Source organism: Arthrobacter sp. zg-Y179 (assembly GCF_020907345.1).
Lineage (GTDB): Bacteria > Actinomycetota > Actinomycetes > Actinomycetales > Micrococcaceae > Arthrobacter_B > Arthrobacter_B jinronghuae.
In genome coordinates this window covers 1-57671 of the sequence record NZ_JAJJOB010000008.1, presented here as the reverse complement: position 1 = coordinate 57671, position 57671 = coordinate 1, and the positions used below count along the sequence as shown (strand labels likewise).

Annotated in this window: 49 protein-coding genes and 1 tRNA gene (1 of these 50 running past the window's edge); 36 read left to right on the top strand and 14 right to left on the bottom strand. The window is 66.9% G+C overall.

Going from position 1 to position 57671, the window contains the following annotated elements; all coding sequences use genetic code 11:
• A protein-coding gene (locus LOC56_RS08920; protein ID WP_229951928.1) for an SDR family oxidoreductase crosses the window boundary here: on the top strand, positions 1–319 show its final stretch. It extends 446 nt beyond the left edge of the window; only the last 319 of its 765 coding nucleotides appear in the window; its start codon lies beyond the left edge, outside the window; its stop codon occupies positions 317–319.
• Here LOC56_RS08920 and serB read toward each other — a convergent pair.
• The gene (gene serB / locus LOC56_RS08915) at positions 316–1221 is read right to left on the bottom strand and encodes a phosphoserine phosphatase SerB (protein WP_229951927.1); all 906 of its coding nucleotides are present in this window, start codon (positions 1219–1221) and stop codon (positions 316–318) included. The two genes, LOC56_RS08920 and serB, sit on opposite strands and share 4 nt — an antisense overlap.
• Before the next feature lie 126 nt (positions 1222–1347).
• Here serB and LOC56_RS08910 point away from each other — a divergent pair, with 126 nt between their 5' ends.
• The 6 genes from LOC56_RS08910 to LOC56_RS08885 all read left to right on the top strand — a co-directional run bounded on the left by LOC56_RS08910 (position 1348) and on the right by LOC56_RS08885 (position 5940).
• A complete protein-coding gene (locus LOC56_RS08910) occupies positions 1348–2136 on the top strand; it encodes an ABC transporter ATP-binding protein (RefSeq protein WP_229951926.1) in 789 nt (262 codons plus the stop codon).
• Between the two features lie 13 nt (positions 2137–2149).
• Positions 2150–2953: a TrmH family RNA methyltransferase gene (locus LOC56_RS08905; RefSeq protein ID WP_229951925.1), complete on the top strand. Its 804-nt coding sequence runs from the start codon at positions 2150–2152 to the stop codon at positions 2951–2953.
• Between the two features lie 52 nt (positions 2954–3005).
• The gene (locus tag LOC56_RS08900; protein ID WP_229951924.1) at positions 3006–3956 is read left to right on the top strand and encodes a hypothetical protein; all 951 of its coding nucleotides are present in this window, start codon (positions 3006–3008) and stop codon (positions 3954–3956) included.
• A 131-nt stretch (positions 3957–4087) separates the two neighbouring features.
• Positions 4088–4345: a type B 50S ribosomal protein L31 gene (locus LOC56_RS08895; RefSeq protein ID WP_146361982.1), complete on the top strand. Its 258-nt coding sequence runs from the start codon at positions 4088–4090 to the stop codon at positions 4343–4345.
• 119 nt (positions 4346–4464) lie between these two features.
• Positions 4465–5541, top strand: coding sequence for a lipoate--protein ligase family protein (locus LOC56_RS08890; RefSeq protein ID WP_229951923.1), 1077 nt, complete (start codon positions 4465–4467; stop codon positions 5539–5541).
• Positions 5542–5601: 60 nt separating this feature from the next.
• Positions 5602–5940: a cupin domain-containing protein gene (locus tag LOC56_RS08885; protein ID WP_229951922.1), complete on the top strand. Its 339-nt coding sequence runs from the start codon at positions 5602–5604 to the stop codon at positions 5938–5940.
• 71 nt (positions 5941–6011) lie between these two features.
• On the opposite strand, the gene pepN is transcribed toward LOC56_RS08885, so the two are convergent.
• The 3 genes from pepN to LOC56_RS08870 form a co-directional block, all read right to left on the bottom strand.
• Positions 6012–8621, bottom strand: coding sequence for an aminopeptidase N (gene pepN / locus LOC56_RS08880; RefSeq protein ID WP_229951921.1), 2610 nt, complete (start codon positions 8619–8621; stop codon positions 6012–6014).
• 4 nt (positions 8622–8625) lie between these two features.
• Positions 8626–10323, bottom strand: a complete 1698-nt coding sequence (locus LOC56_RS08875; RefSeq protein ID WP_229951920.1) for a hypothetical protein — start codon at positions 10321–10323, stop codon at positions 8626–8628.
• Between the two features lie 80 nt (positions 10324–10403).
• A complete protein-coding gene (locus LOC56_RS08870; protein ID WP_442860089.1) occupies positions 10404–11444 on the bottom strand; it encodes a YeiH family protein in 1041 nt (346 codons plus the stop codon).
• Positions 11445–11644: 200 nt separating this feature from the next.
• On the opposite strand from LOC56_RS08870, the gene LOC56_RS08865 reads away from it, so the two are divergent.
• Entirely contained in the window at positions 11645–14407 is a 2763-nt protein-coding gene (locus tag LOC56_RS08865) for a cation-translocating P-type ATPase (RefSeq protein ID WP_229951919.1), read from the top strand.
• Here LOC56_RS08865 and LOC56_RS08860 read toward each other — a convergent pair.
• Both LOC56_RS08860 and glgC read right to left on the bottom strand, forming a co-directional pair.
• Entirely contained in the window at positions 14386–15822 is a 1437-nt protein-coding gene (locus LOC56_RS08860) for an SDR family oxidoreductase (protein ID WP_229951918.1), read from the bottom strand. The genes LOC56_RS08865 and LOC56_RS08860 overlap by 22 nt on opposite strands.
• A gap of 154 nt (positions 15823–15976) precedes the next feature.
• Positions 15977–17221 (bottom strand): glucose-1-phosphate adenylyltransferase, encoded by a 1245-nt coding sequence (gene glgC / locus LOC56_RS08855; RefSeq protein ID WP_331460923.1) that lies wholly within the window; start codon positions 17219–17221, stop codon positions 15977–15979.
• Positions 17222–17299: 78 nt separating this feature from the next.
• Between glgC and glgA the strand changes: the two genes are divergently transcribed.
• Positions 17300–18496, top strand: a complete 1197-nt coding sequence (gene glgA / locus LOC56_RS08850; protein ID WP_229951917.1) for a glycogen synthase — start codon at positions 17300–17302, stop codon at positions 18494–18496.
• A 691-nt stretch (positions 18497–19187) separates the two neighbouring features.
• Here the strand turns inward: glgA and LOC56_RS08845 are convergent.
• Both LOC56_RS08845 and LOC56_RS08840 read right to left on the bottom strand, forming a co-directional pair.
• Positions 19188–21287, bottom strand: a complete 2100-nt coding sequence (locus LOC56_RS08845) for an acyl-CoA dehydrogenase family protein (protein ID WP_229951916.1) — start codon at positions 21285–21287, stop codon at positions 19188–19190.
• Positions 21284–22009, bottom strand: coding sequence for a TetR/AcrR family transcriptional regulator (locus LOC56_RS08840; protein WP_229951915.1), 726 nt, complete (start codon positions 22007–22009; stop codon positions 21284–21286). The genes LOC56_RS08845 and LOC56_RS08840 overlap by 4 nt, the downstream gene beginning before the upstream one ends.
• An 80-nt stretch (positions 22010–22089) precedes the next feature.
• Between LOC56_RS08840 and LOC56_RS08835 the strand changes: the two genes are divergently transcribed.
• The 4 genes from LOC56_RS08835 to LOC56_RS08820 all read left to right on the top strand — a co-directional run bounded on the left by LOC56_RS08835 (position 22090) and on the right by LOC56_RS08820 (position 26992).
• Positions 22090–23427, top strand: coding sequence for an acetyl-CoA C-acetyltransferase (locus LOC56_RS08835; RefSeq protein WP_229951914.1), 1338 nt, complete (start codon positions 22090–22092; stop codon positions 23425–23427).
• A 2-nt stretch (positions 23428–23429) separates the two neighbouring features.
• The gene (locus LOC56_RS08830) at positions 23430–24770 is read left to right on the top strand and encodes a 3-oxoacyl-ACP reductase (protein ID WP_229951913.1); all 1341 of its coding nucleotides are present in this window, start codon (positions 23430–23432) and stop codon (positions 24768–24770) included.
• On the top strand, positions 24767–25687 hold the full coding sequence (locus LOC56_RS08825; protein ID WP_229951912.1) for a MaoC family dehydratase: 921 nt from the start codon (positions 24767–24769) through the stop codon (positions 25685–25687). The genes LOC56_RS08830 and LOC56_RS08825 overlap by 4 nt, the downstream gene beginning before the upstream one ends.
• Positions 25688–25768: 81 nt before the next feature.
• On the top strand, positions 25769–26992 hold the full coding sequence (locus tag LOC56_RS08820; protein ID WP_229951911.1) for a kynureninase: 1224 nt from the start codon (positions 25769–25771) through the stop codon (positions 26990–26992).
• A gap of 6 nt (positions 26993–26998) precedes the next feature.
• On the opposite strand, the gene LOC56_RS08815 is transcribed toward LOC56_RS08820, so the two are convergent.
• The 4 genes from LOC56_RS08815 to LOC56_RS08800 all read right to left on the bottom strand — a co-directional run bounded on the left by LOC56_RS08815 (position 26999) and on the right by LOC56_RS08800 (position 30415).
• Positions 26999–27391, bottom strand: coding sequence for a universal stress protein (locus tag LOC56_RS08815; RefSeq protein ID WP_229951910.1), 393 nt, complete (start codon positions 27389–27391; stop codon positions 26999–27001).
• A gap of 37 nt (positions 27392–27428) precedes the next feature.
• Entirely contained in the window at positions 27429–28832 is a 1404-nt protein-coding gene (locus LOC56_RS08810; protein WP_229951909.1) for an APC family permease, read from the bottom strand.
• Between the two features lie 88 nt (positions 28833–28920).
• Complete coding sequence (locus LOC56_RS08805) at positions 28921–30219, bottom strand: hemolysin family protein (RefSeq protein WP_229951908.1); 1299 nt, start codon at positions 30217–30219, stop codon at positions 28921–28923.
• A 113-nt stretch (positions 30220–30332) separates the two neighbouring features.
• A tRNA-Leu gene (locus tag LOC56_RS08800) sits at positions 30333–30415 on the bottom strand.
• A 193-nt stretch (positions 30416–30608) separates the two neighbouring features.
• Between LOC56_RS08800 and LOC56_RS08795 the strand changes: the two genes are divergently transcribed.
• Together LOC56_RS08795 and LOC56_RS08790 are read left to right on the top strand one after the other, a co-directional pair.
• Positions 30609–31931 (top strand): M20/M25/M40 family metallo-hydrolase, encoded by a 1323-nt coding sequence (locus LOC56_RS08795; RefSeq protein ID WP_229951907.1) that lies wholly within the window; start codon positions 30609–30611, stop codon positions 31929–31931.
• Positions 31932–31960: 29 nt separating this feature from the next.
• Complete coding sequence (locus LOC56_RS08790) at positions 31961–33112, top strand: acyl-CoA dehydrogenase family protein (RefSeq protein ID WP_229951906.1); 1152 nt, start codon at positions 31961–31963, stop codon at positions 33110–33112.
• Positions 33113–33139: 27 nt separating this feature from the next.
• Here the strand turns inward: LOC56_RS08790 and LOC56_RS08785 are convergent, their stop codons facing one another.
• A complete protein-coding gene (locus LOC56_RS08785; RefSeq protein WP_229951905.1) occupies positions 33140–33373 on the bottom strand; it encodes a DUF5703 family protein in 234 nt (77 codons plus the stop codon).
• A gap of 41 nt (positions 33374–33414) precedes the next feature.
• Between LOC56_RS08785 and LOC56_RS08780 the strand changes: the two genes are divergently transcribed.
• From LOC56_RS08780 to mshC, 3 genes are read left to right on the top strand one after another with little or no spacing between them, the layout of a single operon-like run.
• Positions 33415–33732: a hypothetical protein gene (locus LOC56_RS08780; protein ID WP_229951904.1), complete on the top strand. Its 318-nt coding sequence runs from the start codon at positions 33415–33417 to the stop codon at positions 33730–33732.
• 52 nt (positions 33733–33784) lie between these two features.
• On the top strand, positions 33785–34609 hold the full coding sequence (locus LOC56_RS08775; RefSeq protein WP_229951903.1) for an undecaprenyl-diphosphate phosphatase: 825 nt from the start codon (positions 33785–33787) through the stop codon (positions 34607–34609).
• 22 nt (positions 34610–34631) lie between these two features.
• Positions 34632–35912: a cysteine--1-D-myo-inosityl 2-amino-2-deoxy-alpha-D-glucopyranoside ligase gene (gene mshC, locus LOC56_RS08770; RefSeq protein ID WP_229951902.1), complete on the top strand. Its 1281-nt coding sequence runs from the start codon at positions 34632–34634 to the stop codon at positions 35910–35912.
• Positions 35913–35932: 20 nt separating this feature from the next.
• Here mshC and LOC56_RS08765 read toward each other — a convergent pair whose 3' ends face one another.
• Complete coding sequence (locus LOC56_RS08765; RefSeq protein ID WP_227921601.1) at positions 35933–36817, bottom strand: PAC2 family protein; 885 nt, start codon at positions 36815–36817, stop codon at positions 35933–35935.
• Between the two features lie 104 nt (positions 36818–36921).
• Here LOC56_RS08765 and LOC56_RS08760 point away from each other — a divergent pair, with 104 nt between their 5' ends.
• From LOC56_RS08760 to LOC56_RS08675, 18 genes are all read left to right on the top strand, one after another.
• On the top strand, positions 36922–37650 hold the full coding sequence (locus LOC56_RS08760; RefSeq protein WP_229951901.1) for an HAD family hydrolase: 729 nt from the start codon (positions 36922–36924) through the stop codon (positions 37648–37650).
• Complete coding sequence (locus LOC56_RS08755) at positions 37647–38801, top strand: site-2 protease family protein (RefSeq protein ID WP_229951900.1); 1155 nt, start codon at positions 37647–37649, stop codon at positions 38799–38801. Before LOC56_RS08760 ends, LOC56_RS08755 begins: the two co-directional genes overlap by 4 nt.
• 76 nt (positions 38802–38877) lie before the next feature.
• Entirely contained in the window at positions 38878–39927 is a 1050-nt protein-coding gene (locus LOC56_RS08750; protein WP_229951899.1) for a tRNA (adenine-N1)-methyltransferase, read from the top strand.
• Between the two features lie 105 nt (positions 39928–40032).
• Entirely contained in the window at positions 40033–41790 is a 1758-nt protein-coding gene (gene arc / locus LOC56_RS08745) for a proteasome ATPase (protein WP_442860088.1), read from the top strand.
• A 14-nt stretch (positions 41791–41804) separates the two neighbouring features.
• Positions 41805–43400, top strand: coding sequence for a depupylase/deamidase Dop (dop, locus tag LOC56_RS08740; RefSeq protein ID WP_229952242.1), 1596 nt, complete (start codon positions 41805–41807; stop codon positions 43398–43400).
• A gap of 40 nt (positions 43401–43440) precedes the next feature.
• The gene (locus LOC56_RS08735; RefSeq protein WP_229951898.1) at positions 43441–43641 is read left to right on the top strand and encodes a ubiquitin-like protein Pup; all 201 of its coding nucleotides are present in this window, start codon (positions 43441–43443) and stop codon (positions 43639–43641) included.
• Positions 43642–43644: 3 nt separating this feature from the next.
• Positions 43645–44469, top strand: coding sequence for a proteasome subunit beta (gene prcB / locus LOC56_RS08730; RefSeq protein WP_229951897.1), 825 nt, complete (start codon positions 43645–43647; stop codon positions 44467–44469).
• A 2-nt stretch (positions 44470–44471) separates the two neighbouring features.
• Positions 44472–45212 carry a proteasome subunit alpha gene (gene prcA, locus LOC56_RS08725; RefSeq protein ID WP_229951896.1) on the top strand — a complete coding sequence of 247 codons (741 nt, stop codon included), beginning with the start codon at positions 44472–44474 and terminating at the stop codon, positions 45210–45212.
• Positions 45212–46573 (top strand): Pup--protein ligase, encoded by a 1362-nt coding sequence (gene pafA, locus LOC56_RS08720; RefSeq protein WP_229951895.1) that lies wholly within the window; start codon positions 45212–45214, stop codon positions 46571–46573. The genes prcA and pafA overlap by 1 nt, the downstream gene beginning before the upstream one ends.
• A 169-nt stretch (positions 46574–46742) precedes the next feature.
• Positions 46743–47696: an FKBP-type peptidyl-prolyl cis-trans isomerase gene (locus tag LOC56_RS16280; protein WP_229951894.1), complete on the top strand. Its 954-nt coding sequence runs from the start codon at positions 46743–46745 to the stop codon at positions 47694–47696.
• A 36-nt stretch (positions 47697–47732) separates the two neighbouring features.
• Positions 47733–48128, top strand: a complete 396-nt coding sequence (locus tag LOC56_RS08710) for an FKBP-type peptidyl-prolyl cis-trans isomerase (RefSeq protein WP_229951893.1) — start codon at positions 47733–47735, stop codon at positions 48126–48128.
• 96 nt (positions 48129–48224) lie between these two features.
• Positions 48225–50195, top strand: coding sequence for a helix-turn-helix transcriptional regulator (locus LOC56_RS08705; protein ID WP_229951892.1), 1971 nt, complete (start codon positions 48225–48227; stop codon positions 50193–50195).
• 43 nt (positions 50196–50238) lie between these two features.
• Positions 50239–50574, top strand: a complete 336-nt coding sequence (locus LOC56_RS08700; RefSeq protein WP_229951891.1) for a hypothetical protein — start codon at positions 50239–50241, stop codon at positions 50572–50574.
• Between the two features lie 32 nt (positions 50575–50606).
• Positions 50607–50915, top strand: a complete 309-nt coding sequence (tatA, locus tag LOC56_RS08695; RefSeq protein ID WP_229951890.1) for a Sec-independent protein translocase subunit TatA — start codon at positions 50607–50609, stop codon at positions 50913–50915.
• A 5-nt stretch (positions 50916–50920) separates the two neighbouring features.
• Complete coding sequence (gene tatC / locus LOC56_RS08690; protein WP_229951889.1) at positions 50921–51748, top strand: twin-arginine translocase subunit TatC; 828 nt, start codon at positions 50921–50923, stop codon at positions 51746–51748.
• Positions 51749–51817: 69 nt separating this feature from the next.
• On the top strand, positions 51818–54679 hold the full coding sequence (locus LOC56_RS08685) for a DEAD/DEAH box helicase (RefSeq protein WP_229951888.1): 2862 nt from the start codon (positions 51818–51820) through the stop codon (positions 54677–54679).
• A gap of 43 nt (positions 54680–54722) precedes the next feature.
• Positions 54723–56369, top strand: coding sequence for an amidohydrolase (locus LOC56_RS08680; RefSeq protein WP_229951887.1), 1647 nt, complete (start codon positions 54723–54725; stop codon positions 56367–56369).
• Positions 56370–56864: 495 nt separating this feature from the next.
• Entirely contained in the window at positions 56865–57593 is a 729-nt protein-coding gene (locus LOC56_RS08675; RefSeq protein WP_229951886.1) for a polyprenol monophosphomannose synthase, read from the top strand.
• Positions 57594–57671: the final 78 nt, after the last annotated feature.

Here is a 57671-nt window from a genome sequence, read left to right as displayed (position 1 = left end):
ATACGAAGCCGTCGCACTCAGCAAGCGTGCCGGCGAGGATGCACTGCGCAGCATGCTCCCGCAGCTGGAAGAGAAGGGCATCACCTTGGTGGTGGTCTCCGGCGACATGATCGAAGGCACCGTGACGGCCACCCTGCTGGACCGGGCCAACCCGGGCGCCATCGAAGCCCGCCGCGAAGAAGCCGGAAGGCTTTACTCCGTGCAGGAGTTCGGCGCCGAAGTAGCCCGCATGGCCACGGCCGATGTTCCGTCCGGACACACCGAATACGTGGGCGGTGCGGACTACCTGGCCGCCGGAGCGGCAGGCGGGCCAGCCTAAAGCTTCACGAAGTGCTGAACCACGTCCAGTTGGGGCAGGTTCACCACGGCATCCGCGGCGGCCTGCACTGCCGGTTTGGCGTTAAACGCCACTCCCAGTGCGGCCGCCGCGAGCATGTCCAGGTCATTGGCGCCGTCGCCCACCGCAATGGTGGAGCCGGGTGCCACCTCCAGGGCCCGCGCCCACTCGGCCAGTGAACGCGCCTTGACCGCGCGGTCCACGACTTCCCCGGACACCGCGCCGGTCAGCACCCCGTCCTTTATCTCCAGCAGGTTCGCCCTGCGGAAGCTGAGCCGCAGGCGATCGGCCAGCGGATCAAGCACCTGGGTGAAGCCGCCCGACACCACGGCAACCCCGTGTCCGGCCGCAAGGAACTCCTTCACCAGCAGTTCCGCGCCGTCGGAAAGTTCAACCCGGGCACCCACTTCGTCGATGACGGACGCGGGCAGTCCGGCAAGCGTTTTCACCCGGGCATGCAGGCTCGCGGCAAAATCCAGTTCCCCGCGCATGGCGGCCTCGGTCACCGCTGCCACCTCCGCTTCCCGTCCTGCATGCGCCGCGAGCAGTTCAATGACTTCCTGTTTGATCAGGGTCGAGTCCACGTCCAGCACCAGCAGCTTCCGGGCATCCTCAAGCAGCGACGGCGGCACCACGGCGCTGTGCTCACCGCCCGGGCCTGCCGGCACGGCTGCCGCAGCTGCGGCGACGGCGCGCCGCAGCCGGGGGAGGCCGCCGTCGTACCCCACATAAAGCTTGGACACGGTGAAACCGTTCCCCGCAGCGTTCTCCAGTTCCAGGATCCGCGCACCCAAGCCGCAGACGGCACCCTGCACCGCCCCCAGATAGGCGTCGGACAGGTCCCGCCCGTAGCTGACAACACTGTATTCGGGGGAGTTCGGCATGGTTTCCGTTCTGCTCGGTCCAACGGGAAGTACGTGCTCGGTACGGGGATCCCCGGCAGCGTCTGCGTGGCCGCCGGGGCGCATCGTTTCGCCAATGCCCCTTTCTTTAGCCTAATGTCTAGTGCTATGAGTGATGTTCTTGAATTTGCCGGCGTAAGCGTTGTCCGCGGCGGCAAAAACCTGTTGGACGGCGTCAACTGGCAGGTCAAGGAGGGGGAACGCTGGGTCATCATGGGCCCCAACGGTGCCGGAAAGACCACGCTGCTGCAGATTGCCAGCGGCCGGATGCACCCTACCCGCGGCGTAGCGGGAATCCTCGAGGAAGTCCTCGGGGCGGTGGATGTCTTTGAACTCCGCCCGCGTATCGGCCTGGCCTCCGCTGCACTTGCCGGGCAGATCCCCGAGGACGAAACAGTCCTCAACGTGGTGCTCACGGCATCCTACGGAATGACCGGGCGCTGGCGCGAAAAGTACGAAAAGCTCGACGAACGGCGCGCCTTCCGCCTCCTGCACGAGTGGGGCATGTCCACCTTCATGAACCGCCGCTTCTCCTCGCTCAGCGAAGGGGAGCGCAAGCGCGTTCAGATCGCCCGCGCCCTGATGACGGATCCCGAACTGCTGCTGCTGGACGAACCGGCTGCCGGCCTGGACCTTGCAGGCCGCGAGGACCTCCTGTTCCGGCTCGGCGAACTGGCCCGGGACGAGGAAGCACCCGCCATGGTGCTGGTCACCCACCACCTGGAAGAAGTCCCCACCGGTTTCACCCACGCCCTGCTGCTCCGCGAAGGCGGCGTGGTGGCGTCCGGTCCCATCGAAGAGGTGTTCACCGAAGAACACCTGAGCACCGCGTTCGATCTGCCGCTGGACCTGCGCCGCGAGGGCGGCCGGTATTCGGCCACTGCCCGGCGCGGCTAGGAGCAGTTTCCGGGTGAACCTCCAGTACTTAGAGTCCGCCGACGATCCCCGCGTCTACGACTACACCTCCCTCACGGACACCTCCCTCCGGAAACGGCGGGAACCGGAGGAGGGCATGTACATTGCCGAATCCTCCAAGGTCCTGCGCCGCGCGGTCGACGCCGGACACCGCCCGCGGTCCTTTTTCCTGGCCGAGAAATGGCTTCCGGACCTGGCGGACATCCTGGCCCGGTTCCCGGACGTGCCTGCCTACGTAGGTACGCCGGAGGTCCTGGAGCAGATCACCGGGTTCCACCTGCACCGGGGTGCCCTGGCGGCCATGGAACGCCCTGCGCCCCTGGACCTGCCCGGCCTGCTGGGTACGGCCCGCAGGATCGCGGTGCTGGAAGACATCGTCGACCACACCAACATCGGAGCAATCTTCCGTTCCGCTGCCGCCCTGCAGGTGGACGCCGTGCTGGTAACGCCCCGCTGCGCGGACCCGCTGTACCGCCGGGCCATCCGTGTGAGCATGGGGGCAGTCTTCCAGGTTCCGTGGGTGCGGCTGACGGACTGGCCTGGACAACTCGAACAGCTCCGTGAAGCCGGGTTTGTGACTGCTGCCCTGGCACTGCGCGAGGATTCCCTGACCCTGGATGAACTAAGCGCCCGCCGCGACGAGCGCCTGGCCCTGGTCCTCGGCACGGAAGGCGACGGCCTGGCCGAGGCCACCCTCGCCGGCGTCGACCTGGCCGTACGCATCCCGATGAGCGGGGGCGTCGATTCGCTGAATGTGGCCGCCGCCAGCGCCGTGGCATTCTGGGAGTGCCGGCCCTAATGCCGCCGGGCGGTCCGCTGCCCTTACCCCGCAGCCCCTCAGGTGCCAGACTGTGCGCAGCCATCCACCCTTCGAGGACACCAGCGGAGCTGCCATGGAATCCCGTGCAAGCACCCGGCCAGGCAAGGTCCTGGCGCTGTGCGCCGGATTGCTGCTGACCGTTCCGGCCTGCGGCCCCACCGCCGGCCAACTGCAGGAACGGGAAACATCGGCTTCAGCGGCGCCGTCCGGCACCGTTGCTGCAGAGCCGTCCCGCACCGCCGATCCCGCCCGGCCGCCGTCGCCCGTTCCCGAAACCACCGCTCCGCCGACGCAGGTGGGTGTCACCGGCAGCCAGGCCGGTATGCCGCAGCCGGTCCAGGATGCCTGCCAGTGGCTCCTTCGCCGGGATCCGGAGCCTGCGTCCGGGACCGAAGCAGGGGCCTGCGTCTCCGCAGCCATGGCCGCGGGCGGAGGCGGCGTCCAGACCCTTCGGACCGACACCAGCTGGCTCCCGGCCGGCACGTACAGCGTCCGGTTCGCCACCGGCCCCGACTTTGCCATGACCCTGCAGGACACGGATGCGGACCTCTCAATCACTATCCGCGAGGGGCAGCGGGTGCTGCGGAAGGAAAACCAGGACATATCCGCGGACCGGGAAGGAACGGCTGAAGAGGCCTATGCGGCGATCCTTGCCGACGCCGCCGAGTTGACCGTCCGGCCGGAGAGAGTGGCCGCATTGCTCGCACCGGCGGAAGAGGTCGCCGTCCGGTACGGGGTAGTGCTCGACGGGGAACCCTGCACGCAGATCAGCGGGAGCTTCGACACGGCGGAGGCGCAGGAGCCCGGAAAGGAAACCGGTCCTCCGGCAGGCTCATCCGCGGTGCTTCCGGCCGGTTCCTTTTCACTCTGCCTGGATGATTTTTACCGGCCCGTGCAGATTGAAATCACCGGCCTGATCCAGGGCATCACCTCGAAGATCACCGCCGTCAACGCCCAATGGGGCACCCGCCCGCTCTCCTGAACCGAGGGGCGAAGGGTTTCCTGCGGGCAAGGGAAATGCGCTAGTATGGGTTGCTGGCCGAATGTACGGCCGATAAAGCTTTTAACCACACTGTGCCTGGCAAAATCCAGGCACCAAAAGAAGGTAAAACTGTGAAGTCTGATATCCACCCCAAGTATGCTCCGGTTGTCTTCCGTGACCTCGCGTCCGACACCGCTTTCCTGACGGCCTCCACCGCCACCTCCTCCAAGACGATCGAGTGGGAAGACGGAAACACCTACCCGCTCATCGAGGTGGAAATCTCCTCCGCATCGCACCCGTTCTACACGGGCAAGCAGCGCATCATGGACTCCGCCGGCCGCGTGGAGCGCTTCAACGCCCGCTTCAAGGGCTTCGGCGCGAAGAAGTAGCCAGCACGGAAATACAGCAGTACTTAGAGAAAGGTCCGCCGGCATCAGCCCGGCGGGCCTTTCCCTGTAACGGGGGCCCGTCCGGTCCCGACAGAGCGGTTCGGAGCTAAGGAGTCTTGATGGCAAGCACGGATATCACTGGACGCCGGCACGGGGAATACAAAGTTCCCGGCGGCAAACTCGTTGTAGTCGACCTGGAAGTCCGTGACGGCAAGCTGGCCGATGTTTCCCTTGGCGGCGATTTCTTCCTGGAACCGGATGAAGCACTCGGGGATATCAATGCCGCCCTTGAGGGGCTGCCTGCCGAGACGACGTTCGGCGATATTGCCGCAGCCGTCCGTTCCCGGTTGTCCCCGGATACGGTCCTCTTCGGCTTCTCGCCCGAAGCCGTGGCCACCACCGTACGCCGCGCCCTCGGCAAGGCCACCGGCTGGGGCGACCACCAGTGGGAGATCATCCCTCCCACCCCGCTTTCCACACACATGCACGTAGCCATGGACGAGGTCCTGGCAGAGGAAGTGGGCACGGGTAAGCGCAATCCCACCCTCCGGTTCTGGGAATGGGAGTCACCCTCCGTGGTGATCGGCAGCTTCCAGTCCCTGAAGAATGAGGTGGATCCTGAGGGGGCGGAACGGCACGGCGTCACCGTAGTCCGGCGCATCACCGGCGGCGGTGCCATGTTCATGGAGCACGGCAACGCCATCACCTACTCCCTTTACGTTCCCCAGTCCCTGGTGGACGGGCTGAGCTTCGCGGATTCCTACCCCTTCCTGGACGCCTGGGTAATGGAATCCCTGAAGAAGCTCGGAATCTCCGCCTGGTACGTGCCGCTGAACGACATGGCCACGGACCAGGGCAAGATCGGCGGTGCCGCGCAGAAACGCTTCAGCAGCGGCGGAATGCTGCACCACGTCACCATGTCGTACAACATCGACGCGGACAAGATGGTGGAGGTGCTGCGCATCGGCAAGGAAAAGCTCTCCGACAAGGGCACTACGAGCGCCAAGAAGCGGGTGGATCCGCTTAAGCGGCAGACCGGGCTTTCCCGTGAAGACATCATTGCAACCATGATGGACACCTTCGCCACGCGTTACGGCGCCGTCGAGGCGTCGATCTCCGAAGAGGAGCTGGCCCTCGCGGAGCAGAAGGTCGCCGAAAAGTTCGACACCCCGGAATGGCTGAGCCGCGTCCCCTAACCCGCCGGCCTGCGGACCGTCGGCTACCCCGGCGGCGGCCCGTAGGCCTAGACTGCGGAGATGGAGAAAAAGTCGCTGACCGCCCTCGCCCGCCAACACATGGAATCCTCACGGCAGGCGGCCAGCGGGCGCAGCGCCTCCACCGTCTACGGCGGACACGAGCACGTGCTGCGGCAGACCGTGATTGCCCTCCGGGCCGGGTTCGTTATGGACGAGCATGAGAATCCGGGCGAGGCCACGGTCTATGTCCTCAAGGGCCGGGTTGCCCTTGCTGCGGAGGGCAACACCTGGGACGGCGCCGCGGGAGACCTGCTGATTGTTCCGCAGGCGCGGCACTCCGTCGCGGCCCTGGAAGACTCGGCCATCCTCCTCACCGTCGCCAAGCCGCAGCTGGCCTGACGCCGGGCCTGCTGCGTCGGCAACTGCCTGGCGGGGCCTGCGGGCCTGGCGGGGCGTGCCGCCCGCCGGGCTTACAGTCCGGCCGCCTGGACGCGCAGGGACCGAAGCAGCTGGTCCTGCTGCTCAATGATGATCCTCCGCAGCGCGCCCGGCGCGTCGGGATGAAGCTCCAGCCATTCGACCGATTTCTGCACTACCGGATGGTCGGCCGGCGCCATGCCCGCCGCTGCATCCTGGTGCCCGGGGTAGAGCCCGCCGACCACGCGTGAGGCCAGCTCGATGCTGCGCGCGGACCAGACCTCGGCGAGGGAGGCGAAGTAGTCCTCCACGTATCCGTCCAGCAACTCGTGGCTGCCCAGGCCGAATCCGGTGATCGTGGCCGAGAGCAGCTCGTTGGAGAGGCGATCGGAATGGACCGCCGCCTGCCAGGCTGCGGCCTTCACCTCCGGATCCGGGAAGGCAGCCACTGCGGTGGTGTGGCCCACCCGTCCCGACGCCGTGGTGTCCCGTTCCAGTTCGGCGTCCAGTTCTGCGCGGGTGGCGGAATCGGTGGCCGCGAGTGTAACCCACACGCGCCAGCGAAGATCGGAATCCACTGCCAGGCCCTCGACGCCGGCACTGCCGTCCAGCAGTCCGCGCAACAGCCCGTTGTAGGTGCTGCTGCGCCGCCCGGCCGCTGCGGCGGCCCGGGCCCAGATAATCTGCCGGTCGCTGCCCGGTGCCGCCGTCTTCAACTGCTCGGCACTGTGCGCGTAGAATTCCTCGCGCAGTCCGTCCCGCCGCGGCGTCGGTGCGTAATACTCGATGGCGCTGAGGGCATTGTCCAGCAGTACCTGCAGTACGCCGGCCCCGCTTTCCTGCGGCGCCACCCGCTGGACCAGCCGTACATAGTCCTTGGCACTGAGGACCCCGTCACGGACGCTGTTCCACAGCGCTGACAGCGTGATGGCCCGGGCCAGGGGATCGGTGAGCCGGTGCAGGGACTCCAGCAGCGTGCCCAGTGACGCGTCGTCGAAACGGATCTTGGCGTAGGTGAGGTCCTCGTCATTGAGCAGCAGAAGCGCGGGACGCTGCCTGCCGAGCAGCTCAGGTACCTCCGTCCGTGCACCGGTGACGTCCAGTTCCACGCTGTCAATGCGGGCCAGGGCTCCGGCGTCGTCGAAATCGTACAGTCCGATGCGGAGCCGGTGCGGCCGGGGGACCTGTTCGCCGCTGACCGGATCCGGAGCATTCTGCCGGATAACCACGGAAGTATAGGCTCCGGCGTCGTCGGTTTCTGTCGCCGGAACCAGGACCGGAACGCCGGCGGTCTGGAGCCAGCGGCTGGACCACAGCGCCATGTCCCTGCCGGACGCCGTTTCCAGGGCGCTGAGGAGGTCCGCGAGCGTGGTGTTGCCGAAGGCATGGGCCCGGAAGTACCCCCGGGCGGCCTCGATAAAGGCATCGAACCCGACGTAGGCCACCAGCTGCTTGAGCACCGAGGCACCCTTGGCATACGTGATGCCGTCGAAGTTCTGCTTCGCGGCCTCCAGATTGGGGATGTCCGCCACGATGGGGTGCGTGGTGGGCAGCTGGTCCTGGACGTAGGCCCAGGCCTTGCGCCGGTTCGCGAAGCTCACCCAGGAGTTGGTGAAGTCGGTGGCACGGTCCACGGCCAGGGCGCCCATGTAGTCCGCGAAGGACTCCTTCAGCCACAGGTCGTCCCACCACTTCATGGTCACCAGGTCGCCGAACCACATGTGCGCCATCTCGTGCAGGATGGTGTTCGCGCGCGCCTCGTACTGCGCCTCCGTGGCCCGGGACCGGAACACGTATGCCTCCGTGAAGGTCACCAGGCCGGGATTCTCCATCGCGCCGAGGTTGTACTCGGGGACAAAGGCGGAATCATATTTCCCAAAGGGATACGGGAAGGCAAAGAGGCGGTGGAAGTAGTCCAGGCCCCGTTTAGTGACCTCGAAGATGTTTTCCGCGTCGAAGTACTCGGCAAGGGAGGAACGGCAGTACGCAGCCAGCGGAACGTGCAGGTCGGTGCCGTCCTCGAGCCGGGTGGACCATTCGTCGTCGGCGCGGTGGTACGGCCCGGCGAGGACCGTGGTGATGTAGGTGGAGATGCGTTGGGTAGGAGCGAACTCCCAGCGGCTCAGGGCGCCGTCATCCAGCGGTGTCCGCTGCGTTTCGACGCCGTTGGAAGCCACCTCCCAGCCGCTCGGCGCCGTCACCGTGAAACTGAAGGACGCCTTCAGGTCCGGCTGCTCAAAGTCGGCAAATACGCGCCGCGCGTCGGCGGGCTCGTACTGCGTGTAGAGGTAGGTCTGCCCGTCGGCCGGGTCGCGGAAGCGGTGCAGCCCCTCGCCGCTTCGGCTGTAGAGGCCCGTGCCGTCGACGGTGACGGTGTTTTGCCGCTGCAGGCCGGGCAGGCGGATCCGGGAGGAGTCCACAACGTCCGCCAGGTCCAGCTCGGTACCGTTCAGGACCACCGAGGACACCCCGCCGTGGATGAAGTCCAGGAAGGTCTCGGCACCGGGCTCTGAACAATCGAAGGTTATGGTGCTTCGGGACCGGAAGCCTGCGGCGTCCTGGTCCTGGGCATTGCCCAGGTCCAGATGGACATCGTAGGAGGTCACGGACAGCAGGCGGGACCGCAGAGCGGCTTCGTCACGGCTCAGGTTCTGGTTAGGCACCTGTTCATTCAATCACTTCTGCGGGCGCCGGCGGTGCCGCCGGACGCGGCGGTCTCCGTAACCGGCCTCGTACGCGGCCCCGTACCGCTGCCTGCTGCAATCGTTCCATCGCCGCGGAGAAGGACAATGAGGCCAGCACAATGAAATACGGTGCGTAGAGATAAAGGAACCGGGCACGCGCCTCGAAAAGCAAAAGGAACAGGAGCAATCCGAGCAGTGCAATCCGCATTGCCGAAAGCTCCGGGCGCAGGAGGCGCGGCGTCCGCAGGAACAACGGCACGGCCACGAGGGCAAGGACCGCGAACCAGGTTCCCTGCCAGATGGAGAGCATCCACTGAAAGTTCGGACGGGTATTGCCGAACAGGTCCTGGATGCCTCGGTCGGCGGGGCGGGACGAAAGGAAATCCTCCCCGGTCAGCACTCCTTCGCCCCACGAGAAGAAGGAGCCGTCTCCGGTGATCCAAGCCAGCTTGTGGTGGAGGAAGACAACGTAGCCGCCCGGTCCCATGCCGGACACCCGGTTCTGGTAGGCCTGCAGGCCATTCCGGAATTTCTCCTCTTCACCGGTGATGGCAACCGTGCTTTGGTAATCATCCTCGTTGTACGAGCCGTAGTAGGGACCGTAGGGTCCCTGCGTGGAACCAGCACCGACCATCAGGAAATGGCCCAGGTTCATCGCATGGGGATTGTCTTCGATATCGAACGCAATGACCGGGGTCTGCTGCTCAAAGGCCGCAATAAGCCGGTTGCCGAGGATGAAGCTCCCGCCGGCAATAACCACTGCGAGCAGCAGGACCAGAGTGTTCTTCCGCCGGGCGAGCAGGCATACCGCCGTGATCCCGGCGGCCACCAGGCAGATCAGCACGGTGGGTTTGATCCCGTAGCCCACTGCGGCCACCGCGCCCGCAAGGATCCACAGCGGCACGCGGACGGTCAGTCTCGCCGAGCGTCGGGACGCCAGCAGCAGGCAGAGGATCAGGACAGTGAACAGCACACCCACGGTGTCCGAATACAGCACTCCCGCCCACGGGGAGAGGACCAGGAAAACGGTCGTCGGCACCAGCGAAACGGCGGCGGCTATCCGGCCACCCAACATGCGTACCGCGCAGTAGGTCAGCACCGTCCCGGCGAAGAGCACCAACCCGTTCAGGAATGCCGTCATCATTCCCAGGTCGTGATAACCAAGCGAGAGCGCCAGCTCGTAGTACGCCGCGACCAGCAGCACCAGGAGCACGTTGTTCGGGTTGGTCTCGAAATAGGGGGGTACGGAGTCTATCGTTTTGCCTGCCAGCCCGGCGGCGGCATCGGCGATTGCATACGCGTCCCAGTCCGGGGGAAGCCGGACGGCGTAGGCCACCCGCATCTGGATCCACAGCAGCAGTCCCCACACCGCTGCCCACGGCAGGTACGTCCAGGCGCGGTGCCGCGCAGCCGCCGGCGCCGCTTTCTGCAGCAGCCAGTACAGCCCGGCCATCAGCCCCGGCACCACTGCCGCGGCCAGCAGGGCCCACCCGGTATGGTACCGCGAAAAGCCGTAGTGCGGGTCCACCACGTTGGTCAGCAGGGCCCACAGGATCAACGCACACAGCACCAGACCGGCTGCTGCCGGCAAGCCCGCGAGCTGCGAGCGGGTTCGCAGCGACGCGGCATGACGCCATTGGGCGCCGTCGACGGTGTGTTGCGCAACGCCTTCTCCGGACATGGCTCACGAGTCCTTGCTGGGTGGGCGGGGGAGTTGGGTGGGCGGGGACTGGTTGCTACCCGGGCGGAACCCCGGTCCCACTATCCGGCCAGCAGCACCGCCACGGCTAGGCCCAGGCCGGATATCAGGGCCCACGAGGTCAACGCCGCTGCCGCCGCACGGACACCGGACGCAAAGAGCGTCCTCACCCGGACCCCAGCGCCCAGCGCAAACAACGCCGCGGCGAAGAGCAGTTCCTGCAGGACGGCGGCGGTTTCCAGCGCCGCCCCGGGCAGCACGCCCCAGGTGCGGACCAGGATCAGCGCGAGGAAGCCCAGGACAAACAAGGGGACCAGCGGCGGACGTTTGCCTTGCACCGGAAGCTGAGCGCGCCGGGCCCGCAGCCCGGCGGCTGCGGTCATCGGGGCCAGCAGCACCACGCGCGCCAGCTTCACGACGACGGCGGCCGCCAGCGCCGCGGTACCGGCGGTCTGCGCGGTGGCGACCACCTGCCCGACGTCGTGCACGGATGCCCCGGCCCAGGAACCGAAGACTTCCGCCGGCAGGCCCAGCATCCTCCCGGCCAACGGCAGCGCCGCAATGGCCAGCGTGCCGCAAAGCGTTACCAAGGCGACCGGCACCACCGTTTCTTCGGTGCGGGTCCTGCGGACTGCGGCCATCGCCCCGATGGCGGAAACACCGCAGATGGAGAAGCCGGCGGCGATCAGCACCGGTTCATCGCCCGGAAGGCGGAACAACCGGCAGATGACGTACGTACCCGCGAAGGCCGCCAGCACCAGTGCCACGATCAGGAGCAGCGCGGTCCACCCGAGTCCGGCGATATCGACCAGCGAAACCTTCAGCCCCAGCAGCACAATTCCAAGGCGCAGGAACTTGCGCGCGGCCAGGGCCAGTCCCGGTTTCCAGGGACCGGCGGCCATGGCCGCACTGCCGGGTATATTCGCCGCCAGCAGGCCCAGCACAACCGCAGCCGTCAGGACAGGTACCGCGGGCAGGAGCAGATGCACCAGGAAGGACGCGCCGACGGCGGCAGCCGCGGTCAGCAGTCCGGGGACAGTGCCGCGCAGGCGGTTCCATCGGGAGGACGGTGCGGGGGAGGAGGCAGCGGGGGATTCTGGCACGTCTACACCCTGCCGCAGTCGCGTCAGTTATCCAAAGCGCATCCAAAGCGCTCCGGCTTTCGGTGTCTCCGGCGCGGGCCTGGGCGCAGTGGCATACTGCTGCCACGGCCTGCGTTGCTACCATTGGGGCACCATCCTCAAGGAACCGGGAAGCACCCATGAGTTCGCAAGGCAACAGTGGAAGCGTCCCAGGCGTTTCCATGCAGCAGCAGGTCCTGGAGTCCCCGTGGCTATTCCCCGCGGAAGAGGTGGCCTCGGCGCTGGACACGAACCCGGATGCCGGGCTCGACGCCGGGGAAGTCCGGAACCGGCTGGACCGTTACGGGCCGAACCAGCTCGCCGAGGGTAAAAAAGTACCGGTGTGGCGGAAGATCCTGGCGCTGCTCTCGGACCGGCTGACCATCGTCCTGATCATCGCCGCGGTTGTCAGTGCCGTTGTCTCCCGCGAGTGGGAAACCCCGGTCGTAATCCTGCTGGTCATCATCCTCAATACCACCCTGAACTACGTGCAGGAGCAACGGGCCGAGAACAGCCTGGAAGCCCTGCGCAACGCGTCGGTGGACAGCTGCCGGGCGCTCCGGTCCGGCAACCCGGCGACGGTGGAGCGCACGGAGCTGGTGCCCGGCGACGTCGTGCTGCTGGAGGCCGGGGACAGCGTTCCGGCGGACGGACGGCTGCTGGAGGCCGTGCGCCTGCAGGTGGCCGAGGCGGCACTCACCGGCGAGTCCAAGCCCACCAACAAGGCGGCCGCCCCGCTTTCCGATCCGCAGCTGCCGGTGGCCGACCGGGTCAACCTGCTGTTCATGGATACGGATGTAACCCGCGGCCGCGGCGTGCTGCTGGTGACTGGTACCGGCATGGACACCCAGATCGGCACCATTGCGCATCTGCTGGGGAGCACCCGAGAGGAAAAGACCACCCTGCAGCGCAGCATCGACCAGCTCGCGCGGGTCCTGACCTACACCGCCTTCGCCGTCGTCACCCTCGTGTTCGTGCTGGGGCTGCTGCGCGGGGACAGCTGGGAAGACCTGTTCCTGACCGCCGTCTCGCTGGCCGTGGCCACCATTCCCGAGGGGCTGACCGCCGTCGTTGCCTTCACCCTCGCCATGGGCGCCTCCCGGCTCGCCGCGCGCGGGGCCATCATCAAGCAGCTGGCAGCCGTGGAGACCCTCGGCAGCACGTCACAGATCTGCACGGACAAGACCGGTACGCTCACCCTCAATGAAATGACGGTGCGGCGGTTGTACTCGCCCGCGGGCCGCAGGTTCCGGGTGACCGGGAACGGCTACTCCACCGACGGAAAGATCCTCAGCCCCGACGGGGAGGCCGCCCCCTTGCCCGCGGAGGCGTACATGGCCATGGCGCTGTGCAACGACGCCTCGGTCGAGGACGGCAGACTGACCGGCGACCCGACCGAGGGCGCCCTCGTGGTCCTGGCGGAAAAGGGCGGGATCGACGTCGCCGGCGCCCGGGCCACCCACCGGCGCGTCGCGGAAGTTCCGTTCGACTCCGACTACAAGTTCATGGCCACGTTCAACCGCCACGACGACGCCGCGGCCGCCGTGCACTGCAACGTCAAGGGAGCACCCGGCGTCGTCCTGGACCGGACGGCGTTCCTGCAGACCCCGGACGGCCTGATCCCGCTGGACCCCGAGGAACGCGCACGCATTTCCCGCGATGTGGAGTCCCTGGCCAACGCCGGCCTGCGGACCATGGCCGTAGCCGGCCGGGTGCTCGACGCGCCCCTGCCGTCCAGCCCGGATGCACTGTTTGCCGAGGCAGCCAACCTGGTGCTGTACGCCGTCGTCGGGATCCTGGATCCGCCGCGGCAGGAGGCAGCCGAAGCCATTGCCCGGGCGCGGGCCGCCGGAATCGACGTGCACATGATCACCGGGGACCATCTGATCACGGCCTCGGCGATTGCCAGGGACCTCGGGATCGAGGGCAGGGCCGCAGCCGGCACGGCGCTTGATGCCATGGATGATGACGAGCTGCGCAGGCAGGCGCCGCAGCTGGGGGTGCTGGCCCGGGTTTCTCCCGAACACAAAATCCGGATCGTGGAGGCACTTCAGGCGGACGGCTACATAGTGGCCATGACCGGCGACGGCGTGAATGATGCTCCGGCGCTGAAACGTGCCGATATCGGGATTGCCATGGGCATCACCGGCACCGATGTGTCCAAGGGTGCGGCCAAGATGATCCTCACCGATGACAACTTCGCCACTATTGTGGCGGCTGTCGAAGAGGGCCGCGGCATCTACGACAACATCCTGAAATTCGTCCGGTTCCAGCTGACCACTGCCTGGGGCTTCGTGCTGATTTTCCTTGCAGCGGCAACCTTCGGCTTCGCAGGAGGGGCGCCCTTCACCGCACTGCAGATCCTGTGGGTGAACATCATCATGGACGGTCCGCCGGCCCTGGCCCTGGGCGTGGACCGGACCGATCCGGAGGTGATGAAACGGCCGCCCCGGCCGGCCACCGAGCCCCTGCTGACGGGCCGGCGGATTGCCGTGCTGACAATGCTCGGCATCGTGATGGCGGTGGGCACGTGTACCGTCCTGGTCAATGCGCCCCGGTGGTTCCCCGAAAGCGCCGGCAGCACCAACTTCGCCACCACCATGGCCTTTACCACCTTCGTGTTCTACCAGGTGTTCAACCTGTTGAACGTCCGCTCCGAAACCGGCAGCATCTTCACCCTGCGGACCTTCACCAACCGCGCCATCTGGGTGTCCCTCGTGGCTGTGGTGGTGCTGCAGATCCTGGTGGTGCAGCTGAGCTTCTTCGCGGGAATCTTCGACACGGTGCCGCTGACATCGGCGCAGTGGTTCCTCTGCTTCGCCGTCGGCGCCACCGTCCTGGTGGTCTCCGAAATCGGCAAGGCCGTGCAGCGGCTGTCCGCCCGTCGTCGTCGGCCGGAGCCAACAACGACGGGGCGGAAGTCCTACCAGGGGGAGGGCTTGTAGTCCTTGAGGAAGACGCCGTACTGGTCTTCGCCGTTTTCACCCATCACGATCGGGTCGTAGACGCGGGCCGCGCCGTCGACCAGGTCCAGCGGGGCGTGGAAGCCTTCCTCCGCCAGGCGCACCTTGGTGGGGTGCGGACGCTCGTCGGTGATCCAGCCGGTGTCCACGGCCGTCATCAGGATCCCGTCCGTTTCCAGCATTTCCTCGGCACTGGTGCGGGTAAGCATGTTCAGCGCTGCCTTGGCCATGTTGGTGTGCGGATGCCCGGGTCCCTTGTAGCGGCGGGAGAACTGGCCTTCCATGGCCGAGACGTTCACGATGTACTTCCGCCGTGCCGAAGACGCCGCCATGGCGGGGCGGAGCCGGTTGACCAGCAGGAACGGCGCCGTGACGTTGCACAGCTGCACCTCGAGCATCTCCAGCGGGTCCACCTGGTCCACCACCTGCGTCCAGCTGTTAATCGGCGCCGTGTCCGGCACCAGCCCGCCGGCGTCGATCGCCGTTCCGGCCTCCATCCGCGCCAGCGAGGAAGAACCGGCGGTGAGCGCCAGGGCTGTGACGGCGTCGGCCGCCAGGACCGGATGCGCGGCGACTGACCCGGCCAGCGCCGTGGGGTGCGCGTCGTAGGTGTGCCCGAAGGTCACCAGCTCGGGCATGGGGCCGTCCGGCAGCGGCGCCAGTTCGGCGTCGGTCAGCGGCCGGTAGGCGTTGGAGGAACGCCGGACGGTCTGGGCGGCGTTGTTGATCAGGATGTCCAGGGGACCTGCCTCCGCCACCGATTCGGCCAGCGAGATGACCTGGGCCGGGTCGCGCAGGTCGATGCCGACAATGCGCAGCCGGTGCAGCCAGTCCGCCGAGTCTTCCATCGCGGCGAAACGGCGTGCCGCGTCCTTCGGGAAGCGGGTGGTGATGGTGGTGTGCGCACCGTCGCGCAGCAGCCGCAGGGCGATGTACATCCCGATCTTTGCGCGGCCGCCGGTCAGCAGTGCCCGCTTGCCGGTCAGGTCGGTACGGGCGTCCCGCTTGGTGTGGCTGAAGCCCGCGCATTCGGGGCAGAGCTGGTGGTAGAAGGCATCCACCACGGTGTAAGGCTGCTTGCAGATGTAGCAGTTGCGCGGCTTGAGCAGCGTGCCGGCGGACGGTCCGTGCGCAGCGGTGGTGAGCTGCGCCCCGCGGGTTTCATCATCAATCCGGTCAACGGCGCCGGTGGCGGTGAGGGCGACGACGGCGCGGTCCGCCTCTGCGATAGCGGAGCGCTTTTCGGTCTTCCGGTGCTTCTTCACGGACTTGAACATCTTGGCGGTGGCCCGCCGGACCGCGACGTAATCGGGGTTTTCTTCATCCAGGACATGGATGGAAGCCAGGACCTTCAGGGCTGTCTGGATTTCTTCCGGGCTTAGTTCAGGGGTGCTCATGGGGGCCTTTACGCTCATCGGCACCGGAGGATCCACAGTGCAGGCGCACCGTGTGCGCCCTCCGAGGATACCGGAGAAGACCGCAGGCACCCGTATCGAAGGCAGGGGCGCCGGGGAATCTCACACCCGGCGCCCCTGTTTCCTACCTGTTTTTTCAGGCCTCGGGGACGCGCTGTCCCTTGCTGAGCACGGTGAGGCCGGATTCGGTCACGGTGAAACCGCGGCTGAGGTCCAGTTCCCGGTCCACGCCAACCGTGGCTCCGGCGGGGATCCGCACGTTCTTGTCGATGATGGCGCGGCGGATGACCGCACCTTCACCCACATGCACCTTGTCCATCAGCACCGAGTCGGTCACCTCTGCGTTGGAGCCCACGTAGACGTCCTGCGCCAGCACGGAACCCGTTACAGTGCCGCCGGAGATGACCGTGCCGTCGGAGACGATCGAGTCGAAGGCGGTGCCGGCCTGGTCGGAGGCGCTGCGCACGAACTTGGCGGGCGGGGAGATGCTCTGCCGCGTGTAGATGGGCCACTTCAGGTTGTACAGGTTGAACGCCGGCAGGGGCGAGATCAGGTCCATGTTGGCGTCGTAGTAGGAGTCCAGGGTGCCGACGTCGCGCCAGTACTGGTGGTCGCTGCCCGTGGCACCGGGGATGATGTTGCGGGTGAAGTCGTAAACGGCGGCGTCTCCGCGTTCTACGAAGTAGGGAATGATGTCCCCGCCCATGTCGTGCTTGGTGACCAGGCGTTCCTCGTCCCACTGCAGCGCCGAGACCAGGGCATCGGTGTTGAAGACGTAGTTGCCCATGGAGGCCAGGAAGCTGCCCGGATCATCGGGCAGGCCCGGGGTGGTCTCCGGCTTTTCCACAAACGCAGCGATGCGCTCCGGGTTCTCGGAATCGGTTTCGATCACGCCGAACTGGTCAGCGAGGTGCAGCGGCTGCCGCACGGCGGCAACGCTCACCGATGCGCCGGAGGCAATATGCGCCTCGACCATCTGGGAGAAGTCCATGCGGTACACGTGGTCCGCGCCGATGACGACGACGATGTCCGGCTGGGCGTCCTCGATCAGGTTCATGGACTGGTAGATGGCGTTCGCGCTGCCGAGGAACCAGCTCTTGCCCACGCGCTGCTGTGCGGGCACGGAGGCTACGTAATTCTGCAGCTGGGTGGAAAGCCGCCAGGTTTCGGAGATATGCCGATCCAGGCTGTGGGATTTGTACTGGGTCAGGACCACGATCTGCAGGTACCCGGAGTTCACCAGGTTTGAAAGTGCGAAGTCGATGAGGCGGTAGCGCCCGGCAAAGGGAACCGCCGGTTTAGCCCGATCTGCTGTGAGCGGCATTAGCCGTTTACCCTCGCCGCCTGCGAGAACTACTGCCAGGACCTTCTTTGGCGCCATTGTGTTGAACCTCTTCCGAAAATAAGTCTACTGACTTCAGACTAGATCACTGGTTGCCCGGTGCACTACGTTGGTTTAGTGCGAGTAGATATTGTGTCGAAGGAATTCCCGCCGGAAATCTACGGAGGAGCAGGCGTTCACGTTGCCGAGCTCAGCCGGGTCCTGGCCGGAGAAGTAGATCTCCATGTGCATTGTTTCGGGGCCCCGCGCCCCGAAGATTTCCACGGAGCCAAAGTAAAAAGTTATGCGGTGCCGGCGGAACTGAAGTCCGCGAATCCTGCCGTGCAGACCCTCGGGACGGACCTTGAAATCCTGGGTGGACTGACCGGGGCGGACCTGGTCCATTCACATACCTGGTATGCCAATATGGCCGGTCATCTGGGCTCGCTGCTGCACGGCGTTCCGCACGTGCTCAGCGCCCACAGCCTGGAGCCGCTGCGTCCGTGGAAGGCCGAGCAGCTCGGCGGGGGATACGCCGTGTCCTCCTGGGTGGAGAAAACAGCCTACGAGGCAGCCGCCGCCATCATCGCGGTCTCCGAGGGCATGCGGCAGGACATCCTGCGCAGCTACCCGGACGTGGACCCGGAGCGGGTTCGGGTAGTCCACAACGGCATCGATGTGCAGCAGTGGCAGCCGGACATCGACCCCGACGGCGTCCGCGCCTTCGACATCGATCCGGACCGCCCCAGCGTGGTCTTCGTAGGCCGCAATACCCGCCAGAAGGGTGTGCCCTACCTGTTGCGCGCTGCGGCGCTGCTGCCGCCGGAGGTCCAGCTGGTGCTGTGTCTCGGCGCTGCCGACACGCCTGAACTGGCTGCGGAAACCGCCGTGCTGATCGAGGAACTGCGGCGCACCCGCACCGGCGTCGTGGTGATTGAGCGCATGCTGCCGCGCGCCGAGCTGATCAAGATCCTCTCCATCGCCACCGTGTTCGCCTGCCCCTCGGTCTACGAACCGCTGGGCATCGTGAACCTTGAGGCAATGGCCTGCGGCACCGCCGTCGTCGCCAGCGCCACCGGAGGCATCCCCGAAGTCATCGATACCGGCGTCACCGGGTTGCTGGTGCCCATCGAACAGGTCACCGACGGAACCGGCACACCGCTGGACCCGGAGAAGTTCGTGCGGGACTTCGCCGAGGCGCTGACCGAAGTGGTCACCGATCCGGCGCTGGCCCAGCGGATGGGCGAGGCCGGCCGCGCCCGGGCCACCGAGCAGTTCTCCTGGGAGTCCATCGCCGAGGCCACCCTCGCCGTGTACCGCTCTGTCCTGGCCTAGCTGACAACCGAAGGGCGCCGTCGCAGCTGCGACGGCGCCTTTTTGCTGTCCGGACCGGGGCCGGGCGACTCGCTCCGCCGCACAGGGTCCCACGGTTTGGTGCAGGTGTGGTTGGGGTGACCCCGGCAGGGAACACCGGTCCCACCTGGTGGGAGGCTGTGCCCGGATCGGGGCCCGGCGACTCGCTCCGCCGCACAGGGTCCCACGGTTTGGTGCTCCCGTGACTGCACACCGGGAGGGAACACCGGCCCCACCTGGTGGGACGCTGTGCCCGGATGGAGGCCCCGCGACTCGCCCCGCCGCACAGGGTCCCACGGTTTGGTGCAGGTGTGATTGGAGTGACCCCGGCAGAGCACACCAGCCCCACCTGGTGGGAGGCTGTGCCCGGACCGGGGCCGGGCGACTCGCCCCGCCGCACAGGGTCCCACAGTTTGGTGCACGTGTGATTGGAGCGACCCCGGCAGAGAACACCAGCCCCACCTACTGGGACGCCGTGCGGACTCTCAACCCCGCCCCCGGCCGGAACGCCGAAAGAGCGCCACCACACAGTGCGTGTGACGGCGCCCTTTCGACTGCCTGGCTATCAGCCGCCCGGACGGCCCGGCCTGCCCGGCTATCAGCTGCCCGGCTGCCCAGCCTGCCCAGCTGCCCGGCCTGCCCGGACGGCCCGGCTGCCCGGACCGCAGGAAACCTACTTCCGGGACTTCTTCTGCTCGGCCTTCCGGCGGGCAATCAGGACCTTTTCGTCCACCGGTGCGGCGCCGCTGGCACGCAGCAGGCGCTGGTACTCCATGGCCTCGTCCTGGCGGACCTTCTCTGCGCCCGTGGCAATCTTTGCCCGCAGGTGTTCCTGGCCGTAGCCGAACGAGTCAACCAGATCCAGGGCGTGCGGACGGATCTTGGCCAGCAGGCGGTTGATGTACGGACTCAGGGTGCGGGCGCGCTGTGCGGACAGGCGCCCGTTCATGAGGTACCAGCCCAGGTTCTTTTCAATCAGGCACAATCCGAACAGATCGCGGACCCAGGTCATGACCTGCCGGGTGCCGGCGTCCTCCATCCGGTCCAGGCCCCGGGTGAAGGCTTCCCACTGGAGCAGTTCTGCGTGGGCGCGCGCGGCCTGGATCAGGGCGTGCTGGTTCTCGTTGAACACGGCCGCACCCTTGTCCTTCGGCAGCCCGCGGGCTTCCTTGAGTGCAGTGGCAACCTCCGCCACCATGGTGCCGACGCGGTCCGCCAGCAGGTCATGCTGGGTGCGCGGATCGCGCAGCGCAATGGCGGATTTCTTCTCCGACCCGGAGTCACGGAAGGACTGTGCAATCCGGCGAAGGCCGGTGCGGTGCAGGGTCACGTCCGTGGCCTGTCCCACGACATAGCGGGCAAGGACACCGAAGTCGGCACCGGCGAATTCCTTGGCGTAATCGGCCAGCAGGCGCTTGGCAACCAGCTGCAGCAGCACCGTGTTGTCGCCCTCGAAGGTGGCGTAGATATCCAGGTCCGCACGCAGGGCGGTGAACCGGTTCTCGGCCAGGAACCCGGCGCCGCCGGTGGCTTCGCGGCATTCCTGCAGCGTGTCCAGGGCGTGCCAGGTGGACAGGGACTTCAGTCCTGCCGCAAGGGTTTCCAGGTCCTGGCGGTCTTCGTCGGTGTCATGGGCACCGGAGAAAACGTCGTCGAATTTGTGCAGCAGTTCCTCGTGCGCGAACGTTGCAGCGAACGTGGTGGCCAGCAGGGGCAGCAGGCGGCGCTGGTGCTGCTGGTAGTCCATCAGCACCTCTTCCTTGATGTCGGAGGCACCGTTGAACTGGCGACGCTCGGTGCCGTACTGGATGGCCGTCTTCAGCGCCAGCTTGCTCGCGTTGACAGCTGCGCCGTCGAGCGAAACGCGGCCCTGCACCAGGGTGCCGATCATGGTGAAGAAGCGGCGGCCGGGGCTCTCGATATCGGACGTGTAGGTGCCGTCCGCAGCGACGTCGCCGTACTTGTTGAGCAGGTTGGTCCGGGGGATGCGCACATTGGAGAAGTGCAGCCGGCCGTTGTCGATGCCGTTCAGGCCGCCCTTGATGCCGTCATCCTCGCCGCCGATGCCGGGCAGGAACCCGTTGTCGTCGCGAAGCTCGACATAGAAGGCATGAACTCCGTGGTCCACGCCCTGGGTGATCAGGTGGGCGAAGACGACTGCAGCCTTGCCGTTGACGGCGCCGTTGCCGATGTAGTCCTTCCACGCGGCCCGGAAGGGGGTGTTGATGATGAACTCTTCGGTCGCGGCGTCGTATTCCGCGGTGGTGGCGATGCTGGCGACGTCGGAACCGTGTCCGGTTTCCGTCATGGCAAAGCAGCCGGGAATTTCCAGGCTCATGATGCCGGGGAGCCACTTTTCGTGGTGCTCCCGGTTGCCCAGGTGCATCACGGCGGAACCGAAGAGACCCCACTGGACGCCGGCCTTGATCTGCAGGGACGGATCGGCCACCACAAGTTCCGTGAAGCCCGCGACGTTTGCGCCGTGGCTGTCTTCGCCGCCCACGTACTTGGGGAACGCGCCGTGGACGGACTTGCTCTCCACCAGGATCTTCAGCTGGTCCATGACCCGCTCACGGTGCTCGGTATACGTCAGCCCCGCGGGAGTCTGCATGGCTTCCATGCCGGCGATCTTGCGGGCCGCGAGCCGGTTGTCGGCCCATTTGCCAAGCAGGACACGGCCCAGCGCCTCAACGTCCACGACGGCGGCGTCGTTGTCGTTGATCGCTGCGCTGGCAGGCAGCTGCCGTTCGGTGGGGGAAAGTGTTTGCGTCATTGCGTTTCCTTCTCGTGGTTGGAGGGAGTAGCTGGAGGGGTCGGGAGCGGATGCCCCCGGTCGTAGCCGATGCCGTCAAAGAGCCAGGCGGTCAGCTGGTCGGTCATTTGTTCTTCGGTCGGCTTCCCGGGGCCTGGGGGAGCGGCAATCCAGCGCTCACCGGCTGCCCGGATCATCCCGAGTGCCGCCGTGGGCCAGTACTGCGCGGTAGCGCTGGCCTCGGGCGGAACCTCCCGGCCCGCCAGGTAGTGGCGCAAGGCCGAGTCCATCATTGCGGTGATGGCTTCGAAGAAGGAGGAGAGGGTGCTGTCGATCTGTCCCGGTCCGCCGTCGGCCAGCTGTCCGGTCACGAACAGGTAGACGTTGGGGGAGGTTTCGGCCATCTGCAGGTAGGCGGAGACCATCGCACGGAGCCCCGACCTGGCGGAGGGGGCGGTGCGGCCTGCTTCCAGGATCTTTTCCTGCATCCGGGCCACCGCCATTTCGCCCATGGCCTTCTGCAGTCCGGCCTTGTCCCCGAAGTAGCGGTAGAACACGGACTTGGATGTCCCGGAAGCGGCGGCAATCTCATCCATCGACGCCGCGCAGCCCAGGGTGTGGACGGCCCGGCGCGCCGTCTTGATGAGGGTACGACGGCGCTCGGCCCGGTGCGCTTCCCAGCGAAGGGCGCGGCCGTCCGCAGCCGCGGACGGCGCGGAAGGATCTTCAAGTGCGTTGTTCACGATACTGAGCGTATCAGGTACGCTGGGTTACAGTAACTGGCGTCACACCCACCCCCATGGACTCCCAAGGAGAACGACGAATGGCTGCACAGCCTGAACCCGCACGAGCTACACCCACGAACAACGGCGCCGGGTCTTCGGTGCGCAAGGCGGTGGTGATCGGCGGAAACCGCATTCCCTTCGCCCGCTCGGGCGGCAAGTACACGTACAGCTCCAACCAGGACATGCTCACGGCCGCCCTTGACGGGCTGATTGCCCGCTTCGGCCTGCAGGGCGAGCGGATCGGCGAAGTAGCCGGCGGAGCCGTCCTCAAGCACTCCCGCGACTTCAACCTGACCCGCGAAGCGGTCCTGGGATCGGCACTGTCGCCGGAAACCCCCGCCTATGACGTGCAGCAGGCCTGCGCCACGGGCCTCGAGACAGTGGTCAGCCTGGCAAACAAGATCAAGCTGGGACAGCTTGAATCCGCCATCGCCGGCGGCGTCGACTCCGCCTCGGACGCACCCATCGCCGTGAGCGAAGGCCTCCGCCGTGCATTGCTGGATCTCTCCCGCGCCCGGACCACCAAGCAGAAGCTGGCTGCGGTCGCGAAGATCCGCCCCAAGGACCTGTCCCCGAACGCGCCGTCCACCGGCGAACCGCGCACCGGACTGTCCATGGGCGAGCACCAGGCCCTGACCACCGCCCAGTGGAAGATCACCCGCGAGGCGCAGGACGAGCTGGCCTTCAACAGCCACCGCAACATGGCCGCCGCCTACGACCGCGGTTTCTTCGACGACCTCGTGACCCCGTACCGCGGCCTGGCAAAGGACGCTAACCTGCGCCCCGACACCACCATGGAAAAGCTTGCCAAGCTCAAGCCCGCCTTCGGCAAGTCCCTTGGCGACGAAGCCACCATGACCGCCGGCAACTCCACCCCGCTGACCGACGGCGCCTCCGTGGTGCTGCTGGGCTCCGAGGACTACGCCCGCGAACACGACCTGCCGATGCTGGCGAACATCGTGGATGCAGAAGCCGGCGCCGTCGACTTCGTGCACGGCAAGGACGGGCTGCTGATGGCTCCGGCCTTCGCCGTACCGCGTCTGCTGGCCCGCCACAACCTGACCTTCGACGACTTCGACTTCTTCGAAATCCACGAGGCATTTGCCGGCACCGTCCTCTCCACCCTGGCTGCCTGGGAGGATGAGGAATTCTGCCGCACCCGCCTCGGCCTGGATGCGCCGCTGGGCAGCATCGACCGCAGCAAGCTCAACGTCAACGGCTCCTCGCTGGCCGCCGGGCACCCCTTCGCCGCCACCGGTGGACGAATTGTGGCCTCGCTGGCCAAGATGCTGCATGAAAAGGGTTCGGGCCGCGGCCTGATCTCCATCTGCGCTGCCGGCGGCCAGGGACTCGTCGCAATCCTCGAGGCCCGCTGATCATGAGTGATACCTACCTGAACCTTGTGAACAGCGGTTTCACCAAGGAGCTGTCCAAGAAGCTCGGCCTGCCCCGGCCGGCCATCCTGCGCCGCTTCGACCCGTCCAAGCCCCTCGTGCCGGGCCCGGTGCTTGTGCTCGGCAAAAGCACTGCCGCCAACGAGCTCTCCCGGCTGCTCCTGGGCTGGGACCAGGACGTTCGCCGGCACGCCACGCCGAAGGAAAAGCTCGGCGCCATCCTGATTGTGCTAGACGACGCCGCGGCCCCTACGGACCTGGGCGAACCGACCCTGGCCGCAGGCGCAGCCCTGCGGGATCTGGCTCCCGGCGGACGGGTCGTCACCGTTTCCCGGCCCGCCGCTGAAGCCCAGGACCCGGCGGCCGCAGCGGCCCGCCAGGGTGTTGACGGCACGCTGCGTTCCATTGCGCACGAACTGCGCGGCGGTGCGACGGCCAACGGCATCGTGCTGGCCAACGGCGTGCAGGCGACGGCACCCTCGGTGGCGGCCGCACTGCGGTTCCTGCTTTCGGGCAAGAGCGCCTACGTCAGCGGTCAGTTCATCACCGTCGGTTCCGATGCCGGTGAGCTTCCGCAGGACTGGAACGCGCCTCTCGCCGGCAAGGTCGCCGTCGTCACCGGTGCCGCCCGCGGCATCGGTGCGGCCATCGCCCGCGTACTGCACCGCGACGGCGCCTCCGTGATCGTGGTGGACGTGCCGGCCGCAGGGGAGCAGCTGGCGAAGGTGGCCAACGAAATCTCCGGCACCGCGCTCCAGGTCGACATCACCCGCGAGGACGCCGCGGACCGCATCCTCACCCACGCCGTCGAACGCTACGGGCACCTGGACATCGTGATCCACAACGCCGGCATCACCCGCGACAAGCTGCTGGCCAACATGGACGAAGCCCGCTGGGGCTCGGTCATTGCCGTCAACATCGCCTCGCAGCTGCGGATGAACGAAACCTTCCTCGCCTCGGGCGGCTTCAGCCCGGAAGGCCGGATCGTTTCGCTGGCCTCCACCAGCGGCATTGCCGGCAACCGCGGCCAGACCAACTACGCAGCCTCCAAGGGCGGCGTCATCGGCATGGTCCGCGCCACCGCCCCGCTGCTGGCACTGCGCGGCGGTTCGATCAACGCCGTCGCTCCGGGCTTTATTGAAACCGACATGACCGCTGCAATTCCCGCGCTGACCCGGCAGGTAGCCCGCCGCCTCTCCAGCCTGCAGCAGGGCGGCCTGCCCGTGGACGTGGCCGAAACCATTTCCTTCCTCGCCTCCGACTCCGCGGCCGGCGTCAACGGCCAGGTAGTGCGGGTCTGCGGTCAGAACATGGTGGGCGCATGACCGACACCCAGCTGAGCGAGATCCCCACGCTCGGGCGGCTTTACGCAGGTGCGGTGGGAAGCGCGGCGAAGTCACGGCTGTCACCGTCGAAGGCCGCGGGGACGCTGACGGCGGACCGGCACGTGGTCCGCGGGGCGTCCGTGGACCTGGCCCGGCTCACCGATTTCCAGCGCCTGGTCCAGCACAGTGCCAGCGACTACCTGCCCACCGGCTACGTGCATACCTTCGCGTTCCCGGTGGCCATGAGCCTGATGGCGCGCGAGGACTTCCCGCTGCCCCTGCTGGGCATGGTGCACCTGCGCAATGAGGTGCAGCATCTGCGGCCGATCCACTACGGTGAAGCGCTGACGGTTACGGCGTGGGCGGAGAACCTCGCCGGGCACCGTGCCGGAACCCAGGTGGAACTCGTCGCCGAGGTCACCGTCGAGGCCGACGGCGGAACGGAAACCGTTTGGCTGGGCCGTTCGACCTATCTGGCCAAGGGCGTTTTCCTCCCGAAGTTCGACCGCCCGGACAAGTCTGCGGTGCGCGCGGAATTCGTTCCCCCGCTCCCGACGGCGCTGTGGCGCCTGGGTGCCGACGCCGGACGCAACTACGCCCGGGTCTCCGGCGACTTCAACCCCATCCACCTGAGCCGCCTGTCGGCGAAGGCGCTGGGCATGAAGCAGTCCCTGGCCCACGGCATGTACCTGGCCTCACGGGTGGTCGCGGATACCGTGCAGACCCACGAGGGCCCGTTCCAGTGGAGCATCGACTTCGAGGCTCCGGTGTTCCTCCCGGCCACCGTGGCCGTGGCCATCTCGGACGAGCAGACGCCCGACGGCTGGGCCGGCTCCACCTTCACAGGGTGGAACCCGCGTTCGCAGCGCCGCCACTTCACCGGGTCAGTAACTCCGCTGGCCGCAACCCGGGCCTGACCTCCCGGCCCCAGAGCCCGTCCGCCTCCGGCAGCGCCGGAAGCGGACGGGCTTTTGCGCGCCTGGTGCTAAAGTTCCCTCATGATTGATGCTGCCGGGCTGCTGGTTTCCGCCAAGGAACTCGATGCCGCGGACCCCCTCGCCGGATACCGCGAGCGGTTCCTGCCGGCGGAGGGAGTCCACGCATATCTGGACGGAAATTCGCTCGGCCGTCCGCTCCGTGCCACCGCCGTAAACCTGCAGGACTTCGTCTCCCGCCAGTGGGGCGGGCGCTTGATCCGCGGCTGGGATGAGGAATGGCTCGAGCTGCCCGGCCGGATCGGCGACGCACTCGGCGAGGTGGCGCTCGGTGCCGCCCCCGGGCAGTGCATCGTGGCGGATTCCACCACTGTGCTGCTGTACAAGCTGGCACGGGCCGCCGTCGCCGCCCGCCCCGGCCGCACCGAGATCCTGCTCGATGCCGACAATTTCCCGACGGACCGGTACGTCCTCGAAGGCGTGGCCCGCGAATGCGGGCTGACCCTGCGCTGGGTGTCCGCCGAGTACGCCGGCGGAGTGAGCGCCGAAGCCGTGGCGGCCTCCGTCGGCCCGCAGACAGCGCTGGCCGTGTTCAGCCACGTGGCCTACCGCTCCGGGTACCTCGCCGATTCAGCGGCAATCAACAGGATTGTGCACGACGCCGGCGGGCTGGTCCTGTGGGACCTGTGCCATTCGGTGGGTGCCGTTCCCGCCGAGCTGGATGCCGAGGGCGCTGACTACGCCGTCGGCTGCAGCTACAAGTACCTCAACGGCGGACCCGGTGCACCGGCCTGGGCGTACGTGGCTGCCCGCCATCAGGCGGACTTCTCCCAGCCCATCCAGGGCTGGCTGGGCTCGAGTGACCCGTTCGGCATGGCGCAGGGCTATGTTCCGGCCGAGGGCATCCGCCGCCTGGTCTCGGGCACCCCTCCCATCCTGGGCATGCTCGCCATGCAGGACATGATCGCCCTGCTCCGGGAGGCCGGCATGGAGGCCGTCCGCGCGAAATCGCAGGCGCTTACCGAATACGCAGTCACCGCCGTTGACACGCTGCTGGCTCCGCGCGGCGTTGTGCTGGCCTCGCCGCGCGATCCGGAGCGCCGCGGCAGCCACATCACCATCGACCATCCGAAGTTCAAAGCAGTGACCGCCGCACTCTGGGAGCAGGGGATCATTCCGGACTACCGTAATCCGGACGGCATCCGGCTGGGCCTGTCGCCCCTGTCCACGTCCTTCGTGGAGACGTTCACCGGAATCGAAGCGGTACTGGCCGGGCTGCAGGACTAACAGGCCTCACGCCTGGCCCGCTTTGACCGCCAGGACCGGGCAGGCAGCCTCCAGCAGCACGCGCTGGGACGTGCTGCCAAGGAAAAGCTTCCCCACCGGCGTCCGGTGCCGGATCCCCAGCACCAGCAACTGCGCTCCGTGGTCCTGGGCGGCCTTCAGGATTTCCTCCGAGGCATCAAAATCCCCTATGGGGTGAAGCAGGACATGGGAAACCCCGCTGCCCTGCAGGACACCGGTCAGCGTCTGCAGATAGTCCGGGGTATGTTCCGGCCGCGGTTTGCGCGTGCTCTCCACGTTGACCACCACGAGTCCGGTGGCCAGGTCCCGGGCCGCGCGGAGGGCGGCCCGCAGCGCTGTTTCCCCCTCCGGTGTGGGTACGTATCCGACGACGACGCTCATGGCTTCCTTCTTCCTGCCTGCTCCATCGCTGGCTTGTTCAACTCAGCTGCGTGGGGTCGCTGAAACGGGTTTTACGCGCCTTGACCGCCCGGTTCCAGATCCAGGTGAGCACCCACAGCGCCAGTCCGAGCAGCAGCAGCAACCCGGCAATCCGGTACTCGATGGCATCCTGCGCCCACGGGCCAAGCAGGAAGGCGCAGGTTCCGGCACCGATGAAGGGCATGATGCCGGGGGAGCGGAAGTGCGGCCGGTCGATGGGCGTCCGGCGCAGGACGATGCACGCGACGTTCACCACCGTGAAGACGGCCAGCAGCAGCAGTGCGGTCGTCCCGCCGAGTGCCGTTACCGTTTCCCGGCCCATGAAATTGGTGACCACAATGATCAGGCCCACCGCGATCGCCGTCGTAAACGCAATGGATGCCCAGGGAGTGCGGCGTCCGGGCAGGACCGCCGACAGCCCGCGGGGCAGGACATCCTGCTTTGCCATGCCGTAAAGCAGCCGGCTGGCCATCAGCATGTTGATCAGGGCGGTGTTGGCCACGGCAAAGATGGACAGGAACGGGTAAATAACGTCCACGGGAAGGTTGGGGGCACCGGCACGCACCACTTCCAGCAACGGGGTGGCGGACTCGGAGAGTTGGCCCACCGGCACCACGGCCACTGCCGCAATGGACACCAGCAGATAGACCGAAACCGTGATGGTCAGCCCGGTGAGCATCACTTTCGGGAAGATCCGGACCGGGTCGCGGGTCTCTTCCGCCATGTTCACCGAGTCTTCAAAACCGACCATGGAGAAGAAGGCCAGGGCGGTCGCTCCGGTAAGGGCCAGGAACACGCTCTTGCCGGTTTCGGTTTCAAACACGACCACCCGGGAGAAGTCCACGTTGCCCTGGCCCATGGCCCAGAACCCGATGGCGATCACGATCAGGAGCCCGGTCAGCTCAATGGCCGTCAGGACGATGTTGAACTTCACGCTTTCCGCGGCACCCCTCAGGTTCACCACGGCCAGCAGCAGCATGAAGGTCACAGCGACCGCGGTGACGCCGGTCTGCCCCCACCCAAGGTGAAATCCGACCATGAAGTTCTCGGCAAGGAACTTCGACGCCGTGGACGCGGAAGTAATGCCGGAGCACAGCACCCCGAAGGTCACGAGGAAGGTCAGGAAATGCACGCCGAAGGCCTTATGCGTGTACAGGGCTGCACCGGCGGCCTGCGGATATTTCGTCACCAGTTCCAGATAGGACAAGGCAGTAATCGTCGCCACCGCGAAAGCGAGCAGGATCGGCGCCCAGGCGGCACCGCCGATTTCGCCGGCCACCTGTCCGGTGAGGGCATAGACGCCGGTGCCCAGGATGTCGCCGACAATAAAGAGCAGCAACAACTTGGTGCCCATGACCCGCTTGAGCTCGGGCTGGACGGTTTCCGCCTTGATGTCAGCCATGGCTGTCCTTCCGGACGTTCAGGGATGCCGCGTTGGTCGGTATTCTGCGCGGTGGCGCCGTCTTTAGGCAATGGGGTGCGGTGACGGTTTATCCGGGTGCCGCCGGAATTACCCGGACCGCACCGATCCGCCGTCCCCGCACGCCCAGCACCTCGAGCCGGCACTCCGGGGCCTGCACCGCGTCACCCGGCCGCGCCATCCGGCCCAGCTGCTCCAGGATGTATCCGGCCACCGTTTCATACTGGCCCTCGGGCAGGCCGAGGCCCGTGAGCCGCTCGAACTCCTGCAGGATGAGCGCCCCGTCCACCACCAGCTGCCCCTTTTCCCTGCGGTAACGGTCCTCGGGGTCCCTGACTGTGTCGTACTCGTCGTAAATTTCCCCGACCAGTTCCTCCACCAGGTCTTCCAGCGTGACAATGCCGTCCGTGCCGCCGTACTCGTCCGCCACTATCGCGATGTGGCTGTTCTCCCGGCGCATCCTGCCCAGGGACGGAAGGACCGCTGCTGTCCCTGGCAGGAACAGGACCGGCCGCAGGATGTCGGCGACGGTGCGTTCATCCGGACCGGTCACGTCCGGGTCCGGCATCAGGTCCCGGACGTGGATGAACCCCAGGATGTCATCCACCGATCCGCCGGTGACCGGGTAGCGGGAATAGGGCTGGTACCGCACCCGGTTCCTTGCTTCCTCCAGGGGAAGGTCCGCCCGGACAAACACCACTTCGGTCCTGGGCCGCATCACCTCCTGCACCAGCCTGGTGCCCGCTCCGAAGACGTCTGAGAGAATCCGGCGGCTGTCCTCGGCAAGCATCGGACTCGCCGCCACCATGTCCCATAATTCCTGGCTGCTCACCGGCACGGTCCTGACGTTCGGATTTCCGCCCAGCAGGCGCACCACGGTATCCGTGGAAAAGGAAAGCAGCCGGATGACCGGGCGCATCAGCATGGCAAACAGGTTCAGGGCGGGGGAGAGGATCCGCGCATAGAGGACGGCGTTCTGCATGGCCAGCCGCTTGGGCACCAGCTCGGAGAACACCAGGGACAGGTAGGCCACGGCAAGGGTCAGCAGGATGAACGCGGTGGCCTCCGCCGCGGACTCGGGCAGTCCCCACTGCCGCAGCAGGGGCACAACCGCCGGCGCCAGTGCCGAAGCACCGTAAGCGGCCGAGAAAAAACCGGAGAGTGTCACACCGATCTGGATCGCGGACAGGAACAGGTTGGGGTTGCGGGCCAGCAGCGCCGTACGCCGGCCCTGCTTCCCGGATCGCTCGATGGCACTGATCTGGCTCTCGCGGAGGGACACCAGCGCCATCTCCGCGCCGGCGAAGATCCCGCCCAGCAGAATGAAGAAAACCACGAGCAGGAGATTAAAGACTCCGCTGCCGTCCATGGTGCGAGGGTACCGAAGGGCGGCAGGCGATGTGAGTCAAAGATCACACCGGACGGTTCCCGGCAAACAAAAAAGTCCTCCCGGAATCCGTAGATTCCAGGAGGACTTCGCTGTGCGCGGAGGGGGACTTGAACCCCCACCCTCGTTAGAGGACTAGCACCTCAAGCTAGCGCGTCTGCCATTCCGCCACCCGCGCTTGGGTGATCTCCACAGGCTTTTCAGTTGTTCAAAAGCTGTGGAAGCAACGGGAAAAACTCTAACACGGTTTAGGCGTGAACCACGAATCGGCCCAAGCCGGAGGCCTGTTGGCCTGCCGTTGCCGCGAAATGCGGCCCATCCTGCCGTTGCTCTGGCTAAGCTGGCTGCACAGTTCATCGAAGGAGAAGCACATGCCTACAGACCTCCGTGCCGAGCAGCCCCGCGCCGAAGACGAGGTGGCCCGGATCTGCCAGGAGCTCATCCGTTTCGACACCTCCAACTTCGGTGACAACTCCGGCCCAGGGGAGCGTGCCGCTGCCGAGTACACCGCCGGACTGATCGAAGAAGCCGGGTTGTCCGCCGATCTGTTCGAGTCAGCTCCCGGACGCGCGTCCGTAGTGACCCGGATGGCGGGCACCGACTCCTCCCTCCCCGCTCTCGTGGTCCACGGCCACCTTGACGTGGTTCCGGCCCAGAAAGCGGACTGGACGGTGGACCCGTTCAGCGGCGAGGAACGGGACGGGCTGATCTGGGGCCGCGGGGCCGTGGACATGAAGGACATGGACGCCATGATCCTGTCCGTAATGCGCTCCATGGCCCGCACCGGAACTCGTCCGCGGCGGGATATCGTCTTCGCGTTCTTCGCCGACGAAGAAGCCGGCGGCGACTACGGCGCACGCTGGGCGGTGGAACACCGCCCGGAACTGTTCGACGGCGCCACGGAGGCCATCTCCGAGGTGGGCGGCTTCTCGGCCACCATCGGCGGGAAGCGGACGTATCTGCTGCAGACAGCGGAAAAGGGCATCTCCTGGCTGCGGCTGGTGGCCCACGGCCGTGCCGGGCACGGTTCCCAGATCAACACCGACAACGCGGTCACCCGGCTGGCCCGCGCCGTCGCCAATATCGGCAGCCACCCCTGGCCCATCGAACTGACGGATACCACCCGCGCCTTCCTGGACGGCGTCACCGAACTGACCGGTGTCGAGTTCGACCCGGAGAACCCGGACCGGATCCTCGCCGAACTGGGCACCGTTGCCCGGTTCGTGGGCGCCACCCTGCAGAACACCTCCAATCCCACCGTGTTGAAGGCCGGGTACAAGCACAACGTCATCCCCGGCACCGCCGAAGCCCTGATCGATGCCCGGACCCTGCCCGGGCAGGAGGAACAGGTGCTGGCCAAGATCCGCGAACTTGCCGGCGAAGGCATCGACATCAGCTACGAGCACCAGGACGTGTCCCTCGAAGTGCCGTTCAAGGGCAACCTGGTCGACTCGATGATCTCCGCCCTGCAGGCGGAAGATCCCGGTGCTCCGGTGCTGCCCTACACGCTCTCAGGGGGCACGGACAACAAGTCCCTCAGCCGGCTGGGCATTACCGGGTACGGCTTCGCCCCGCTGCGCCTCCCGGCGGACCTGGACTTCACGGGCATGTTCCACGGCGTTGATGAACGGGTGCCGGTGGACTCCCTGAAGTTCGGCACCCGGGTCCTTTCCCGCCTGCTGACCGACTACTGATCCCTTCCCGCACCCCGAAGGAGAACCCCTTGCCGGCCCCCGCCGATATCCTCACCCCGGAACTGTTGGAGCGCCTGCGCTCCCGTGCCGCAGGCTATGACGAAACGAACAGTTTCTTCACCCAGGACCTGGCGGACCTGCGCGCCGCAGGCTATCTCGCCCTGTTCACCTCAAAGGACGAGGGCGGGGCCGGATTGGGGATTCCCGACGTCGTCTCCTGCCAGCGGCTCCTGGCTTCCGCCGCTCCGGCGACGGCACTGGCTGTGAACATGCACCTGGTCTGGTGCGGCGTCGCGCACCTGCTCGCATTGGCGGGAGATAACTCGCTCGACTTCGTCCTCCGCGAGGCGGCGGCGGGCGAGCTGTTTGCCTTTGGAGTGTCCGAGCCCGGCAACCCCGCCGTGCTCTTCGATTCGCACACCGCGGCCCGTCCCACGGGCGACGGCGGCTACGCCTTCACCGGTACCAAGATCTTCACCAGCCTGTCCCCGGCCTGGACCCGGCTGGGCATCTTCGGGAAGGACTCCTCGGACCCGGAGGAGCCCCGGCTGGTCTTCGGATTCGCCGACCGCGGTACCTGGGGCATCACCATCGCGGATGACTGGGACACCATGGGCATGCGGGCCAGCCAGTCCTGCACCACGCACCTGGACAACGCAGTGGTGCCGGCCGCACGGATGGTCCGCACGACGCCGGTGGGCCCGCACGGCGACGCCTTTGTCTTCGGAATCTTCGCCTTGTTCGAAACCCTGCTGTCCGCCGTCTATACCGGCATCGGGGACCGCGCCGTGGAACTGGCCGTTGAGGCAGCCTCCGGCCGCGTCGGGCGCGAGGGCACTCCGGCGTCGGCGGATCCCGCTACCCGCTGGAAGATCGCCGACGCCGCGCTGCGGATGGACGGCGTCCATCTGCAGCTCGGAGCAGTGGCACGGGATCTTGAGGAAGGCACCGACCACGGCAGCTACTGGTTCCCGCTGCTTTCCGGCCTGAAGTACCGGACCACCGAAACGGCGCGCGGCGTGGTGGAGACCGCCGTCCGGGTTGCGGGTGGCCGCAGCTATTTCCGGGGCTCCGAACTGGAACGGCTCTACCGTGACGTCCTCGCCGGCATGTTCCACCCTTCAAGCGAGGATTCAGTGCATGGCAGCGTGGCCAACGCGGTCCTGGGTCCGGTGGAATAAGGGGCTGTAAGGGCCCGGCGGGCGAAGCTAGGTGGTCCGCTGGACGCGCAGGACTCTGCGGCGCAGCCAGAACCGCCGTCCGCCGCCGCTGTAAATGCGGCTGCGGTGGAGTTCCCACTTGCCGTACTCTGCGTGCTCAACGAGACGGCGCCGGGCATCAGGCAGCGATTCGTTCGGGTCCACCGACACCACCAGGTACTCGTAGTCCCGGGAATTTTCGCGCCGGCGGGAGACATCGGGTGCAAGAATTTGTTCGCGCATTTCCCTCCAATTTTCCCTACTTTACCGATAACGTCTAGGTCATGAGCATAGATCCGCGCATCGCGCTCCAGTCCCTTGTCACTGCGTTCGAGGAGCACCTCGCGGCCGCGGCCGCACGACGCGGTGAGAAGGATCCGGTGGTCGAAAGCGCGTACCTGGCCATCGCCGATGCCTTCGAAGTCTATGAGGAAGTCCTATACGACGCCTACGGCGAAGTGACGCCGTTGGAGATCTACGAAGACGATGAGGACGACGGCGACTACGACGCCGCGGACGAGATTGACGAAATTCCGCAGGATCCAACACCTGCCGCCGGAGACCAGGACAACGGCCCGCTGGGACGCTCAGCCAACCGGTAGCGGCCGTCACGGGTGAACGGCTGCGTCGCAGGAGTCAATTAGAGTCTTAGGTGTGAATTGGTTTGAAGCGATCTTCCTTGGCCTGATCCAGGGTCTGACAGAGTTCCTCCCCATCTCCTCCAGCGCACACCTGCGCATCGTGGGGGAGTTGCTGCCCGGAGCGCAGGACCCGGGCGCGGCCTTTACCGCCATCACCCAGCTGGGCACGGAAACCGCCGTCGCGGTGTATTTCTGGAAGGACATTGTCCGGATCATCAAGTCCTGGTTCGGCTCGCTGTTCGGCCGGGTGCCCCGCAATGACCCGGATGCCCGCATGGGCTGGCTCATCATCATCGGCACCATCCCCATCGTGGTCCTGGGCCTGCTCTTCCAGGACCAGATCGAAAGCACCTTCCGCAGCCTCTGGATCGTCGCCACCATGCTGATTGTGTTCGGCATCATCCTGGCCGTGGCTGACGCGGTCGGCCGCCAGCAGCGCAAACTGGACCAGCTCACCTATCGACACGGCATCCTGTACGGCTTTGCCCAGGCCCTGGCACTGATCCCCGGCGTTTCCCGGTCAGGCGGCACCATTACCGCCGGGCTGCTCATGGGCTACACCCGTGAAGCCGCGGCCCGGTACGCCTTCCTGCTGGCCATTCCCGCAGTGTTCGGCAGCGGGCTGTTCCAGCTGGTCAAGTCGCTGGACGAGCCCATGCCCTACACCGCCCTGCAGACCGGCGCCGCTACGGTGGTCGCCTTCGTTGTGGGCTTCGTCATCATCGGCTGGTTCCTGCGTTACGTGTCCACCCGCAGCTACCGCCTCTTCGTCTGGTACCGCATCCTCCTCGGCATCTGCATCTACCTCCTGCTGGGCTTCGGCGTCCTTACCGCCTAGCCGTGCCCGTTAGAGTGGAAGGGTGATTGCCTGGAAATCTTCCTCCCTGCCCTCCCTGCCCGGAAAGTCGGACGACGTCCGGCTCTATGACACGGCCGCACAGGCCAGGGTGACCGTGCGTCCCGGTGGCGAAGCGAGCATGTACGTCTGCGGGATCACTCCGTACGACGCCACGCACATGGGCCACGCCTCCACCTACGTGGCGTTCGACCTGCTCAACCGTCAGTGGCGCGACGCCGGGCACACCGTCCGGTACGTGCAGAACGTCACCGACGTCGATGATCCGCTGCTCGAGCGCGCCAACGCCACCGGTGCGGACTGGCGGGAGCTCGCGCAGGAGCAGACCCAGCTTTTCCGTGATGACATGGAGGCCTTGAACGTCCTGGCCCCGGACCACTACATCGGCGCCGTAGAGGCAGTGGAGTGGATCGTGCCGGTGGTGGAAGACCTGATGGACCGTGGGCTGGCCTACCGGGTTTCGGGCAACGGCGAAGAGCCCGACGGCGACCTCTACTTCGACGTCGACGCCGCTTCCCGCCTGGCCGAAGGCGATCCGGATGCCTGGTGGCTGGGACAGGTCTCGCACCTGACCCGGGAACAGATGCTGCCGGTCTTCGCGGAGCGCGGGGGAGACCCGGAGCGCCCCGGCAAGCGGAACGCCCTGGACCCGCTGCTGTGGCGCATGGCCCGGACCGGCGAACCGTCCTGGGACGGCGGCCGGCTCGGCACCGGACGTCCGGGCTGGCACATTGAGTGTTCCGTCATCGCCCAGCGTTTCCTGCCCCGTCCCTTCACGGTGCAGGCCGGCGGCTCGGACCTGGTCTTCCCGCACCACGAAATGAGTGCCGGACACGCCTTTGCCTGCGAGGGCACCCCTCTGGCCTCGCACTACGCCCATGCCGGCATGGTGGGGCTCGACGGCGAGAAAATGAGCAAGTCGCTGGGAAACCTGGTCCTGGTCTCCCGGCTGCGTGCCGAGGGAGTGGAGCCGGCAGCCATCCGCCTGGTGCTGCTGTCCCACCACTACCGCACCGATTGGTTCTGGACTTCCGACCAGCTGCGGCGGGCCGAGGAACGCCTGGTCGCGTGGCGGAAGGCCCTGCAGTTCAGCAACGATGACGACGCCGCCGCGCTCCTGCAGCAGATCCGCGCCGCGCTGGCTGATGACCTGGATGCTCCGGCCGCGTTGCAGGCCGTCGATGCCTGGGCCGGTGCCGCGGTCCGCAGCGAAACGAAGGGGAGCCAGACCGGCGCCGAACTGGTCTGCGCCTCGCTGAACGCCTTGCTCGGACTCCAGCTCTAGGGACGTCCAGCCGCCGGGGCTCAGTCCCGGCGGCGGCGCTTCAGGTACCGCTCGAATTCACGGGCGATCGATTCGCCGCTGGCTTCGGGGAGATCGGCCGTGTCCTTGGCCTCTTCCAGCTGGCGGACGTACGCCGCAACCTCCGGGTCCTCGGTGGCGAGTTCATCCACGCCGCGTTCCCAGGCTTCGGCCTCTTCGGTCAGCAGGTGCGTGTCCAGGGGCGCCTGCAGCAGCTCCTCGATGCGGTTGAGCAACGCCAGCTGCGCCTTGGGCGAGGGCGCCTGCCCCACATAGTGCGGTACGGCTGCCCAGAGCGAGATGGAGGGAATGTCCGCCAGGCCGGCCATCTCGGACACCACGCCCACGATGCCGATCGGCCCCTCGTAGGAGGACGGCTCCAGGCTCAGGCTTTCCTGCAGGTCCGGTTCCTCGCAGGAAGCGCTGACCGGGATGGGCCGGGAATGCGGAACGTCGGCGAGCAGTGCACCGGCCAGGACAATGCAGTCCACATCCAGTTCCTTGGCCAGGGCGATGAGCTCGGCGGTGTAGGCCCGCCACTTGTAGGACGGTTCGACGCCGGTGACGAAGATGATGTCCAGGTTGCTGTCCGGCACCTCGGCACGGGAGATGCGCGTCGTCGGCCACTTGATCCGGTGCCCGCCGGAAGCCGTCCGTTTCAGGGACGGTCTGGTGAACTGGAAGTCGTAGTATTCGTCCGCGTCGATACTGGCAATTTTTTCGCTGTCCCAGTGCCGGCTCAGGAATTTCAGGGCATCGGAGGCTGCTTCACCCGCATCATTCCAGCCTTCGAACGCGGCCAGCATCACCGTGACGCGTTCGGAGGACGTCCCGTCGCCAAAAAAGTCCTGGAGGCCTGTGGCTTCAAAGCCTTCGGTATTGCTCACCACTTCACACTAAGCCCCGCCCGCCCCGCATGTCAGGACCGGGCAACGGCGCTTCGCGGAGAGCAAAAGAAACACCGGCTTCCGCCGCCCCGTAGACTTAGGACATGCCCCTCCTTTCCGCAGAAGATTCTTCCCGCAGCCACGCCGACGCAGCACTGCAGGCGGTTTTCTGGGATATGGACGGCACCCTCGTGGATACCGAGCCGTATTGGATCGCTGCCGAAAAGGAACTGACCTCAAGTTTCAACGTCGCCTGGACGGATGCCCAGGCCGAGGCAATGGTCGGCCAGGCCCTGGAGGTCAGCGCGGGTATGCTGCAGCGAGCCGGTGTCCCCTTGGAAAACCGCGAGATCATCGACCGGCTCATCGGCCAGGTTGCGGCCCAGGTCCGCCGCGAGGTGCCTTGGCGCCCGGGTGCCCGCGAACTGCTGGCCGAGCTGCAGGCAGCGGATATTCCCTGCGCCCTGGTCACCATGTCAGAGCCGGTGCTCGCCCGGGAAATCATCCGCGCCCTTCCCGCCGGAACGTTCGACGTCGTGGTGACCGGTGACATGGTCAGCAACGGCAAGCCGGACCCCGAGCCGTATCAGCTGGCCTTCGACACGCTCGCCGGCTCCGTTCCGGACCTGGACAAGGCCTGCGTGGTCGCCGTTGAGGACTCCCTGCCCGGGGCAACCTCGGCGCAGGCGGCCGGCCTGGTGACCCTGACGGTGCCGAACTTCGTTCCGTTGCCGCCGGGTGCCTTTGAGCACGAATGGGAGTCCCTGGCGGGCCGCGGAATAGACCAGCTGCGCGAACTGCTTCCCGGTTCCGTCCTGGAGTCCGCTAGGTGAGCAGCAACGGGCCCGCTGGAACGGAACGCCGGGAAGGTATCCCGCTGGGCAGCATTGCCGGAGTACCGGTGACCCTGGCGTATTCGTGGTTCCTCATCGCGGCGCTGATCGTGGCGGCGTTCGGGCCGCAGGTGCGGGAGGCCTTCCCGGCCCTTGGGGCCGGTGCCTTTGCCGTGGCCCTGGGTTACGCGGTCCTGCTGCTGCTCTCGGTCCTGGCCCACGAGGCGGCGCACGCCTTGACCGCCCGCGCCTACCACTGGCCTACCTCCAGGATCGTCCTCACGCTGTGGGGCGGGCACACCCAGTTCGGGGACCTGCGCTCCACCCCGGGACGCTCCCTGCTCGTTGCCCTGGCCGGCCCGGCAGCCAATTTCCTGCTGGCGGCAGCCGGATTCGGGGTCCTGCAACTGGTTCCCGAAGGCAGCGTGGCCGAGCTGGTCACCTTCATCTTTGTGACCGCCAACGTGCTGATAGCCGTTTTCAACGTCCTGCCGGGGCTGCCGCTGGACGGCGGACGCATTGTGGAAAGCGCGGTCTGGAAGATCACCGGGTCGCAGGAACGCGGCACCGTTGCAGCCGGCTGGGCCGGACGCATCATCTCAGTCCTGCTCCTGGCTGCCGTTTTCATTCCGCCCTACCTCCGGGGCCAGACGCCCGCACTAAGCCTTGTCCTGTTGGCGGCCCTGCTGTGCGGCTTCCTCTGGATGGGGGCAGGCGCTGCCATCTCCAACGCGCGGGTGCGCCTGCGGCTGCCGCAGGTCAGTGCCGGTGCCCTGATGGAACCGGCGGTGTCCCTGCCCGGCCGGGCATCCGTCGGCGAGGCGCTCCGGCTGGCCCGCGAGTATCCGGACGCCGCCGTAGTGGTCACTGCCGCAACCGGCCAGCCGGAAGCCGTCGTGGACCGCGGGGCCCTCGCATCGGTTCCGGACGAGCAGGCCGCCCAGGTGCCGGTGAGCGCCGTCGCCCGCCCGCTGGCGGCCGGCGCCTACGTTCCCGAAGCCGCCGCCGGACAGGAACTCGTGCAGTACCTGGCCAAACTGCAAGGCAGCGAATACGCGGTCATTGACCGGGACGGAACGGTCACCGGCCTGCTGCGCCAATCCACAGTCGTCGCCGCCGTCACCGGGAAACCCGCCCGGCCGCAGCGCTGACACCTCCAGCTTTTACCGCCCCGCCGGCACAAGCACGCCGGCACCCATAATCCAGTAAGAGAACCAAAGGAATACCATGAACGCCGATAACCAGGCCGCCGCTGCTGCACCCCACGGGGCCGAGATCCGCAGGGGACCGCTCCGGCCCGGGGAACGGGTCCAGCTCACCGATGAGAAGGGCCGCCGCAACACCATCACCCTCACCGAGGGCGGCGCCTTCCATACGCACCGCGGCTACCTGCAGCACGACACCGTCATCGGACTGCCTGAAGGGTCCGTGGTGTCCAACACCGCCGGACACCAGTACCAGATCCTGCGTCCGCTGCTCTCGGACTTCGTCCTGTCCATGCCGCGCGGCGCCGCCGTCGTCTATCCCAAGGACGCCGCCCAGATTGTCACCATGGCGGACATCTACCCCGGCGCCCGCGTGGTGGAAGCCGGCGTCGGCTCCGGCGCCCTGAGCATCTCGCTGCTGCGTGCAGTCGGTGACCACGGCAGCCTGCACTCCTTTGAACGGCGCGAGGAATTCGCGCAGATCGCCCGCGGCAACGTGGAGACCTTCTTCGGCGGACCGCATCCGGCCTGGGACATCACCCTCGGGGATTTCCAGGACGAAGTCGTGAAGACCGAGGCGCCCGGCAGCGTGGACCGCGTGGTCCTGGACATGCTCGCGCCTTGGGAATGCACCGACGCCGTAGCCACAGTGCTCGCCCCGGGCGGCGTGTGGATCTCCTACGTGGCCACCGTCACCCAGCTCTCCCGCACCGCGGAAGCCATCCGTGCCGATGGCCGCTTCACCGAGCCGGACGGCTGGGAATCCATGGTCCGCGGCTGGCACCTGGAGGGCCTGGCCGTACGCCCGGACCACCGCATGGTGGCCCACACCGGTTTCCTGCTCACCGCACGCCGGCTCGCAGAGGGCGCCACCGGCCTGGTCGCCAAGCGCCGTGCGTCGAAGACCAACTTCAGCGAAGAGGACCTCAACGCCTGGACTCCCGCGGCGGTGGGTGAGCGGGAAGTCTCCGCCCACAAACTGCGCCGTGCGGCCAAGGATGCCAGTTCCACCGTGCAGCGCGGAGCCCTCGAAAACGCTGAAAAGTTCCAGCAGGAGACCGACACCCCATAACGGGGGTAACCGGCTAAACACAAGACGCCGGACCCCGTGTATCTTCCGCAGCGCTGGGTTACTGTCATTGAACAGACCCAGAGCTACGTGAAGGCGGTCGGTATCATGGCTGAACCCGAAAACGCTGGACCCGGGACCGGGGGATCCCGCCCCGTGTCCGCAGCGGCTGTAGCAGGCACCGAAGCACGCCAATTGAATGTCCTGCGGGACAAACTCCGGAATCTGGACCGGCAGCTCGCTGCCCTCACCCACAACAACGCCCGGCTCGTGGCCATGCTGGAGACCGCGAAAGCCGAAATCATCCGGTTGAAGGATGCCCTGGAAAACGAGGGAGCAACACCCTTCAGCTTCGGCACCGTCATCGGTGTGAACCAGCGCCGCGAAGCCGAACCCGGCGTGACGACCATCGCGGCAGTACAGGAAAGCCTGGACATCATCCAGTCCGGCCGCAAACTCCGGGTTGCCGTTTCGCCCCTCCTGGACCTGGGACAGATCGTCCCGGGCCAGGAGGTGCTGTTGAACGAATCCCTGACCGTCATTGCCGCCCTCGGCTTCGAACGCGCCGGGGAACTGTTTACGGTGAAGGAGCTCCTGGACCCGGACCGGGTACTGGTGATCGGGCGTGCCGACGACGAGCGGGTCGTGCGCCTCAACGGGCCCCTGAGCCGGGAAAAGGTCCGGGTGGGGGATGCCCTGACCGTGGACACCCGCATCGGCTACGCATTGGAGAAGATCCCGCGCAGCGAAGTGGAGAACCTGGTCCTCGAAGAGGTTCCGGACATCTCCTACGCCGACATCGGCGGCCTCGGCCCGCAGATCGAACAGATCCGCGACGCCGTCGAGCTGCCGTTCATGCATCCTGACCTCTACCGCGAACACGGATTGAAGCCGCCCAAGGGCATCCTGCTCTACGGCCCTCCCGGCTGCGGCAAGACGCTCATTGCCAAGGCCGTGGCCCACGCCCTCGCGGCACGGGTGATGGAGCAGACCGGCACCCTTGGCGCCCGCAGCTACTTCCTGAATATCAAGGGCCCCGAGCTGCTGGACAAGTACGTGGGGGAGACCGAACGCCACATCCGGCTGATCTTCGGCCGGGCCCGGGAGAAGGCCTCCGACGGCAGCCCCGTGGTGGTGTTCTTCGACGAAATGGATTCCCTGTTCCGCACCCGCGGCACCGGAGTGTCCTCCGACGTCGAAACCACCATTGTTCCGCAGCTGCTCAGCGAAATCGACGGCGTCGAGAAGCTGGAGAACGTGATTGTCATCGGTGCCTCCAACCGGGAGGACATGATCGATCCGGCCATCCTGCGTCCCGGCCGCCTGGACGTGAAGATCAAGATCCAGCGGCCCGATGCCGAAGGCGCGGCGGAGATCTTCGCGAAGTACCTGACCCCGGACCTGCCGCTGCACCGCGACGACCTTGCCGAGCACGGCTACGATCCGGTGGAAACGGTCAACGACATGGTCCGCCGCACGGTGGAGAAGATGTACGCCGAGGACAAGGCCAACGAATACCTGGAGGTCACCTACGCCAACGGCGACACCGAGATGCTCTACTTCAAGGACTTCAACTCCGGCGCCGTCATCCAGAACGTCGTGGACCGGGCCAAGAAGTACGCCATCAAGGACCTGCTGCAGCTGCATCAGCGCGGCCTGCGCATCGAACACCTGATGCGCGCCGTGGTGGACGAATTCCGCGAGCATGAGGACATGCCCAACACCACCAATCCGGATGACTGGGCGCGGATCTCGGGGAAGAAGGGCGAGCGGATCACCTACATCCGCACCATCGTCCAGGGCAAGGCCGGTCAGGAACCGGGCCGGACCATCGAAACGGCGGCCAACCCGGGACAGTATCTGTGACCGTGCGCCGTGTCATGGGGACGGAAACCGAGTACGGCGTGCTCGCACCGTCCCTGCCGTCCGCCAACGCCACCGTCCTGTCCAGCCAGATCGTGAACGCGTACGCGGCCACGCTGCGGACCGGGGCGGGGAACCTGTCGGGCACCCGCTGGGACTACACCGACGAGGCACCGCTGAACGATGCGCGCGGATTCGCGGTGCCGCGTGCCGCTGCGGATCCCACCCAGCTGACCGACGAACCGCCGGTGCTGGACGCCGAACAGATCGCCATGGAGGGCGGCGGTCCCGCCGCCCTCTACGGGGAACAGACGCAGGACAACCCGGTGCTGATGAACATGGTCCTGGGCAACGGGGCGCGGCTGTACGTGGACCACGCCCACCCGGAGTACTCCTCGCCCGAAGTCACCCGGCCCCGCGACGCCGTGCTGTGGGACAAGGCGGGGGACGCCGTGGTGCTGTCCGCCATGCGGCATATTGCCAGGATGCCGGGATTCGCACCGGTCAATCTGTACAAGAACAACACCGACAACAAGGGCGCCTCCTACGGGTCGCATGAAAACTACCTTGTTCCGCGCAGCGTTCCTTTCGGAGCCCTGGTGGGCGGGCTGGTGCCGTTCTTTGTTTCCCGCCAGGTCATCGCCGGTTCCGGCCGGGTGGGCATCGGCACCAACAACCAGCGCCAGGGATTCCAGCTGAGCCAGCGGGCGGACTTCTTCGAAACGGAAGTGGGACTGGAAACCACCATCCGCCGCCCGATCATCAACACCCGGGACGAGCCGCACGCGGTGGCGGAAAAGTACCGGCGCCTGCACGTCATCATCGGGGACGCGAACCTCAGCGAGGTATCCGCCCTGCTGAAGATCGGCACCACCTCGCTTGTCCTGTCCATGATCGAAGCCAGCAGCGCCCCCGCCGTCGAGCTCCGGGACCCGGTGGGCGCACTGCAGGCCATCAGCCACGACCCGTCGCTGGAACAGCTGGTGGAACTGACGGACGGCAGGATGGTCACCGGCCTGGACCTGCAGGAAATCTACTTCGAAGCAGCTGCTGCGCACTCCCGCGCCGGCGGCCCCACCGACGCAGACACCGAAGACATCCTGGCCCGCTGGTCCGCGTTGCTGGGCACCCTGAAGCGCGACCCGCTGGAGGCCGCCGCTTCCGTGGACTGGGTGGCGAAGCTGAAGCTGCTGCAGGCCTACCGCGAGCGCGACGGGTTGGCCTGGTCAGACGCCCGGCTGCACCTGGTGGATCTGCAGTATTCGGATATGCGCCCGGAGAAGGGCCTGTATTACCGGCTGGCGGCCCGGGGCCAGATGGAACGGGTGCTTACCGACCAGGAGATTGCCCGTGCCGTCACCTCCCCGCCGGACGACACCCGCGCCTACTTCCGCGGGAACTGCCTCACCCGGTTCCCGAAGGAAGTGATCGGAGCCAGCTGGGATTCGATCATCTTCGAACTTCCCTCCCGCCGGCGGCTCCAGCGGATCCCCACCCGCGAGCCGTTGCGCGGCACCAGGGCCCTGACCGAGGAACTTTTCAACGCATCGGCCGATGCGGAGGATTTTGTCGCCAGACTCCTGACCGGTTCCGACGCCGCCGTGGCACCATAGGACTAGGATTCAACCCCCGGGCAAGAAAGGGCTAGGCATCATGGCAACCCAGGACCGCAAAACCACCGGAACGCATCCCGTCGAAGAAGAAGAAACCGAGGCCGTCCCGCCCCCCGCAGCCGAAGCGGAAGCTTCCACCGAGACTGAAGGCGTGGACGACCTGCTGGATGAGATTGACGGCGTGCTGGAGAGCAACGCCGAAGAGTTCGTCCGCGGCTTCATCCAGAAGGGCGGTCAGTAACGGATGGCCCCCCGGGACCCCGCCGCCTCCATCCATCAAGCCCCGTCCTCTTCCTTTACCGACCATCTCGCCCTCCACCGCCCCGAGCTGCTGCCGTCCTCCCGATCCCTGGGACCGGCGTCGAACGGCTCGGCGGGGGAGCTGGCCCCGCAGGCCACCACCATCGTTTCCCTCACCTACGCAGGGGGAGTGCTGATGGCAGGGGACCGGCGGGCCACGATGGGCAACATGATCGCCAGCCGGCACATCAAGAAAGTCTTCCCGGCGGACAACTACTCCGTGCTGGGGATCGCCGGTACGGCAGGGCTCGCCCTGGACATGATCCGGCTGTTCCAGGTGGAACTGGAGCACTACGAGAAAATCGAAGGAACTCCCATGAGCCTGGACGGCAAGTCCAACCGGCTCGCGGCCATGGTGCGCTCCAACCTTCCGCTGGCGCTGCAGGGACTGGCCGTCGTCCCGCTCTTTGCCGGGTTCGACACCCAGCGGCGGACCGGCCGGCTCTTTTCCTACGACGTCACCGGAGGCCGGTATGAGGAATACGAGCACCACAGCGTCGGCTCCGGCTCGGTGTTCGCCCGCGGCGCCCTGAAAAAACTCTGGCAGCCGAACCTGGACGAGGAGGATGCGGTCCGGGTGGCCGTGGAGTCCCTGTACGACGCGGCCGACGACGACTCGGCCACCGGCGGCCCTGACATGGTCCGGCGTCTGTGGCCGGTGGTTTATGTGGTCAACAGTGCCGGCAACCGGGAGATCCCCGAGCGGGAACTGCAGGAACTCTCCCGTGAGCTCATCGCAAGGCGCTCCGCCGCCGGACTGGAGGCGTAGCCGTGACCCAGCAGTTCTACGTCTCGCCCGAACAGCTGATGAAGGACCGGGCGGACTTCGCCCGCAAAGGCATTGCCCGGGGACGCTCGGTGGTGGTCCTGACCTGCAGGGAAGGGATTGCCCTGGTGGCGGAGAACCCTTCGCCGTCCCTCCACAAGCTCAGCGAGATCTATGACCGGATCGGTTTCGCCGCCGTCGGCAAGTACAACGAATTCGAGTCCCTGCGCCAGGCGGGCATCCGGTTCGCGGATGTGCGCGGCTACTCCTATTCCCGCGACGACGTCTCCGCGCGCGGGCTGGCCAGCGTCTACGCGCAGAGCCTCGGTTCGGTTTTCACCACCGAGGGAAAGCCGTTCGAAGTGGAGCTGGCCGTCGCCGAGGTAGGGGAGGACCCGTATACGGACCGCCTGTACCGCCTGAACTTCGACGGCTCCATCGCGGATGAAAGCAATTACACGGTTATGGGCGGGCAGGCGGAGATCGTCAACGAGGCCCTCAGCCGGACCTGGAACCAGGACGCGGATTTCGGCTCCGCCATCCGGACGGCGGTCCAGGCGCTTTCCGCCACGCGCACAGCCAATGGTTCGGGCGACGGGCAGGCACCCGAGCCCCTGGGTGCCGGCCTGCTGGAGGTTGCCGTCCTGGACCGGGACCCGCTTTCCACCCGCGGCACCGTCAGGGCGTTCCGCAGGATAAACACCGTTGAGCTGGACCGTTTGCTGTCCAGCGCGGAAGGAGACTGATGGACCGCAGGATCTATGGAGTGGAAACGGAATTCGGCATCGCCTATTCCGGCCCCGATTCGCGTCCCCTTTCCCCCGAGGAAGTGGCCCGCTACCTCTTCCGCAAGGTCGTCAGCTGGGGCCGCTCATCAAATGTTTTCCTGACCAACGGCTCACGCCTCTACCTCGACGTCGGCTCGCACCCTGAGTACGCCACCGCAGAATGTGACGATCTGGCACAGCTGGTGGCCCATGACCGCGCGGGCGAGCTGATTCTGGAAGACCTGGTGGAGGAAGCGGAGGACCGGCTGAAGGCGGAAGGCTTCAACGGCAGCGTCTACCTGTTCAAAAACAACACCGATTCCGCCGGCAACTCCTACGGCAGCCACGAAAACTACCTCATTCCGCGCCGTCTCGAATTCTCCCGGCTGGCGGACGTCCTCATTCCGTTCCTGGTCACCCGCCAGCTGTTGGTTGGTGCCGGAAAGGTACTCAAGACCCAGTCCGGCTCCCTCTTCGCGTTTTCCCAGCGGGCAGACCACATCTGGGAGGGCGTCTCTTCTGCGACGACACGTTCCCGGCCCATCATCAACACCAGGGATGAGCCGCACGCCGACGCCGAGCACTACCGGCGGCTGCACGTGATCGCCGGAGATTCGAACATGTCCGAGACCACCATGCTCCTTAAGGCCGGGTCTGTTGACCTGATGCTGCGGATGATCGAGGCCGGCGTACTGATGCGGGACCTCCGCCTGGAGAACCCGATCCGCAGCATCCGGGAAACCTCCCATGACCTCTCCGGCCGGCAGCCGCTGAAACTGGCCAACGGTTCCACCATGTCCCCGCTGGACCTGCAGCGCATCTACCTGCAGCGGGTCCAGGACTTCGTCGCCGCCAACGGCGAGCACAACCGGCATGTCGGACGCATCATTGATCTGTGGACACGCACGCTGGACGCCGTCGAATCCGGCGACCACTCCGGGATCGACACGGAAATCGACTGGGCCATCAAGAAGAAACTGGTGGGCCGGGTGGCTGAGCGGCACGGACTCGAGATGTCGTCCCCGCGCCTGGCCCAGATCGACCTGACCTATCACGACATATCCCGGCGCCGCGGACTGTTCTACCTGCTGCAGTCCCGCGGGGAAACGGCCCGCGTGGTGGAGGACAGCGACATCAAGGAAGCCGTGGACCAGCCGCCCCAGACCACCCGTGCCAAGCTGCGCGGCGACTTTGTCCGGCGAGCCAAGAACGCCAACCGCGACTTTACGGTGGACTGGGTGCACCTCAAGCTCAATGACCGGGCCCAGCAGACGGTGCTGTGCAAGGATCCTTTCGCGTCCGTCGATGAACGGGTCGAGGCGCTGCTTTCCACTCTCTGATTCCTCTTCGCCTCGTTCCGCCGGAGCCGCCGCTGCGCCTCACCTAGGCTTCATCCAGCTGGACCGGCTACTCTGGGGCGTATTGCGGCCGCGCGGCGTCTGTCTGCCCGGCGTACCGGCAACTTCGGTAAGGCCGCCCTGCTCACTGTCCACCACTGAAAGAAGTACTGTGCGTAAAGTACTAGCAATCCTCCTGCCCTTCCTGCTGTTCCTCACCGCCTGCTCCGGCGGCGACGAGGCCAAGAGCAGCGGGCCGTTGTCCTCCGTGAAGATCGAGCGGGGCGACGACGAAACCTCCGTCCCGAGCGTCGAGATCGACGAGCCGCTGAGCATCGAGGAGCCCACCCTGACCCGGATCAACGACGGTGACGGCGACGAAGTAGCCGATGGCCAGACGGCGATGATCCGCCTTGCGATCGTCAACCCGGAAGACGGCACGGTCGGCCAGGAGACCTACAGCGCCGAGAACGCCGAAGGCATCGCCGTGAACGAGAGCCTGAAGACCGGCAATTCGCAGATGTATGACGCACTGCTGGGCGCTCCCGTGGGCTCCGACTTCGCGTATTACATTCCGGCCAACGAAGAATCAGGAACCGAAGCGAACTTCCTCGTCTTCACGATCACTGATGCGATGGACACGGTCCCGACGTTGACCCCGGACGAAGCCGCAGCCCGGAACACCGACGGCACCCTGCTGATGAGCAGCGAAGACGTTGATGCCCTTGAAGCCGAAGGAAAGCTCCCCGAGGTTACCTTCGCCGAAGACGGCACCCCGTCCATCACCATCCCGGAAGGCGCCGAGGAACCCGAGCGCCTGGTGGTAAAGGTCCTTGAAGAAGGCGACGGTCCGGTGCTCGAATCCACCGGGACCGTTGTAGCCGATTACCTGGGCGTCAGCCTGCGGGACGGCGAGATGTTCGACTCCAGCTACGAGCGCGGCGAGCCTGCCGAGTTCCCCCTGGGCAACGTGATTCCGGGCTGGACCTACGGCCTGGCCGAGCAGAAGGCCGGCTCCAAGGTCCTGTTGGTCCTGCCGTCCGAGCTGGCCTACGGTGATCCCGCCGGCGGCAGCAGCCCCTCGGGTCCGCTGGTCTTCGTCGTGGACATCAAGGAAGTCAAGTAGCCTTAACTCCTGACCCACCAGACATAAGGAGCACCAATGTCATTCGGAAAGCGTGAATACGACCGCGAGAAGCCGGAAATCGATTTCCCGGCCCACGATGCCCCCACGGATCTCGTCATTGAGGACCTTGTGGTAGGCGACGGCCGGGAAGTACAGGCCGGAGACACGGTTTCCACCCACTACGTGGGCGTGGCCTTCTCCACCGGCGAGGAGTTCGACGCGTCCTGGAACCGGGGCACACCCCTGGACTTCCGTGTGGGCGTTGGCCAGGTTATCCAGGGCTGGGACCAGGGCCTGCTGGGCATGAAGGTCGGCGGCCGCCGCCGGCTCGAAATCCCCTCCTCGATGGCCTACGGGGACCGGGGCGCCGGTTCCGCCGTGGCTCCGGGTGAGTCGCTGATCTTCGTAGTGGACCTGCTCGGCGTCCGCTGATCCGTCCCGCCCGCCAAGGGCGGAACCGCTGTCACCTGTGACGGCGGTTCCGCCCTTTCGCATGTCCCGGCCCGGAAGGAAGGTAGATTAGCTCCCGTGTCCGCCAAGAGAACCGAACGCCTGCTGAATCTGGTCATTGCGCTGCTGTCCACGCGCAGGGGCTTCACCAAGCACGAGTTGTTCGAAGAGATTGAACTGTATTCCGAAGCCTCCACGGCAGATGCCCGGGAAAAACTCTTTGACCGGGACAAGGCCTTCCTGCGTGAGCAGGGCATCCCGGTGGAGTCCTACAGCGAAGAGACCCTGTTCGAGGACAACACCACCCAGCGCTACCGCATCCGGCAGGACGCGTACCGGCTCCCGGGCGTCCGGTTCACCCCCGGGGAATCCGCCGTCCTGACCCTGGCCGCCCGCATGTGGGACCAGGCATCGCTGGGCTCGGCCGCCGCCCGCGCCCTGCGCAAGCTCCACGCCAGGGGAGTGCTTCCCGACGACGCCGCGACCATCCCCCTGCAGCCCAGCATCCGCACCAATGACGCGCATTTCGACGAGATCTGGCGTGCCGCCACCACCCGCACCCCCGTAACCTTCGGCTACCGGCCGGCCGGCAGCACGGAGCAGTCTGTCCGGCAGGTCCAGCCCTGGGGCATGGGCAGCCGTTTCGGCCACTGGTACCTGGTGGGCTACGACCTGGACCGCGGCGCGGAACGGATCTTCCGGCTCTCCCGCATGCAGGGGCCGGTACGGCTGCGGCCGGGCACCTACACGGTGCCGGCGAACTTCGATATCGACACCTCGCTCGCCTCCCTGGACGACGTTTACGCACCCCGGCCGGCAGCAGTGGAGGTGGACCCCGGCGCCGGGGCAGCCCTGCGGCTGCAGGCGGAATCCATCGAACCCGGAAATGCAGGCCGGGACCGGCTGCACCTGCGGGTCCGCGACCTGGATGCGCTGGCCGCGGACACCGCCGCCCTCGGTGCGGCCGCCGTCGCCGTCGAACCGGCCGAATTTGCCGACGCCGTCCGTACCGCCCTCACGCGCGCCCTGGAAACCCAGCGCCGGCCGCTGCCCGAGTTCGAACTGGCCGCATCCGCCGCTCCGGCCCGCCGTCCGGCGTCGGGCGCGCAGGACCACCTCACCCGCCTGCTGGACCTGGTGCCCTATGTCCTGGCGAACCAGGGCGCGGACATGACTGAGACCGCCGCTGCCTTCGGCGTCAGCAAGGAACAGCTGGGCAAGGACCTGGACCTGCTGTTCGTGAGCGGCCCGCGGCATTACCCCAACGGGCTGATGGACGTCAGTTTCGACGACGACGGGATCTACATCGAAAACGCCGAGAACTTCTCCGAACCGGTCCGTTTCGGCATGGATGAGGCCGCGGCCCTGATCGTGGGGTTGGACACATTGTCGGCCCTGCCGGGCATCGGTTCCTCCGCAGCGGTTGCCAGCGCCCTGGAGAAGCTAACCGAGGCGGCGGGGGAGGCCGGCGGCGTCGGCACCGCCGTCGCGGCCCGCCTGGACGATGCATCCGGCGGCGCCGTACTGGCCGAACTCCAGCAGGCGATCAGCGGCACGCGCCAGCTTGAACTGCGCTACCTGGTCCCGCGCCGCGACGAAGTCACCCTCCGCACCGTCGACCCGAGGCGGCTCTTCTCCGTGGACAACACCTGGTACCTGGAAGCGTGGTGCCACCGCGCGGAAGCGCCGCGGAATTTCCGGGTGGACCGGATCCACGGCGTGCGGGACACCGGCCCGGCACTGACCCACGCCCCGGAGCCCGGCGCGGCGTTCCCCGCCAGCCTGTTCACGCCGGGCCCCCTGGACCACCGGGTCACGCTGATCCTGGACCCCGCCGCCCTCTGGGTGGCCGAGGCCTACGACGCCGAACGGCAGGCCCCGCTGGCGGACGGACGGACGGCGGTGGAACTGCGCACGGCGGATACCGGCTGGATTCCTGCTTTCACTGCCCGGCTGGGCGGAGCTGCCGCGGTTGCAGCGCCGGACGAACTGCGTTCCGCCACCCTGGCCTGGCTGCAGGAAGCGGCCGGGAACTACCCGCCTGCCTAGGCTCCGGTCCGGCCGGGCCTGCAGTCTCCACTATGCTGGGGATATGCCTTGGTGGTCCTGGATACTCATTTGGTTTGCCCTCGCGGCAGGCGCGGCGGCCTTCTACGCCCTGATCGGCTACCGGCTCTTCCAAAGGTTCCTCGGTATTCTCCGGGAATTCGAAGCCGCATCTGCGAAGCTGTCCCTACGCACTCCGGATACCGTTCCGTCCTCCGTCCTCCGAGAAGAGCCTGCCGGCATCTTCACGGAACCGGACGAGGCCCGCAAGGCCTACGAGGCCGGCAAGGCGTCCCGCCGGGAGGCCCGGCGCCTGCGCCGGATCGAGCGGCGCACTGCCAAGGGACAGCCGCGCGCATGGCGGGATCTCCCGGAACTCTGACATAGAATATTTCCCAACGAAAGGACACCGCCATGAGGCTTGAAGGCTGGCAAATCATCGTCATTGTTGTACTGGCCATTCTGCTCTTCGGCGCTCCGAAGCTTCCGGGGCTGGCAAGGAGCTTGGGGCAGTCCCTTCGCATCTTCAAATCCGAAGTCCGCCAGATGAAGGACGACGGCCCCTCGAACACTGCCTCCACCGATCCGGTGGAGGGCAAGGTAGTGCCGCCCGCACCGCAGCCGAAGGCGTCCGAGCAGACGTTCTTCCCCGGACAGACTCCGCCCACCGGAACCCCGGGCGGGTCCGCGGATTCTGCGGGTAACCCGCCAACCAGCCGCTAGCAGCCGTGGCGCTGAGCAAAGGGCGCAAATCCAACCCCGAAGGGCGGATGGCCCTCAAGGAGCATCTGCGGGAATTCCGCAACAGGCTCTTCAAATCCGCCATCGCCGTGGTCCTGGGGACCGTGGGCGGGTTCTTCGTCTACCTGCCCGTCTTTGAGGCGCTGACCCGGCCGCTCCTGGACGCCGGCAACAGCGGCGGCCGTTTCACCACCATCAACTTCGAAGGCGTGGCCACTCCGTTCGACCAGATGGTCCAGGTCTCGGTATTCGTCGGACTTGTGGCCTCCAGCCCGGTGTGGCTCTATCAGGCCTGGGCGTTCATCACGCCCGGACTCAAGCGCAAGGAACGCCGCGCGGCCCTGGGCTTCCTGGCCGCCGCCGTTCCGCTGTTCATCGGCGGTATTGTCCTGGCGTGGCTGATCCTGCCCCAGGCAGTGCGGGTGCTTACCGACTTCACACCCGCAGGCGGGTCCAACGTCATTACGGCTTCGGTCTACCTGGCCTTCGTGCTGCGGCTGCTCCTGGCCTTCGGCATCGCCTTCCTGATTCCGGTGTTCCTGGTCGGCCTGAACCTCGCCGGCCTGCTGAGCGGGCGGACCATCATCAAATACTGGCGGATCACGGTGTTCCTGATCTGCCTTTTCGCCGCCATGGCCGCCCCCGGCGCGGACGCGCTGAGCATGTTCTACCTCGCCGCGCCGCTGCTGCTGCTGTTCGCCCTGGCCGTGGGCATCTGCCTGCTCAATGACCGGCGCCGGGTCCGGAAGCAGGCGGAGCGGGAAGCAGCCGTGGAGGCCGAAGCGGACACCGCCACCCCCATCGACAAGCTCTAAGGCCCCGGGCGCGTTCGCCCACCGATGATATTGGCGTACCGCGGCGGGCACAGCGCATAGGCTTGGTTCATGACTTCTCCTTCGGAGCGGTACCTTGCCGCAAAACAACGTTCCGAACATGCCAAGACCCAGCTGGGGGTCTTCGAGCAGTCGCTGGGCTTCGAACTGGACGCTTTCCAGTCGGAAGCCTGCCGGTCCCTCGAAGCCGGACGCGGCGTCCTGGTCGCAGCTCCCACGGGGGCCGGCAAGACGGTGGTGGGGGAGTTCGCCGTCTATCTGGCCCTGCAGAAGGGCCTGAAGGCCTTCTACACCACCCCCATCAAGGCCCTGAGCAACCAGAAATACGCTGAGCTGGCAGCGGCCTACGGCAGTGACCGGGTGGGCCTGCTGACCGGAGACACCAGCATCAACCCGGACGCCGACGTCGTGGTGATGACCACCGAAGTGCTGCGGAACATGCTCTACTCCAACTCGGACACCCTCATGGACCTGGGCTACGTGGTCATGGACGAGGTGCATTACCTGGCGGACCGGTTCCGCGGGGCGGTCTGGGAAGAGGTCATCATCCACCTGCCTTCCGACGTCCGGGTGGTTTCGCTCAGCGCCACCGTGTCCAATGCCGAGGAGTTCGGCGCCTGGCTGGACACCGTCCGCGGCGACACCGACGTGGTGGTTTCCGAGCACCGGCCCGTTCCGCTCTGGCAGCACGTGATGGTCGGCCGCGACATCTTCGACCTCTTCGAATCCGATGTTTCCTTCGACGAGGCAGCCGATGAACAGCCTGGCGCCAAGGAACGCTACCGGGTCAACCCCGAGCTGATGGAACTGGCCCGGGCCGAGTCCCGTGTCAACCAGCGCGGCCACTGGGGCGGTCCGCGCGGTTCCTCCCGCGGCGGACGCCGTGACTCCTCCCGCGGCGGGCGGCCGGGCAGCCACGGCGGCGGCCACGGCGGGCCGCCGATCACGCGCATCCAGCGGGCATCGCGGCCGCAGGTCATCGCCCAACTGGACCGCAACGGCCTGCTGCCCGCCATTACCTTCATCTTTTCCCGCAACGGCTGCGAGGGCGCTGTACGCCAGTGCGTCGAGTCGGGGCTCTGGCTGACCAATGAAGACGAGCGCCGCGAGATTGCCCGCGTGGTGGACGAAGCCACCCAGGACATTCCCGAAGAAGACCTCGAGGTGCTGGGCTTCTGGACCTGGCGCGAGGGCCTGGTGCGCGGTTTCGCCGCCCACCACGCCGGCATGCTCCCCACCTTCAAGGAAGTGGTGGAACGCCTGTTCGCTGCCGGGCTGGTCCGTGCGGTTTTTGCAACCGAAACTCTGGCCCTGGGCATCAACATGCCGGCACGGTCAGTGGTGCTGGAAAAGCTGGACAAGTTCAACGGCGAAGCGCACGTGGACATCACCGCCGGCGAGTACACCCAGCTGACCGGCCGGGCAGGGCGCCGCGGGATCGACGTCGAGGGCCACGCCGTGGTCCTGTGGCAGCCGGGCACCGACCCCGCTGCCGTGGCGGGCCTGGCATCGCGGCGCACGTACCCGCTGAACTCCAGTTTCCGGCCCACCTACAACATGAGCATCAACCTCATCGCGCAGTTCGGCCGGGAACGGGCCCGCGAGATCCTGGAATCCTCCTTTGCGCAGTTCCAGGCGGACCGGTCCGTGGTGGGCCTGGCGAAGCAGGTGCGTTCGCGCGAAGAATCACTTGCCGGCTACGAAAAGGCGATGACCTGCCATCTGGGGGACTTCAACGAGTACGCGGCCCTGCGCCGGCAGCTCTCGGATCTGGAAAGCACCGCTTCGAAAACCAAGGCCCGGAACCGGCGGAGTTATGCGGCAGCCTCACTGGAGAACCTGCGCCCCGGGGACATCGTGTTCCTTCCCGCCGGCCGGAACTCCGGCCACGCCGTCGTACTGGACGTGGACGCCTCCGCCCGCGAGGTGCGGCCGGCGATCCTGACCGAGGACAAGCAGATCAGGCGTATCAGCGCTGCCGACATCGATGACGCCCTTGAACCGGTCTCGCACATCCGCATCCCCAAGTCCTTCAACGCCCGCTCGCCCAAGGACCGGCGTGATCTGGCCTCGTCCCTGGGCAACGCGCTGCACGACCACCGTCCGCCCCGGCCGGCGTCGGCCCGCACCAGTGCCATGCACACGGCGGGCACGGAGCGGCAGGAAAAAGCGATCGCGGAACTGCGCCGGAAAATGCGGGCGCATCCCTGCCACGGCTGCAGCGAGCGGGAAGACCACGCCCGCTGGGCCGAGCGCTGGTGGAAGCTGCGCCGGGAAACCGACAACCTCGTAGGACAGATCCGGGGCCGGACCAACACCATCGCCAAGACCTTCGACCGGGTCTGCGAGGTGCTTACCCGGTACGGCTACGTGGCCCCGGACGAGTCCGGCTTCGACGCCGTGACCCCGGCCGGACAGAAGCTGCGGCGGATCTACGGCGAAAAGGACCTCCTCGTGGCCCTCTCGCTGGAACAGGGTGCCTTCACTGACCTCGACGCCGCCGAACTGGCCTGCCTGGCCTCCGCCCTGGTCTACCAGGCCAAACGGGAAGAGCGAGGGCTGCGGCCGAAGATGCCCAGCGTTTCGCTGGAGTCGGCGGTGGACATCGTCATCCGCCAGTGGTCCGAGCTCACGGACCTCGAAGAGGCGTCCCGGCTGCCGCAGACCGGCGAACCGGAACTGGGCCTGGTCTGGCCCATGTACAAGTGGGTCAAGGGCAAGCACCTGCAGGTGGCCCTGAACGGCACCGAGCTGGCTGCGGGGGACTTTGTCCGCTGGGCCAAGCAGGTGATCGACATGCTGGACCAGCTGGCCAAGGTCCCGGACCTCCCGCCCGGCATGCGCCGCCGCTTCCTGGACGCCATTTCCCTGGTGCGGCGCGGCGTCGTCGCCTACTCCAACGTCGGCGACTGAACCGCCGCCACCCTCCATCGCCCTACAGAAAACAGGTGAGTCCTTGAACGGCAGTCCCATCCCGAGCGCCCGCACCCTGACGCTCTACCGCAACGGTTCCGTCTACAGCGCCGGCGATCCCTTTGCCACCGCAATGCTGGTCGACGGCGACACCATCGCCTGGGTGGGGTCGGAACAGGCCGCCACCTCCATCCAGGACAGCAAGATGGACGTGGTGGACCTGCACGGAGCGCTGGTGGCGCCCGGATTCGTGGATTCCCACGTCCACACCACCGAGCTGGGCATGTCCCTGGTCACCCTGGACCTGAGCGGCTGCACCTCCCTTGAGGACCTGCTGGACAAGGTCCGGAACCATGCGGCCGGGACCACCGGCCTGATCCTGGGTTCCAGCTGGGACGAATCGCGCTGGCCGGAACGGCGCGCACCCACCGCCGCGGAGCTCGATGCAGCCTCCGGCAACCGCGCCGTGTACCTCTCCCGCTCCGACGTGCACTGTGCGGCCGTCTCCGGCACGCTGGCGGCCGAACTCCGGCTGCAGGAGTACGACGGGTGGGACAACGGCTTCGTAGTCCGCGCCGCCCACGACGCCGCGCGCACCGTAGCGCGCGACGCCGATCCGGACCAGCGCGGTGTGTTCCAGCTGGCCGCGCTGAAGCATGCCGCCTCCCGCGGGGTGGTGGCCGTCGCTGAAATGGCCGCACCGCACATTGCACCGCCGGAGGACCTGCGCCGGTTGCTGGGCCTGGACGGGCCCCTCAGCGACGAGGCGCTGCCCCAGATCCTCCCGTACTGGGGGCAGCTGGTGGAGACCGAGGCGCAGGTAGCCGGACTGGTGGATTTCTTTGAGGGCCGGCTGCTGGGTCTCGCCGGCGACCTGAACATTGACGGGTCCCTCGGCGCCCGGACGGCTGCACTGCGTGAGCCCTACGCCGACCGTCCCGACACCACCGGCACCATGTACCTGACGCCGGAACAGGCAGGGCGGCATCTGGAGCTGATGACGAAGGCCGGCCTGCAGGGCGGCTTCCACGTCATTGGCGACGCAGGGATGGACACCGCGCTGGCCGGGCTGCGCCTGGCTGCCGAGGCCGTCGGGGAACCGGCCGTCCGGGCAGCCCACCACCGGCTGGAACACGCGGAACTGACCGACGACGCCGCCATTGCCGAGCTGCTGCGCTTTGGCGTCAGCGTCAGCCTGCAGCCCGGATTCGATGCGGCCTGGGGGCATCCCGGCGGACTGTACGAACAGCGCCTCGGGGACCGCCGGCAGAGCATGAACCGGATGGCGTCGCTGCTCTCCGCGGGTGTGCCCGTCGCCCTCGGCTCCGACACCCCCGTCCTCCCGCTGGACCCCTGGTCCGGCGTGCGGGCCGCCGTATCCCATTCCAACCCGAAGGAGCGGGTCTCCGCACGGGCAGCGTTCATTGGGCATACCCGGGCGGGCTGGCGGGCAGCCGGGGAGACCAATTTCATGCGGGGCCAGCTGGCCGCCGGAGCACCCGCATCCTTCGCGCTCTGGGAAGTGCAGGAACTGATGGTCCAGACGCCGGATGCCAACGTATCCGCATGGAGCACGGATCCGCGCGCCGGCACTCCGCTGCTACCCGCTCTGGACAACGGGGACGAGCCGCGCTGCCTGCAGACGGTCCATAACGGCCGGGAGCTCTACCGCGCTCCGGATCTTGCCTGAACAGGCAAACTACCTGCCCGCTCCGTCCTCCTCCGCACCGCGTCTGACCTGCATTGATGTGTAAAGGGCCTAGTCAGGGGCCTTATTGACAGGGGCTCGACAGCACGTAGGCTATGAGGACTGTAGTCGGGACCGGCTTTTTGAGGCATCCCGGGGTGCCGTCTGGAGTTCTTTCCAGACGGTGTCCGGGTGATGCTCCGGCCGGCCCGCGCTGCCATGGCCCGTACTACGCGCACCGGGGCGGATGCTCCGTGGGTGCCGGTTACCGGGTCCAGCATTACACAACCGGGTGGATTCAACCGTCAGTAGAAAACAGGGCCGGCAGTTTGCCGGAACTGGCCCGAAGACGGCTGGATCCGCCCGGTTGCGCTGTCCGGGGCCGCACCGTGCTGACCCGTGGGGCCGCGTACTCCCATATACTGGATAGTCTGCCGGGGGAGTAACCCCGTCCCTGCCGCGAACAACGCGGCGTGCGTCCGCTGAAAGGCTTACTGAGTGCGTGTCCTGACTATCATCCCCACTTACAACGAGATCGAGTCGCTCCCCATCACACTGAAGCGGCTGCGGGACGCAGTTCCAGATTCGGATGTACTGATCGCGGACGATAACAGCCCGGACGGCACCGGCGGCTATGCCGACGAAGCCGCCGCCAACGATCCCAAGGTGCATGTGCTGCACCGCAAGGGCAAGGAAGGCCTCGGAGCGGCGTACATTGCCGGCTTCCGGTGGGGCCTTGAGCGCGGCTACGACATTCTGGTCGAGATGGATGCTGACGGTTCGCACCGCCCGGAGGAGCTGCCCCGCCTGCTTGAAGCCTCGAAGGCAGGTGCAGACCTCGTCATCGGTTCCCGCTGGGTCACCGGGGGATCGGTGGTCAACTGGCCGCTCCACCGCAAGCTGCTCTCCCGCGCCGGCAGCACCTACTCGCGGTTCATGCTCGGCATCCCCGTCCGGGACATCACCGCCGGCTACCGGGCCTTCCGCCGCGGCACGCTGGAGCAGCTGGACCTGGGCGCCGTCGAGTCCGTCGGCTACGGCTTCCAGGTGGATATGACCTTCCGCGTGGCACGCCTGGGCCTGAAGATCACCGAGGTGCCGATCACCTTCGTCGAACGCGAACTCGGTGACTCCAAGATGAGCGGAAACATTGTCGTTGAGGCAATGGCCAACGTGACCCGCTGGGGCCTGTCTGCCCGCTGGCGGAAACTCACCGGACGCGGTTGAGTTAAACCCAAAGCGGGGGGGGGGGGGCGGGGGGGGCGCCCCCCCGCAGTTTTTTTGGGCCCCCCGGGGGGCGGGTGC

Coding starts and splice junctions, on each gene's coding strand:
- serB (WP_229951927.1), bottom strand. CDS start 1,221: ATGCCGAACTCCCCCGAATACAGTGTTGTCAGCTACGGGCGGGACCTG.
- LOC56_RS08910 (WP_229951926.1), top strand. CDS start 1,348: ATGAGTGATGTTCTTGAATTTGCCGGCGTAAGCGTTGTCCGCGGCGGC.
- LOC56_RS08890 (WP_229951923.1), top strand. CDS start 4,465: ATGGCAAGCACGGATATCACTGGACGCCGGCACGGGGAATACAAAGTT.
- LOC56_RS08885 (WP_229951922.1), top strand. CDS start 5,602: ATGGAGAAAAAGTCGCTGACCGCCCTCGCCCGCCAACACATGGAATCC.
- LOC56_RS08875 (WP_229951920.1), bottom strand. CDS start 10,323: ATGTCCGGAGAAGGCGTTGCGCAACACACCGTCGACGGCGCCCAATGG.
- LOC56_RS08865 (WP_229951919.1), top strand. CDS start 11,645: ATGCAGCAGCAGGTCCTGGAGTCCCCGTGGCTATTCCCCGCGGAAGAG.
- LOC56_RS08860 (WP_229951918.1), bottom strand. CDS start 15,822: ATGAGCACCCCTGAACTAAGCCCGGAAGAAATCCAGACAGCCCTGAAG.
- glgC (WP_331460923.1), bottom strand. CDS start 17,221: ATGGCGCCAAAGAAGGTCCTGGCAGTAGTTCTCGCAGGCGGCGAGGGT.
- LOC56_RS08845 (WP_229951916.1), bottom strand. CDS start 21,287: ATGACGCAAACACTTTCCCCCACCGAACGGCAGCTGCCTGCCAGCGCA.
- LOC56_RS08835 (WP_229951914.1), top strand. CDS start 22,090: ATGGCTGCACAGCCTGAACCCGCACGAGCTACACCCACGAACAACGGC.
- LOC56_RS08830 (WP_229951913.1), top strand. CDS start 23,430: ATGAGTGATACCTACCTGAACCTTGTGAACAGCGGTTTCACCAAGGAG.
- LOC56_RS08825 (WP_229951912.1), top strand. CDS start 24,767: ATGACCGACACCCAGCTGAGCGAGATCCCCACGCTCGGGCGGCTTTAC.
- LOC56_RS08820 (WP_229951911.1), top strand. CDS start 25,769: ATGATTGATGCTGCCGGGCTGCTGGTTTCCGCCAAGGAACTCGATGCC.
- LOC56_RS08815 (WP_229951910.1), bottom strand. CDS start 27,391: ATGAGCGTCGTCGTCGGATACGTACCCACACCGGAGGGGGAAACAGCG.
- LOC56_RS08810 (WP_229951909.1), bottom strand. CDS start 28,832: ATGGCTGACATCAAGGCGGAAACCGTCCAGCCCGAGCTCAAGCGGGTC.
- LOC56_RS08805 (WP_229951908.1), bottom strand. CDS start 30,219: ATGGACGGCAGCGGAGTCTTTAATCTCCTGCTCGTGGTTTTCTTCATT.
- LOC56_RS08795 (WP_229951907.1), top strand. CDS start 30,609: ATGCCTACAGACCTCCGTGCCGAGCAGCCCCGCGCCGAAGACGAGGTG.
- LOC56_RS08785 (WP_229951905.1), bottom strand. CDS start 33,373: ATGCGCGAACAAATTCTTGCACCCGATGTCTCCCGCCGGCGCGAAAAT.
- LOC56_RS08780 (WP_229951904.1), top strand. CDS start 33,415: ATGAGCATAGATCCGCGCATCGCGCTCCAGTCCCTTGTCACTGCGTTC.
- LOC56_RS08760 (WP_229951901.1), top strand. CDS start 36,922: ATGCCCCTCCTTTCCGCAGAAGATTCTTCCCGCAGCCACGCCGACGCA.
- LOC56_RS08750 (WP_229951899.1), top strand. CDS start 38,878: ATGAACGCCGATAACCAGGCCGCCGCTGCTGCACCCCACGGGGCCGAG.
- arc (WP_442860088.1), top strand. CDS start 40,033: ATGGCTGAACCCGAAAACGCTGGACCCGGGACCGGGGGATCCCGCCCC.
- dop (WP_229952242.1), top strand. CDS start 41,805: ATGGGGACGGAAACCGAGTACGGCGTGCTCGCACCGTCCCTGCCGTCC.
- LOC56_RS08735 (WP_229951898.1), top strand. CDS start 43,441: ATGGCAACCCAGGACCGCAAAACCACCGGAACGCATCCCGTCGAAGAA.
- prcB (WP_229951897.1), top strand. CDS start 43,645: ATGGCCCCCCGGGACCCCGCCGCCTCCATCCATCAAGCCCCGTCCTCT.
- pafA (WP_229951895.1), top strand. CDS start 45,212: ATGGACCGCAGGATCTATGGAGTGGAAACGGAATTCGGCATCGCCTAT.
- LOC56_RS08710 (WP_229951893.1), top strand. CDS start 47,733: ATGTCATTCGGAAAGCGTGAATACGACCGCGAGAAGCCGGAAATCGAT.
- LOC56_RS08700 (WP_229951891.1), top strand. CDS start 50,239: ATGCCTTGGTGGTCCTGGATACTCATTTGGTTTGCCCTCGCGGCAGGC.
- tatA (WP_229951890.1), top strand. CDS start 50,607: ATGAGGCTTGAAGGCTGGCAAATCATCGTCATTGTTGTACTGGCCATT.
- LOC56_RS08685 (WP_229951888.1), top strand. CDS start 51,818: ATGACTTCTCCTTCGGAGCGGTACCTTGCCGCAAAACAACGTTCCGAA.